Source organism: Faecalibacillus sp. MSK20_93, assembly GCF_020589945.1.
Taxonomy (GTDB): Bacteria; Bacillota_I; Bacilli_A; order Erysipelotrichales; family Coprobacillaceae; genus Faecalibacillus; species Faecalibacillus intestinalis.
On record NZ_JAJDKA010000022.1, the window covers coordinates 1 to 41,673 of the forward strand.

General features: G+C 34.4%; 45 protein-coding genes and 1 pseudogene. 38 read left to right on the forward strand and 8 right to left on the reverse strand.

Translation table 11 applies throughout. The features are described from left to right. Positions 1–29: 29 nt before the first annotated feature. From LJD34_RS07930 to LJD34_RS07985, 12 genes are all read left to right on the forward strand, one after another. The gene (locus tag LJD34_RS07930) at positions 30–254 is read left to right on the forward strand and encodes a hypothetical protein (protein WP_107571751.1); all 225 of its coding nucleotides are present in this window, start codon (positions 30–32) and stop codon (positions 252–254) included. 120 nt (positions 255–374) lie between these two features. After that, positions 375–872 (forward strand): antirestriction protein ArdA, encoded by a 498-nt coding sequence (locus LJD34_RS07935; RefSeq protein ID WP_077715706.1) that lies wholly within the window; start codon positions 375–377, stop codon positions 870–872. Positions 873–965: 93 nt separating this feature from the next. Further along, positions 966–1,358 carry a conjugal transfer protein gene (locus LJD34_RS07940; protein WP_077715683.1) on the forward strand — a complete coding sequence of 131 codons (393 nt, stop codon included), beginning with the start codon at positions 966–968 and terminating at the stop codon, positions 1,356–1,358. Next, positions 1,342–3,792, forward strand: coding sequence for an ATP-binding protein (locus LJD34_RS07945; RefSeq protein WP_077715685.1), 2,451 nt, complete (start codon positions 1,342–1,344; stop codon positions 3,790–3,792). The genes LJD34_RS07940 and LJD34_RS07945 overlap by 17 nt, the downstream gene beginning before the upstream one ends. Next, positions 3,792–6,122, forward strand: a complete 2,331-nt coding sequence (locus LJD34_RS07950; RefSeq protein ID WP_144005147.1) for a CD3337/EF1877 family mobilome membrane protein — start codon at positions 3,792–3,794, stop codon at positions 6,120–6,122. The genes LJD34_RS07945 and LJD34_RS07950 overlap by 1 nt, the downstream gene beginning before the upstream one ends. Beyond that, positions 6,119–7,123 (forward strand): lysozyme family protein, encoded by a 1,005-nt coding sequence (locus tag LJD34_RS07955; RefSeq protein WP_077715687.1) that lies wholly within the window; start codon positions 6,119–6,121, stop codon positions 7,121–7,123. The genes LJD34_RS07950 and LJD34_RS07955 overlap by 4 nt, the downstream gene beginning before the upstream one ends. A gap of 16 nt (positions 7,124–7,139) precedes the next feature. Beyond that, the gene (locus tag LJD34_RS07960; protein WP_077715689.1) at positions 7,140–8,048 is read left to right on the forward strand and encodes a conjugal transfer protein; all 909 of its coding nucleotides are present in this window, start codon (positions 7,140–7,142) and stop codon (positions 8,046–8,048) included. Positions 8,049–8,249: 201 nt separating this feature from the next. Further along, positions 8,250–9,071: a MerR family transcriptional regulator gene (locus LJD34_RS07965; RefSeq protein ID WP_077715691.1), complete on the forward strand. Its 822-nt coding sequence runs from the start codon at positions 8,250–8,252 to the stop codon at positions 9,069–9,071. Between the two features lie 77 nt (positions 9,072–9,148). Continuing rightward, positions 9,149–10,126, forward strand: coding sequence for a serine hydrolase domain-containing protein (locus tag LJD34_RS07970; RefSeq protein ID WP_077715693.1), 978 nt, complete (start codon positions 9,149–9,151; stop codon positions 10,124–10,126). Positions 10,127–10,276: 150 nt separating this feature from the next. Beyond that, positions 10,277–11,188 (forward strand): DUF2268 domain-containing protein, encoded by a 912-nt coding sequence (locus tag LJD34_RS07975; protein WP_077715695.1) that lies wholly within the window; start codon positions 10,277–10,279, stop codon positions 11,186–11,188. Beyond that, positions 11,181–11,948, forward strand: a complete 768-nt coding sequence (locus LJD34_RS07980; RefSeq protein ID WP_077715697.1) for a MerR family transcriptional regulator — start codon at positions 11,181–11,183, stop codon at positions 11,946–11,948. Before LJD34_RS07975 ends, LJD34_RS07980 begins: the two co-directional genes overlap by 8 nt. Beyond that, positions 11,945–12,118 carry a cysteine-rich KTR domain-containing protein gene (locus LJD34_RS07985; RefSeq protein ID WP_055058897.1) on the forward strand — a complete coding sequence of 58 codons (174 nt, stop codon included), beginning with the start codon at positions 11,945–11,947 and terminating at the stop codon, positions 12,116–12,118. The genes LJD34_RS07980 and LJD34_RS07985 overlap by 4 nt, the downstream gene beginning before the upstream one ends. A gap of 87 nt (positions 12,119–12,205) precedes the next feature. On the opposite strand, the gene LJD34_RS07990 is transcribed toward LJD34_RS07985, so the two are convergent. After that, the gene (locus LJD34_RS07990; protein WP_077715699.1) at positions 12,206–12,562 is read right to left on the reverse strand and encodes a helix-turn-helix domain-containing protein; all 357 of its coding nucleotides are present in this window, start codon (positions 12,560–12,562) and stop codon (positions 12,206–12,208) included. Between the two features lie 597 nt (positions 12,563–13,159). Here LJD34_RS07990 and LJD34_RS07995 point away from each other — a divergent pair. The 5 genes and pseudogenes from LJD34_RS07995 to LJD34_RS08015 form a co-directional block, all read left to right on the forward strand. After that, positions 13,160–13,579: an RNA polymerase sigma factor gene (locus LJD34_RS07995; protein ID WP_195523108.1), complete on the forward strand. Its 420-nt coding sequence runs from the start codon at positions 13,160–13,162 to the stop codon at positions 13,577–13,579. Continuing rightward, positions 13,576–13,815, forward strand: a complete 240-nt coding sequence (locus LJD34_RS08000; RefSeq protein WP_077715701.1) for a helix-turn-helix domain-containing protein — start codon at positions 13,576–13,578, stop codon at positions 13,813–13,815. The genes LJD34_RS07995 and LJD34_RS08000 overlap by 4 nt, the downstream gene beginning before the upstream one ends. Positions 13,816–14,272: 457 nt before the next feature. Beyond that, positions 14,273–14,425, forward strand: a complete 153-nt coding sequence (locus LJD34_RS08005) for a transposon-encoded TnpW family protein (RefSeq protein ID WP_077715702.1) — start codon at positions 14,273–14,275, stop codon at positions 14,423–14,425. A gap of 94 nt (positions 14,426–14,519) precedes the next feature. Next, positions 14,520–16,196 (forward strand): DUF4368 domain-containing protein, encoded by a 1,677-nt coding sequence (locus LJD34_RS08010; protein ID WP_227359587.1) that lies wholly within the window; start codon positions 14,520–14,522, stop codon positions 16,194–16,196. A 57-nt stretch (positions 16,197–16,253) separates the two neighbouring features. Then, positions 16,254–16,664 (forward strand): annotated as a pseudogene (locus tag LJD34_RS08015) (pyridoxamine 5'-phosphate oxidase family protein); the annotation flags it as partial. A gap of 33 nt (positions 16,665–16,697) precedes the next feature. Here LJD34_RS08015 and LJD34_RS08020 read toward each other — a convergent pair. Beyond that, a complete protein-coding gene (locus LJD34_RS08020) occupies positions 16,698–17,465 on the reverse strand; it encodes a histidinol-phosphatase (RefSeq protein WP_195933306.1) in 768 nt (255 codons plus the stop codon). Positions 17,466–17,725: 260 nt separating this feature from the next. On the opposite strand from LJD34_RS08020, the gene LJD34_RS08025 reads away from it, so the two are divergent. The 8 genes from LJD34_RS08025 (at position 17,726) to rpe (ending at position 23,592) form a co-directional block, all read left to right on the forward strand. After that, entirely contained in the window at positions 17,726–18,181 is a 456-nt protein-coding gene (locus LJD34_RS08025) for a PTS sugar transporter subunit IIA (protein ID WP_117347595.1), read from the forward strand. A gap of 16 nt (positions 18,182–18,197) precedes the next feature. Then, positions 18,198–19,526, forward strand: coding sequence for a PTS galactitol transporter subunit IIC (locus LJD34_RS08030; protein ID WP_227359589.1), 1,329 nt, complete (start codon positions 18,198–18,200; stop codon positions 19,524–19,526). 26 nt (positions 19,527–19,552) lie between these two features. Then, entirely contained in the window at positions 19,553–19,843 is a 291-nt protein-coding gene (locus LJD34_RS08035; RefSeq protein WP_117347593.1) for a PTS sugar transporter subunit IIB, read from the forward strand. After that, the gene (locus tag LJD34_RS08040; RefSeq protein WP_117347592.1) at positions 19,840–20,352 is read left to right on the forward strand and encodes a YjbQ family protein; all 513 of its coding nucleotides are present in this window, start codon (positions 19,840–19,842) and stop codon (positions 20,350–20,352) included. Before LJD34_RS08035 ends, LJD34_RS08040 begins: the two co-directional genes overlap by 4 nt. Positions 20,353–20,355: 3 nt before the next feature. After that, a complete protein-coding gene (locus tag LJD34_RS08045; protein WP_147580780.1) occupies positions 20,356–20,955 on the forward strand; it encodes a KpsF/GutQ family sugar-phosphate isomerase in 600 nt (199 codons plus the stop codon). A 44-nt stretch (positions 20,956–20,999) separates the two neighbouring features. Beyond that, positions 21,000–21,440 (forward strand): HTH domain-containing protein, encoded by a 441-nt coding sequence (locus LJD34_RS08050; protein WP_227359590.1) that lies wholly within the window; start codon positions 21,000–21,002, stop codon positions 21,438–21,440. 95 nt (positions 21,441–21,535) lie between these two features. After that, positions 21,536–22,909 carry a BglG family transcription antiterminator gene (locus tag LJD34_RS08055; protein WP_227359591.1) on the forward strand — a complete coding sequence of 458 codons (1,374 nt, stop codon included), beginning with the start codon at positions 21,536–21,538 and terminating at the stop codon, positions 22,907–22,909. A gap of 32 nt (positions 22,910–22,941) precedes the next feature. After that, complete coding sequence (gene rpe, locus LJD34_RS08060; RefSeq protein WP_117347589.1) at positions 22,942–23,592, forward strand: ribulose-phosphate 3-epimerase; 651 nt, start codon at positions 22,942–22,944, stop codon at positions 23,590–23,592. 118 nt (positions 23,593–23,710) lie between these two features. Here the strand turns inward: rpe and LJD34_RS08065 are convergent, their stop codons facing one another. The 3 genes from LJD34_RS08065 to LJD34_RS08075 form a co-directional block, all read right to left on the reverse strand. Continuing rightward, a complete protein-coding gene (locus LJD34_RS08065) occupies positions 23,711–24,388 on the reverse strand; it encodes a PspA/IM30 family protein (RefSeq protein ID WP_195933307.1) in 678 nt (225 codons plus the stop codon). Between the two features lie 2 nt (positions 24,389–24,390). Further along, positions 24,391–25,371 (reverse strand): hypothetical protein, encoded by a 981-nt coding sequence (locus LJD34_RS08070; RefSeq protein ID WP_227359592.1) that lies wholly within the window; start codon positions 25,369–25,371, stop codon positions 24,391–24,393. A gap of 421 nt (positions 25,372–25,792) precedes the next feature. Further along, positions 25,793–26,158 carry a metal-dependent transcriptional regulator gene (locus tag LJD34_RS08075; protein WP_119362602.1) on the reverse strand — a complete coding sequence of 122 codons (366 nt, stop codon included), beginning with the start codon at positions 26,156–26,158 and terminating at the stop codon, positions 25,793–25,795. A gap of 224 nt (positions 26,159–26,382) precedes the next feature. Here LJD34_RS08075 and LJD34_RS08080 point away from each other — a divergent pair, with 224 nt between their 5' ends. The 5 genes from LJD34_RS08080 (at position 26,383) to LJD34_RS08100 (ending at position 29,735) form a co-directional block, all read left to right on the forward strand. Next, complete coding sequence (locus tag LJD34_RS08080) at positions 26,383–26,595, forward strand: FeoA family protein (RefSeq protein ID WP_227359593.1); 213 nt, start codon at positions 26,383–26,385, stop codon at positions 26,593–26,595. A gap of 16 nt (positions 26,596–26,611) precedes the next feature. Beyond that, entirely contained in the window at positions 26,612–26,830 is a 219-nt protein-coding gene (locus LJD34_RS08085) for a FeoA family protein (RefSeq protein WP_022000741.1), read from the forward strand. A 19-nt stretch (positions 26,831–26,849) separates the two neighbouring features. Further along, on the forward strand, positions 26,850–29,024 hold the full coding sequence (feoB, locus tag LJD34_RS08090; protein ID WP_032089626.1) for a ferrous iron transport protein B: 2,175 nt from the start codon (positions 26,850–26,852) through the stop codon (positions 29,022–29,024). 50 nt (positions 29,025–29,074) lie between these two features. Further along, positions 29,075–29,263, forward strand: coding sequence for a FeoB-associated Cys-rich membrane protein (locus LJD34_RS08095; RefSeq protein ID WP_022002705.1), 189 nt, complete (start codon positions 29,075–29,077; stop codon positions 29,261–29,263). Positions 29,264–29,381: 118 nt separating this feature from the next. Then, on the forward strand, positions 29,382–29,735 hold the full coding sequence (locus LJD34_RS08100; RefSeq protein ID WP_227359594.1) for a heavy-metal-associated domain-containing protein: 354 nt from the start codon (positions 29,382–29,384) through the stop codon (positions 29,733–29,735). A 204-nt stretch (positions 29,736–29,939) separates the two neighbouring features. Here LJD34_RS08100 and LJD34_RS08105 read toward each other — a convergent pair whose 3' ends face one another. Both LJD34_RS08105 and LJD34_RS08110 read right to left on the reverse strand, forming a co-directional pair. Further along, complete coding sequence (locus LJD34_RS08105) at positions 29,940–30,371, reverse strand: DUF4240 domain-containing protein (RefSeq protein WP_032089628.1); 432 nt, start codon at positions 30,369–30,371, stop codon at positions 29,940–29,942. A gap of 41 nt (positions 30,372–30,412) precedes the next feature. Continuing rightward, positions 30,413–32,287, reverse strand: a complete 1,875-nt coding sequence (locus tag LJD34_RS08110) for a transglycosylase domain-containing protein (protein WP_227359595.1) — start codon at positions 32,285–32,287, stop codon at positions 30,413–30,415. 54 nt (positions 32,288–32,341) lie between these two features. Between LJD34_RS08110 and LJD34_RS08115 the strand changes: the two genes are divergently transcribed. The 7 genes from LJD34_RS08115 (at position 32,342) to LJD34_RS16430 (ending at position 38,114) form a co-directional block, all read left to right on the forward strand. After that, complete coding sequence (locus tag LJD34_RS08115) at positions 32,342–32,740, forward strand: hypothetical protein (protein ID WP_052010804.1); 399 nt, start codon at positions 32,342–32,344, stop codon at positions 32,738–32,740. After that, positions 32,727–34,235: a cardiolipin synthase gene (cls, locus tag LJD34_RS08120; RefSeq protein WP_227359596.1), complete on the forward strand. Its 1,509-nt coding sequence runs from the start codon at positions 32,727–32,729 to the stop codon at positions 34,233–34,235. Before LJD34_RS08115 ends, cls begins: the two co-directional genes overlap by 14 nt. Before the next feature lie 75 nt (positions 34,236–34,310). After that, positions 34,311–35,972, forward strand: a complete 1,662-nt coding sequence (argS, locus tag LJD34_RS08125) for an arginine--tRNA ligase (RefSeq protein ID WP_118632607.1) — start codon at positions 34,311–34,313, stop codon at positions 35,970–35,972. Between the two features lie 12 nt (positions 35,973–35,984). Further along, on the forward strand, positions 35,985–36,317 hold the full coding sequence (gene rpoE / locus LJD34_RS08130) for a DNA-directed RNA polymerase subunit delta (RefSeq protein ID WP_032089633.1): 333 nt from the start codon (positions 35,985–35,987) through the stop codon (positions 36,315–36,317). 77 nt (positions 36,318–36,394) lie between these two features. Then, on the forward strand, positions 36,395–37,141 hold the full coding sequence (locus LJD34_RS08135; protein ID WP_032089634.1) for a DeoR/GlpR family DNA-binding transcription regulator: 747 nt from the start codon (positions 36,395–36,397) through the stop codon (positions 37,139–37,141). A gap of 99 nt (positions 37,142–37,240) precedes the next feature. Continuing rightward, on the forward strand, positions 37,241–37,903 hold the full coding sequence (locus LJD34_RS08140; RefSeq protein ID WP_227359597.1) for a DUF5680 domain-containing protein: 663 nt from the start codon (positions 37,241–37,243) through the stop codon (positions 37,901–37,903). Positions 37,904–37,979: 76 nt separating this feature from the next. After that, a complete protein-coding gene (locus LJD34_RS16430) occupies positions 37,980–38,114 on the forward strand; it encodes a hypothetical protein (RefSeq protein WP_264474805.1) in 135 nt (44 codons plus the stop codon). A gap of 36 nt (positions 38,115–38,150) precedes the next feature. Here the strand turns inward: LJD34_RS16430 and LJD34_RS08145 are convergent, their stop codons facing one another. Beyond that, positions 38,151–39,047, reverse strand: coding sequence for a glycyl-radical enzyme activating protein (locus LJD34_RS08145; RefSeq protein WP_227359598.1), 897 nt, complete (start codon positions 39,045–39,047; stop codon positions 38,151–38,153). 163 nt (positions 39,048–39,210) lie between these two features. Here LJD34_RS08145 and LJD34_RS08150 point away from each other — a divergent pair, with 163 nt between their 5' ends. Beyond that, entirely contained in the window at positions 39,211–41,622 is a 2,412-nt protein-coding gene (locus LJD34_RS08150; protein ID WP_227359599.1) for a glycyl radical protein, read from the forward strand. Positions 41,623–41,673 lie beyond the last annotated feature (51 nt).

Consider the following 41,673-nt stretch of genomic DNA (forward strand, 5'->3'; position numbering starts at 1 on the left):
AATGGGGGGAAAAGTTTGAGATATTTATAATATCAGGAACTTACCTATCCATATATAACTGGTTTTTATCCAACGCCCAGTCCCTTGTGCTGCTGGCAATCGTGGTGATTGGACTGTACCTCGGATTTAAGAGGGAATTTTCCAAACTTATCGGTTTTCTGGTGGTGTCCCTTGTAGCGGTCGGTCTGGTCTTCAATGCGGACGGTGTAAAGGACATCTTACTGGAACTGTTCAATAAGATTATCGGTGCATAGGAAACCCTTGTTACACTTCCGTTATGGAGCAAGCTCTGATTGCTTCATGGCGGAAGTCCACTAGGGGCTTGGGGAGCGTAACTCCCCAAAAGAAGCATGACAGAGAATGAAGGTGACACTATGGAAGAAATGCGGATTTACATTGCCAACTTAGGCAAATACAATGAGGGCGAACTGGTCGGGGCATGGTTCACGCCGCCTGTGGACTTTGAGGAAGTCAAGGAACGTATCGGTTTGAATGATGAATATGAGGAATACGCCATCCATGATTATGAGCTGCCCTTTGAGATTGACGAATATACCCCCATTGAAGAAGTCAACCGCCTGTGTGAAATGGTGGAGGACTTACCGGAGTACATTCAGGAGGAACTATCAGAGCTGCAATCCTACTTTGGCAGTATCGAAGAACTCTGTGAGCATGAAGACGATATTATCTGCCATTCCGGCTGTGATGATATGGCGGATGTGGCTCGCTGCTATCTGGAAGAAAGCGGACAGCTTGGCGAACTTCCGGCACACTTACAAAACTATATCGACTACGCCGCCTATGGGCGTGACATGGAATTGGAGGGAACCTTTGTTGCCACAAACCACGGCGTATATGAAATCTTACGGTAGACCCGTCTGTATCTCTTTCAGGAAATACAGGCGGATTTTTTGATTCAGGGGCAGCTCGTTTGCTGCCCCCATCTTTTAGAAAGGACGGACAACATGAAGAAAATACGAAGCTATACCAGTATCTGGTCGGTGGAAAAGGTACTCTATTCCATCAATGATTTTAAGCTGCCATTCCCCATCACATTTACGCAGATGGCGTGGTTCGTGGTATCGGTGTTTGCAGTGATACTCTTAGGGAACCTCCCTCCCCTTTCGTTCATTGACGGGGCATTTTTGAAATACTTCGGCGTACCCTTTGCCCTCACTTGGTTCATGTGCCAGAAGACCTTTGACGGGAAGAAGCCTTACGGCTTCCTGAAATCCGTACTGGCATATCTGGTACGCCCGAAACTGACCTATGCAGGAAAGCCCGTGAAGCTGGAAAAGGAATATCCGGCACAGCCCATCACGGCAGTAAGGAGTGATATTTATGGCATATCCGATTAAATATATCGAAAATAACCTTGTGTTCAACCATGACGGGGAGTGCTTTGCTTACTATGAGCTGCTTCCCTACAACTATTCTTTTTTAAGCCCCGAACAGAAATATCAGGTACACGATTCCTTCCGGCAGCTTATCGCCCAGAACAGGGACGGGAAGATTCACGCCCTGCAAATCAGCACCGAATCCAGCATACGGGCAGCACAGGAACGCTCCAAACAGGAAGTAACAGGCAAGTTAAAAGATATTGCCTGTGCAAAGATTGACGCACAGACCGAAGCCCTGATTTCCATGATAGGGGAAAATCAGGTGGACTACCGCTTTTTTATCGGCTTCAAGCTGCTTGTCAATGAGCAGGAAGTCACCATGAAGCAGTTCCGCAGGGAAGCAAAGACCGCCGTTTCCGATTTTCTCCATGAAGTCAACCACAAACTCATGGGGGATTTTGTTTCCATGAGCAATGAGGAAATCTGGCGGTTTCAGAAGATGGAAAAACTGTTAGAGAATAAAATCTCACGCCGCTTTAAAGTCCGGCGGCTTGATAAGGACGATTTTGGCTATCTGATTGAGCATTTATACGGGCAGACCGGAACCGCCTACGAAGATTATGAGTATTATCTTCCGAAAAAACGGTTTCAGGAGGAAACGCTGGTGAAATACTATGACCTCATCAAACCCACCCGTTGTCTGATAGAGGAAAACCAGCGGTATCTGAAAATCGAACAGGAAGACGGGACGGTCTATGCCGCCTACTTCACCATCAACAGCATTGTGGGGGAACTGGACTTCCCATCCTCGGAAATCTTTTACTATCAGCAGCAGCAATTCACCTTTCCCATTGATACCTCTATGAATGTGGAGATTGTGACAAACCGGAAAGCCCTCTCCACGGTGCGGAACAAGAAAAAAGAGCTGAAAGATTTGGACAACCACGCATGGCAGAATGACAGTGAAACCAGTACAAACGTGGTGGACGCTTTAGACAGCGTAAATGAGCTGGAATCCACCTTAGACCAGAGCAAGGAATCCATGTATAAGCTGTCCTATGTGGTGCGTGTGACAGCTCCCGACTTGGAAGAACTGAAACGCCGCTGCAATGAGGTGAAAGATTTTTATGACGATTTGAACGTGAAGCTGGTTCGCCCCTTTGGGGATATGCTAGGGCTGCATGGGGAATTTCTCCCTGCCAGCAAACGGTATCTGAACGATTACATCCAGTATGTCACCAGTGACTTCCTCGCTGGTCTTGGTTTCGGAGCAACCCAGATGTTGGGGGAACCAGAGGGTATTTATATCGGGTACAGCCTTGATGCAGGAAGAAATGTGTACTTAAAACCTGCCCTTGCCAGTCAAGGGGTAAAAGGCTCTGTTACCAACGCCCTTGCTGCCGCTTTTGTCGGCTCCCTCGGCGGTGGAAAATCATTCAGCAACAACATGATTGTCTATTATTCCGTACTATTTGGGGCACAGGCTCTCATTGTTGACCCGAAAGCGGAACGGGGACGCTGGAAAGAAACCCTGCCGGAAATCGCCCATGAAATCAATATCGTAAACCTGACCTCAGAGGAACAGAACAGGGGCTTACTTGACCCCTATGTGATTATGGAGAACCCAAAGGATTCCGAATCACTGGCAATCGACATCCTGACCTTTTTAACCGGCATTTCCAGCCGTGACGGGGAAAAGTTCCCTGTTCTTCGGAAAGCCATCCGTGCAGTGACAAACAGTGAGGAACGGGGACTTTTCAAAGTGATTGAGGAACTTCGGGCGGAGGGAACCACCATCAGCACCAGCATAGCCGACCATATCGAATCCTTTACGGACTATGACTTTGCACACCTGCTCTTTTCGGATGGGGATGTCACACAGTCCATCAGCCTTGAAAAGCAGCTCAATATCATTCAGGTGGCGGATTTGGTGCTGCCGGATAAAGAAACCTCGTTTGAAGAATACACCACAATGGAGCTGCTTTCCGTGGCAATGCTCATTGTAATCAGCACCTTTGCCCTCGACTTTATCCACACCGACCGCAGCGTGTTTAAGATTGTGGATTTGGATGAAGCATGGGGCTTCTTACAGGTGGCACAGGGCAAGACCCTCTCTATGAAGCTGGTTCGTGCCGGACGTGCCATGAACGCAGGCGTTTACTTTGTCACCCAGAACACGGACGATTTGCTGGATGAAAAGCTGAAAAACAATCTGGGCTTGAAGTTTGCGTTCCGTTCCACAGACATCAACGAAATCAAGAAGACCCTCGCCTTTTTTGGGGTGGATTCCGAAGATGAAAACAACCAGAAGCGGCTCCGTGACTTGGAAAACGGGCAGTGCCTTATCAGTGATTTGTACGGGCGTGTGGGAGTGATACAGTTCCATCCTATCTTTGAAGACCTGTTCCATGCCTTTGATACCAGACCGCCCATGAGAAAAGAGGTGGATTGATGGTGATACATAGAACTTCCAACGGGCAGCAACTCCCTGTTCCCTATTCAGCAAAAAAGGGCTTGTCTTGGAAAATAGCAGGAAAATTGATTGGCAGGGTGCTTCTGGCACTCCTGCTCATCCTCCTGTTGCTTGCAGTCTTCGGCACAGCCGCCCACGCTGCCGGACTGGTGGATGATACGGTGGACGCTGCCAACGAATACAGCAAATACCCTCTGGACAACTACCAGCTTGATTTTTATGTGGACAGCGGATGGGACTGGCTCCCGTGGAACTGGCTGGACGGTATCGGAAAACAGGTGATGTACGGGCTGTATGCCATCACAAATTTTATCTGGACAATCAGCCTGTACCTTTCCAACGCCACAGGGTATCTGATTCAGGAAGCCTACTCGTTGGACTTCATTTCCTCTACGGCGGATTCCATTGGGAAAAATATGCAGACCTTGGCAGGCGTTACCACAGGCGGCTTGTCCTCGGAGGGATTTTATATCGGGTTCCTGCTGATTCTCATTCTGGTGGTGGGGATTTACGTTGCCTACACAGGGCTTATCAAACGGGAAACCACAAAAGCCATCCATGCCGTTGTGAATTTCGTGGTGGTGTTCGTGCTGTCCGCTGCCTTTATCGCCTATGCTCCTGATTATATCGGGAAAATCAATGAATTTTCCGCAGACATCAGCAATGCCAGCCTGACCCTTGGCACAAAGATTGTGCTGCCAAACTCGGAAAGCCAGGGAAAAGACAGTGTGGATTTGATACGGGACAGCCTGTTTTCCATTCAGGTCAAACAGCCGTGGCTCCTGCTGCAATACGGCAACTCGGATGTGGAAAGTATTGGGGCTGACCGTGTGGAACACCTGCTCTCAACCAGTCCAGACGAAAACAACGGGCAGGACAGGGAAGAAATCGTGGTGGAGGAAATCGAAGACAGGGAAAATACCAACCTTACCATCACAAAGACCATCAACCGCTTGGGAACCGTCTTCTTCCTGTTCATGTTCAATATCGGTATCTCCGTTTTTGTATTCCTGCTCACGGGGATAATGATTTTTTCACAGGTGCTTTTTATCATCTACGCCATGTTCCTGCCTGTGAGCTTCCTCCTTAGCATGGTTCCCTCTTTTGAGGGGATGTCCAAACGTGCCATTACAAAACTGTTCAATACCATCCTTACCAGAGCCGGAATCACCCTGATTATCACGGTAGCGTTCAGCATTTCCACCATGCTCTACAACCTGTCTGGGGAATATCCGTTCTTCCTGACGGCGTTCTTGCAGATAGTGACCTTTGCCGGAATTTATTTTAAGCTGGGGGATTTGATGGGGATGTTCTCCTTACAGAGCGGCGATTCCCAAAGTATGGGGAGCCGTATCATGCGAAGACCCCGTATGCTCATGCACGCCCATATGCACCGTTTACAGCATAAGTTAGGGCGTTCTGTGGCAGCTCTTGGGGCTGGTACGGCTGCCTACCATGCAGGAAAACAGGCTGGCTCAGACCAGAGAACTGCTTCCAACTCCGGTACTTCCAAAAATACACAGGCAGACCACACCCGACCAAACGGACGGGCAGCACCAGAAAAGGAATCTGCATGGAAACGGGCTGGCTCTGCTGTGGGTGCGGTGGCAGATACCAAAGATAAGATAGCCGATACTGCCGGACAGCTTCGGGAGCAGGCAAAGGATTTGCCCGTCAATGCAAAGTATGCCCTTTACCACGGGAAAACACAGGTATCAGAGGGAGTACGGGACTTTACTTCCAGCGTGACCCAGACCCGAACTGCCAGAGCCGAACAGCGGAACGCACAGGCAGAAAGCCGCAGACAGACCATTGCAGAACGCAGGGCGGAACTGGAACAGGCAAAACAGCCGCAACAGACAGCTTCCGAATCCCCCAAAGGGGCGGCTCCCGTCCATGAACGCCCTGTTACTGCAAAGCAGCCGGAAGATTTCCGACATCATGCAGATACCACTCATACAGGAAAACCAGCCATGCAGCCGGTTTCCCCATCCATCAGGGAACGGGGACAGGTTCCTTATGGGGGAACTGTGGCAGAACGGGCTTCGGTTCCGGTAGTAAAGGCAGCTTCCATCCACCATGAACAGATACCGTCTGCAAGGACAGAACGCCAGATACTCCCTCCGGCTTCCCCAGACAAACCAGAGGAAAGACAAAAGGCAAATACGGCTCCTGTGATACCGGAAAGAAAACGGGCTGCCCCTGCGGTAAAAGAATCGAACTTTACCATCCGGCGTACCACCGCCAGAAAGGAGTGGACAAAAACGGTAACAGCGGCTGCCAAACAAAAGAAAGGGGAGAAACCATGAAGTTAAGACACCTTTTCTTTGCCTGTTCCGGCGTGTTCGTGATGATGTTCTCCCTGCTCCTTTTGGTGGTGATTGTCTTCTCGGATGAGGAAGACGGCGGAAGCGGCGGAAACCTTATCTATGGGGGCGTGAGCGTATCACAGGAAGTCCTCGCCCATAAGCCTATGCTGGAAAAGTATGCAAGGGAATATGGCATAGAGGAATACTTAAATGTGCTGCTCGCCATCATTCAGGTGGAATCCGGCGGCACGCTGGAAGACGTTATGCAGTCCTCGGAATCCCTTGGGCTTCCCCCAAACTCCCTTAGCACAGAGGAATCCATCAAACAGGGCTGCAAATATTTCTCGGAACTGCTCGCAGCGGCAGAAACAAAGGGCTGTGACTTAAACAGTGTGATTCAGTCCTACAACTACGGCGGCGGTTTCCTAGACTATGTGGCAGGACGTGGAAAAAAATACACCTTTGAACTGGCAGAGAGCTTCGCAAGGGACAAATCCGGCGGAAAGAAAGTCACCTACACTAACCCTGTTGCGGTAGAGAAAAACGGGGGCTGGCGGTATTCCTACGGGAATATGTTCTATGTCCTCTTGGTATCGCAATACCTGACCGTGGCACAGTTTGATAATGAAACGGTACAGGCTATCATGGACGAAGCCTTAAAGTATGAGGGCTGGACGTATGTGTATGGGGGCGATTCCCCCTCCACTTCCTTTGACTGTTCGGGACTGGTGCAGTGGTGCTATGGCAAGGCAGGAATCGCCCTGCCACGGACAGCACAGGAACAGTACAATGTGACGCAGCACATCCCCCTGTCCGAAGCAAAAGCAGGGGATTTAGTCTTTTTCCACTCCACCTACAACGCCGGAACCTACATCACCCATGTGGGGCTGTATGTGGGAAATAACCGGATGTACCATGCCGGAAATCCCATTGGTTACGCAGACCTGACAGGCTCCTACTGGCAACAGCACCTTGCCGGAGCCGGACGAATCAAACAATAAGAAAGGATGACCCGATATGATTCAGATTAGAAAAGAGGAAAACCAGAAAAAGCAGAAAGAAAAGAAACTGAAAGTCTACAAAGTCAATACCCATAAAAAAACCGTGATTGCCCTGTGGGTGCTGCTGGCAGTGAGCTTCCTGTTTGCCGTCTATAAGAATTTCACGGCGATAGACATTCATACTGTCCATGAAACCAAAGTAATTGAGGAAACCATCCTCGACACCCACAAGATAGAGAATTTTGTGGAGAATTTCGCAGAAGTCTACTATTCATGGGAACAGTCCGCTGCTTCCATTGATAACCGGACAAATGCTTTAAAAGGCTATCTCACCGGAGAACTGCAAGCCCTGAATGTAGATACTGTCCGAAAAGACATCCCCGTATCGTCTGCCCTGACCGATTTTCAGATATGGGAAATCACAGAAGAAAAGGAGCAGCATTATCAAGTGACCTATACGGTGGAACAGCGTATCACAGCGGGAGAATCCAGTAAAAACGTCCGTTCCGCCTATCAGGTGACGGTCTATGTGGACGGCTCTGGAAACCTGACGATTATCCAGAACCCAACCATCACCAGCGTTCCCGTAAAATCCGGCTATACGCCAAAAGCAGTACAAAGTGACGGTACGGTGGATTCCATCACCACGGAGGACATCAACGAATTTCTCACTACCTTTTTCAAGCTGTACCCTACGGCAACCGCAAAGGAGCTGACCTATTATGTAAATGAGGGTGTGCTGAAACCTGTGGGAAAAGAATATATTTTCTCCGAACTGGTAAATCCGGTCTACAATCGAAACGGAAATCAGGTGACCGCTTCCCTTGCAGTGAAATATCTGGATAAGCAGACCATGACAACACAGGTATCACAGTTTGACCTTGTGCTGGAAAAGAACGGGGAAAACTGGAAGATTGTTGGATAACATTAAATAATAAAGGCTTGTATCTTGCTTTTTAGTGGCATACAAGCCTTTTTATAAAACTAAAAATAGTTGGAAATTTATTTTTTATCGTGTTATTTTATGTGTAAATGGAGGATAGCATATAGAATTATCACATTGACTTTACCCTTACGGCAAGGTGTACTATAAGTGTGGAAGTAGTAAATTGAAAGGATGAGATTTATGTTATCTATTGGTGAATTTTCAAAGATATGTAAAGTTTCTACAAAAACACTTCGTTATTATGATGAAATCGGACTTATAAATCCCAGTAAAATCAATCAAGAGAACGGTTATAGATATTATTCCATTGAGCAATTAGAAACCATGTTATTTGTTAACCGTCTAAAACAATATAATTTTTCTTTGGAAGAAATTAGAGCAATTATTACATCTGAAGAAATACCAAATGAAAAATTATCCATAGAACTTTATAAGAAAAAGGTAGAATTAGAAAAACAAATACAGATATATTCGCAAATTACAGAACGATTAAATGAAGATATAGCGGCTTTGAAACAAGGAAAATCAATTATGTCTTATTTGAATAAGATTGATGTACAACTTGTTGAATTACCGGTTATGTATTTGGTTTCTATTCGTAAAATGGTTTATAAGTTTGAAATGGAAGAACAATACGCTTATTGTTTTAATTCAATATTAAGGAAAATTCAATATGACAAATTAACCGCCACTGCTCCGCCTATGGTACTTTTTCATAGTGATGAGTTTACTCCTTTGGGATTAGATACCGAATTTGCTATTCCAGTAAAGCAATTTGTCACGGGAACAAGAGATTTTTATCCGGGACTATGTTTAAAAACAACTCTACATGGCGGATATTCTAATTTGCCATCTATTTATACGAAACAATGTAAATGGGCAGAACAGAATGGTTATGAAAACAATGGTCCCCTTTATGAAGTTTATATTACTGACCCAACACAAACTTCAAACGAAGATGAATTTATAACTGAAATTTATTATCCAGTAAAAAAGAAATAGGTATACATCAAAGATTAAAATTTTTGTGAATAGAAGTTTCAGATACGATAACGTGAAATGGAGATGAGATTGATACTATGAATAGAAAAGAACTACACGATTTTATTGAAGAAAAACAGCCTAATATCTGTCAAATATCATGCTATAAAGACGGTAAAGAAGTTTATTCTGATGAATGGAATAATTATAAAAAAATAGATACTTGCCATGTTATGTCTGCAACCAAAAGTATCGTAGCACTACTTGTAGGGATAGCACTTGATAAAGGATTTATAAAAAGCACAGACCAACCTGTACTAGATTTCTTCCCTGAATACAAAATTAAAAGAGGAGAAAAAACAATTCAAAAAGTTACAATCAAACATTTACTGACTATGACTGCACCATATAAGTATAAGTACGAACCGTGGACTAAAATTTGTTCAAGTGATGATTGGACGGTTTCAGCTTTAGATTTTCTAGGTGGAAGAAAAGGATTGACTGGACAATTCAAATATTCAACTTTAGGCATACATATACTAACTGGTATTATATCAAAAACGAGTGGTCTGAAAGTCGTGGACTTTGCAAATAAGTTTTTATTTGAACCTATTGGAGTAGAAAAACATATAAATTATTTAGCAGAAACTGCCGAAGAACATAAACATTTTACTATATGTAAAGAACCGCAAAAAAATATATGGTTTTGTGACCCAAAAGGAATAGGTACGGCTGGATATGGTTTATGCTTTTCTGCAATAGATATGGCGAAAATTGGACAACTTTGTTTAGATAAAGGTGTTCATAATGGAAAACAACTTGTATCATCTAAATGGATTGAAGAAATAACAAAACCAAATTATAAATGCGGAGAAGAATTTAGAAATATGTCTTATGGGTATCTTTGGTGGATTGTGAATGAAAATGTATATGCAGCCATAGGAAATAGTGGGAATGTTATATATGTAAATTCATTAGAAAATATAGTGATAGCAGTTACATCATATTTTAAGCCAACCATATTCGACCGTATAGATTTTATACAAAAGTATATTGAGCCGTTTATTTCAATTTAATTCTGAACTGCTGAATCCGGTTTGCACCCGAAGCGGAAATTAGGTAGCATCTTACTTTTCAAGTGAAATATTTGTGATAATTTTAACTTGCCTATTGACTTTAACGTTACGTCATAGTATATGATAAAATCAAAAGGAGGAACTAGAATTATGAAAATATCCGCTATCCGTTCTGACAAAGTTTATTCAAAAATTATGAGTGCACCGTTAGACAAAAAAAATGACATTTATAGATATGAACTTATGAAGCCTTTTGAAAAAAAGTGGGCTTGTTATAGTGTTCCTATGAAAGCTCTAACGCCTAATGGATATGATGTAATTATGGCAAGCGAAATGCTTGGGCATATCGCCCCAACCGCTGTTGACCAGAAGCAACAAAATAATATTAATCTAATTTCTGATAATACACTCTGGGAAAAATGTGAGTTATCCATTCAGCAGTCGTTGAATTGCTTTGTTGAACACGGTGTTAATCTACCCGTTAAAGAATATGCGTTTACAATTTTACTTGCAAATGCTAAGAATCCTTACATTATTTTAAATGATGGTTACTGCGGTGATGGTGGTATTCCAGGATATATTTTTTCTTGGTTACTACCTAATGAATACACTTTATCACATCTTCATGTAGCATTAGCACATGAAACTAATCACAACGTACGATTTCAATTTATTAAATGGAAGAATGACATCACTCTTGGTGAAATGATAGTCAATGAGGGGTTGGCAGAAAACTTTGCAACATTTCTGTATGGTGAAGATAAAGCAGGTCCTTGGGTAACAAAAACTGATATAGAAACCTTAAATGAATATATTAAGCCTATTATTCGGGACGGTTTAAATGTTCAAGGATTAGAAAATCTGAATGCATACCTTTATGGTGATGAAATGGCAGCATTACAAAACTATCCTCAGGTCGGATTACCCTATTGTTCCGGATATGCGTGTGGCTATCACTTGATTAAACACTACTTGCAAAAGACTGGAAAAAACATTGTCGAAGCAACTCTATTACCTGCAAAAGAAATTTTAGATGCTACGGAGGATTTTTGGAATGAATGAAAAAGCTAAAACAGTCCATGAAGTTGCTAAATTAACAGGTATTACTGCTCGAACACTACATTATTATGATGAAATTGGTTTATTAAAACCGTCTATTATAACCGAAGCAAAATACCGTCAGTATACAGACGACGATTTAACTAGGCTTCAGGAAATTTTGTTTTTTAGAGAAGTTGGATTCGCCCTAAAAGAAATTAAGGAACTGCTGGATTCACCTCATTATGTTCGTTCAGAAGCATTAGAGAGTCATGTACTGATTTTGGAAGCTCAGAAAGAACGAATAGAAGCTTTGATTTCACTTGTAAAAGACACAATCAACGGAAATAAAGAAATTAAATTTTCTGCATTTTCAAATGCAAAAATACTTGAGTTACAATCGCAATTTCAAGAAGAAGTATTAGAACAATGGGGAAATACTGAAAGTTTCAGAGAATACAAGACTATGTTTTCTTCCCATTCAAAGCAAATACAAGAGAAAGAAATAGAATCTTTTTATTCAATGGCTCGCAATATTTTTGAAAAACTAGCTATGTATGAAAATAGTCCTGCGGAAAGTCCAGAAGTACAAGCAATAGTACATGAATGGCAACAATATATTTCTGAACACTTTTATGAATGTAATAAACAAATTTTATCTAATTTGGGAGTTCTCTATATTACAGATGAAAGATTTACCACTTTTATAAATAGATTTAGTAGTGGAAATCTTGCAGCTTTTTTTAATGAAGCAATACAAATTTTTTGCAGGGGTTCAGAATGAATATGATGGAGTGGGTTATTTGTCCTATATGCAACAATAAAACAAGGATTAAAATACGAAAAGATACACAGCTAAAAAACTTTCCGTTGTATTGTCCAAAATGTAAAAAAGAAAGTTTGATATGCGTAAATAACTTCAAAATAGAAATTATCAAAGAGCCAGACGCTTAGACGCAGAGCCGATAATTTATAAGTTATTGAAACTTATAGACTATCGGCTCATTTTAGTTTCAGTCCTATTCTGGTAGGCAATAGAAGTTATTTATCTTCCATTTCCTTGTATTTGACAATACCATCAGCAACGCTTTCCATGATAACAAGGTCTGCGTCTGTAAAATTGTCAATTTTGCTTTCAAACTGTCTTCGTCTGCTACTTTTTGCCAGACTATCAGAGGATAAAAAGAACTCATCCACTGATACATTCAGCAGAGATACAAGGTCGTACAGCACCTGTAAACTTGGGTGCTGCCCTTTATTCTCAATATTGGTTAAATAGCGTGGGTCAATTTCAATCATTGCTCCCACCTGTTCACGGGTCAAACCCTGTTTTTTACGGGCTTCTTTTATGGCAAGCCCAAACGCCCTGAAATCATATTTATCTTCTTTTTTACGCATAATACACCACCTCTGTACATTTTACTGTTCCTGTTGTAATAGCGACAGGTATAGAAAAACGTATTACATAGTTGTACAGTTCCTATTATGCGTATCAAAGATAAAACTATGCTGCCGAAACGGAAATAAAAAAAACCGTTATTTGGCAGCATACTTTCCCTGCGTCAAAAATCACATCATCTTTTCCAGACGACGGTTTAACAAAAGCCGCCGTCTTTTTTTGCATGAAATATAGATGATTTTTAAAGTCTACTACTTTATACAGACAGCGGCTTACAGGAGGAAGCCGCTATGCAAAATATTTTCTTAAATATATCTACATTCGGTAAACCGTTAAAAAAAGCCATCCACCTACACTAGAAAAGTCTGACCCTCAATATGGTTTTTCAGAATACATAGAAAGAACTATCGAAGCACACAAGCAGAAATATCGTCTGTTTGCGTGCTTTTTTAGTTGGAAGAAAAAGGTTTTAAATTTTTCTTCTCAAAACGCAACTGCACCCCCTGTCCTGTCGGGACTAAGAGCGAAAAGGGGGAAAGAAGCAGAAATTCTTATCAACTCGCTCCCTTTCAAGGCTAGAAAGGAGGTGAGCAATGATGAAGCCATCTGAATTTCAGACAACCATAGAGAACCAGTTTGATTACATCTGTAAAGTCGCTATGGAGGATGAACGCAAAGACTATCTCAAAGCGTTGTCCAGACAGTGCAAACGGGAAACCCTGTTTTGTGATATGGACGATTACACCGTTAATCTGTTTTCTTCCGAAGACACCTATCCATCCCACTTCCATACTTTTGAAATGGATGGATTTACTGTCCGTATTGAAAACAGCCTGTTAGCAGAAGCATTAGAAAGTCTGGATGGAAAGAAACGTGATGTTATCCTGAGATATTATTTTCTTGGATTTGACGATACAGAAATTTCAAAAATTCTGGAAGTTAATCGTTCTACCATCCAGAGAAGAAGACACGCCGGACTGCAATTTATCAAAAAATTTATGGAGGAAGAAGCATGACAGCAAAGCACCCTATGATTCCGTTTCCTGTAATTGTAAGGGCTGCGGACGGTGATATTGAAGCAATCAACCAGATTGTACGCCATTATAGCGGTTTTATTGCCAGCCGTTCCATGCGTCCCATGAAAGACGAATACGGGAATACCCACATGGTTGTAGATGAAACCCTACGCCGCCGGATGGAAACACGTCTGATTGCAAAGATTTTATCTTTTGAAATCAGGGAACCCACCTAGAAATAATGCTCTCCTGTGGAAGCATGGACAAGCTCATGCTTCCCAGACAGAGCTTGCCAGTCTATTAAAGTGCATTATCACCAGTGCATTTTAACAGGCTGACAAAGCCGGATTGTTCCTTGAAAAAGAAAGCGTCTAATCAACGCAGCATAAAGCAGCCGAATACGTTTCGATAGAAAGAGAGCCGTTGGGCTGGCACGCCGTAACCCACCAAAGGAGGGATGAAAACGGATAGCGATTCCTGCCAGCGTTCCATAAGCAGCTTACCGCAAAAGCTGCCGCCATGACCTTTCCATCGTAATAATGATACTTCCGTACAGCCTTAGTCCGTGTGATGATGTAGCACCGCTGGCAAAGGGTACGGCTGGATGAGAACCATGCAGGGGTGAGATTCCCATGAGCTTTAGCGAAAGCTGTTCGGTTTGCTTCAAAGAAAATAACAGGAGGTTGTTATCTTATGGAAAATACAAAGAATCCTGACCCTGAAATGATACGAGAATACCAGATAGGAAACACCTGCTATGTGGTAAAATCCCGCTCAAAAGAACAGGCGCAGGAAGACGCAGTAACGAAAGTAAAAAGGCTTATCCGCAATGATTTGAAACAATAATTTTAAGATAAAATAAGGCAGACAGGAAACAGAAAATGCGGTACAATAAAGTTGTAAAAGCATTGTCTGTTTGACTGTCGGATAGGAGGTACTTATGTTACAGCAGTCAAACAGCACTATCACTTCCATTTATCCGATGGGAAATCAAACAGAGGAATTAACCGCATTATACTGTCGGCTTTCACAAGACGATAAACAGGAGGGTGATTCAAACAGTATTATTAACCAGAAAAAAATCCTGAAGCGTTATGCAATCGAGCACGGGTATCAGCCTTATGTGTTTTTTGTAGATGATGGATTTTCTGGTACAAACTTCAACAGACCGGATTTTCAAAGAATGATTGCAGAGGTCGAAGCAGGAAGAATCAAACGCGTTATAGTCAAGGATATGTCAAGACTTGGACGTGATTATTTGCAAGTGGGAATGTACACAGAAATTATGTTCCCGAACATGGATGTCCATTTTATTGCTGTCAATGATGGCGTGGATAGTCATGTGGGAGATAATGAATTTACCCCATTTCGTAACATAATCAACGAATGGTACGCAAAGGACACCAGCAAAAAAATACGTGCAGTCAAGCGTTCTAAAAGAATGGCAGGTGAACATATCGGTTCTCACGCTCCTTATGGCTACATGAAGAATCCAGACAATAAAAAGGAATGGCTTATAGATGAAGAAGCCGCCGAAGTAGTTCGGGAAATCTTCCGTTTATGTGTCAATGGTTACGGACCGACACGAATTGCCAATATTCTAACGGAAAGAAAAATTCTTTGCCCTACTTATTATGCGCTAGAGCATGGGGAAAAGCCACGAACCGTTCTTCCACCTGACAAGTATCTGTGGAGCGCAACTGTGGTATCTCATATCTTAGAAAGAATGGACTATTTAGGACATACTGTGAATTTTAAGACCCATGTTAAGTCTTATAAAAATCGCAAAAAAATTGATAACAGTCCTGAACAATGGAAGATTTTTGAGAATACCCATGAAGCAATCATTGACAAGGAAACCTTTGAGATTGTACAGAAAATCCGTTCTGGAAAACGCCGCCCTACCAAAATGGGGGATATGCCTATGTTCTCTGGTTTGCTCTACTGTGCAGATTGCGGAAGCAAAATGACATTTCATAGGCAAATGGCACAGAGCGCAGAGAAACATAATTTTGTATGCAGCAATTACCGGCACAATTCAAAATCATGTACTATGCACTATATTCGTAATGTAGTAGTCGAACAAATTGTGTTGGAAAACCTGAAAGAAGTTATCCGCTATGTATCAGATTATGAAGATGAATTTGTTCAGATGGTCATGGACACGGATATGCGGCAAAGAAATAAAGAACTGTCGCAAAAGAAAAAACGGCTTACAGAAATCCATTCCCGTATTCAAGAGTTGGACAAAATTTTTCAACGGATTTATGAAGACAATATTAGTGGAAAACTTTCAGATGAGCGCTTTATGAAACTTTCAAAAGGATATGAGGAAGAACAACATACTTTGCAGGAAGAACAGACTTTCTTAGAGAAAGAATTACAGAAAGAAGAAAAACAATCTGTGGATGTAAAGCAATTTCTTTCAGTAGTCCGCAAGTACACTAACCTTACAGAACTCACACCAGAAATTGTGCATGAGTTTATCGACAAAATTATTGTCCATGCTCCTGATAAGAGCAGCGGTAAACGTTTACAGGAAATTGAAATTATCTATAACCATATCGGAGTATTCGACCATTCAAAGGTCATTTTGTGGAAAGGAAAAGCGGTATAGTACATAACATACTATACCGCAAAACCTAAATCTTAAAAACATCCTTACCAAACCCTCACATTATCAGGGGATGATGGTTATCCTTATTCAGTACCGATGAATTTTGTTTATGAAGATGGAAAAATCTATTTTCATGGTGCTAAAGAAGGACATAAAATAGATGCTATTAGGAATAATCCGAAAGTATCAATGAGTATTATTGATCAAGAAGATGTCATTGAAGAAGAATTAACAACCTATTTTAGAAGTGTCATTCTTTTTGGGAAAGCAAGAATCTTACAAGAAGATGATGAAATCTATCATGCGATTGAAACATTAGGTTTGAAATATAATGAAGATGAAGTTACTGTTGAAAAAGAAATACAGAGAGAATGGAAAGCTCTTTGTTGCATAGAAATTACTATTGAACATATTTCAGGAAAACAAGCAATTGAACTTGTTAATAAAAACTATCAAGATCTGTTTTAGATTCTTGATAGTTTTTTTGTAAGGACATTGTCCTTATTTTTTTAATGTCTTAATAGTATCAATCAGTTCAACATCTAAAGAAGAAAGATAATTGTAGGCTTGTTGGTAGATATCGTCTTTTAAAAGGGCATCAGGGCTATGGGCATCAAAACCAATGATGGCTTTATTTTGATATTTACTAGCAATTTTCCAAAAAGATTCATTAGGATAATGTCTACCAGACATAAACCCTAAAAGATTAAATTCTAAAGGCATATCTTTTTCTTTAGCATAAGCACATAAACGTGACATTTCTTCTTGATAAAGTTTTGAATCTTTATCATAGTAAACAAGATCAGGATGAGCTATATAACTATAAAGACCTGTATCGATTGCTTTAATACAATGATCTACATAAGCTTTTAAATAGTATTCATTGACAGGACTTCCAAAGTATTGGTGAAGTTCATCTGTTTCATAGTAATGATTTCCTAAAATAATGTAATCAATTTGTTTATCTTTTAACATCTTTTCAAGCCAAGGCATATATCTTTCAAAATATTCACATTCTAATCCAATTAAAATAGAAATTTGATCTTTATATTTTTCTTTAAGATAACGAATGCTTTCAATATAATCATCTAATTGACTTTCAGGCATACGCATTGTTGCTTTAAAAGAAGAATCATAATGCCAAGGTGTATGATCAGAAAATCCTAATTCTTTGATGCCAGCTTTAATAGCTGCTTTTACATATTCTTCATCTTTTCCACTAGCGTGATAGCATCTCGTGGTATGGGTATGATAATTATTTTTATTCATGGTTTCACCTCGAAAATATTATAATACAAAATTATGATGTAATAAAATTTATTTTTGTACTTAATCTTAAATAAAAATAAAAAAAGGTTAACATTTAATATGGAAATTTTCTTAATGTGTAGAATATTATGAACCTAGTGTGTAATTGCTTACAATTTAAAGTGATGATAAGATTTAAGTGTCAAAAAAATAATGTACATAGATTTTGACGGGAGACTTAAACTGGACGCAGTTTAGCAGATAAAAAGAGAGGAGTATACATGTTTTTTAATGAAAAGATTGCACAATTTCACATTTTAGCTAGTTCGGCTGAAGAAGTGATTGAAATAGCTGCAAATGAGTTATATCAAAGAGGAGTAGTGAAAAAGAATTTTCTAGAAAATGTATTAAAAAGAGAAAATGAATTTCCTACAGGATTGAATACGGGAAAATATTGTGTAGCTATCCCTCATACAGATTCAGATTATGTAAATAGATCACAAATAGAATTTGTCTCATTAAAAGAGCCGGTGTATTTTAAAAATATGGCAAATAATGATGAGAAAATTCCAGTCACATTGGTGTTTATGATTGCTATGTCTGCCCCTCACGAACAAGCAGAAACATTGACAAAATTAATGGAAATGTTTAGTGATCAAGTGCTTATGAAAGAATTAGATGAATGTGATAATATTGAAACATTTAAAAATATATTACAAAGAAAAAATATTAAATAGTTAAGGAGAAATAAATATGATTGCGGATGCAGTAACTTGGTTTATTGGTTTAGGCTCAGTTGTGTTTATTCCTATTATTATTATCATTTTAGGATTAATCGTAAGAGTTAAACCTTCAAAAGCTATTATAGCAGGTATTACAGTAGGAATTGGTTTTATAGGTTTAAATATGGTTACAGGTTTTTTACAAGAGGTATTAGGACCTGCAATTAAACTTATGGTAAAAAATTATGGTTTGACATTAAGTATTATGGATTTGGGTAGTGGAACAGCAGGACCATTAAGCTTTTCTACAACATTAGGAGTATTGATTATTCCTGTAGCATTTATTTTAAATTTAATTTTAGTTTGGACAGGAATTACAAAAACATTAAATGTAGATGTTTGGAATTTATGGCAACCAGCATTAATTGGTGTTATGGTTTGGGGCATTACAGGTAATTATGTATATGGTGCAATTGCAATGATTCCAGGGTTTTTATTACAGTTGCTACTTGCGGATTTATCACAACCGTTATTAAGTAAATTCTTTAATTTCCCAGGAATTGCGATTACGCATTTAATGGCATTGTCTGGTATGGTTTTAGCAGTACCTCTAAATTGGCTTTTTGATAGAATTCCTGGATTAAAAGATTTAGATGTTGATCCAGAAACAATTCAAGAAAAATTTGGATTAATTGGTGATCCTATTATTATTGGGTTTGTAATTGGTGTAGTAATTGGTTTATTAGCTAGTTATGATTTTGGTGGATTCATGACATTAGGGGTTCAAATGGCAGCGGTATTAAAAATTCTTCCAAAAATGGTTGGAATGTTTATGGAAGGTTTAACTCCAATTGCTGAAGGAACTCAAGAATTTTGTAAAAAATATTTACATGGTAAAGTTGTTAATATTGGAATGGATGCAGCATTAACAGTTGGAAACTCAGCAGTTATGGCAACAGCACTATTATTAATTCCAGTAACACTCTTTATTTCAGTAGTATTACCAGGAAATAAAATCTTACCTTTTGGCGATTTACCAACATTAGTATTTGCATTATCTTGTATGGTAGCAGCATTTAAAGGAAATATTTTAAGATCAGTTATTGGATGTGGAATTTATTCTGCATCAATGCTTTATTTAGCAACATGGTTAGCTCCTGCATTAACTAAAGCTTATCAATTAGCACAATATAGTGTTGGATCAAGTGGACTGGTATCTTATGTTTCAGCAGGATTATGGCCAAATGCATTAATGGTATTTATTGGACAAGTATTTTCACTTCCAGGAATTTTAATTATTACAGTTGTTATTTTAGGATTATTATTCTATGTAAATAAGATAAAAAAATTTAATGCATAAAATAATTGCGTGAAAGGATAAATATTATGAAAAAATTACTTATTATGTGTGGAGCGGGTCATGCTACTTCAACAGTTGTAAGAACAAAAGTTAACAGATGGTTAAAAGAAGAAGGATTAGAAAATCAAGTGGAAATTAAACAATCAGCTGTTGGACAAGAATTAGAATCTATAAAAAATGGAGAATATGATATTGTACTATCAACAACACAAGTTCCAGATGATATTAAGGATAAAGTAATTATGGGCGTACAATTATTAACTGGATTTGGTGCTGAAGCGGTGTATGTATCTTTAAAGGAGAAAATTTTAAAATGAAATTTTTGCATGAACAACTTAAATTAAAAACAGTTTCAAATAGACCGTCATATCATAATATAACAAGTGATGTTAAAAAAATATTTGAAAAAAGTCAAATAAATAACGGTGTTGTTATTGTTTCTTCACCTCATACAACTTGTTCAGTATATTTTGATGAATATATGCATGATGTAAATTACTATGGGGATGATTTATTACAAGTAGATTTAAATGAAGTATTAGAAAAGATTATACCGACACAAACAACCGAAGGACAATATCATAGCCCTGGACCAGAACATATTAAATATGGAATGGCAAAAACAGATCCTAATTATCCTGCTTTAGAGTGGACAATGTTGAATACAGATGGTCATTTGCGCTCTGATTTGCTAGGAGCAAGTGAAAGTTTTATTGTTAGAGATGGTAAACTTTTAATTGGTGAAGTAGGTTCAATTTATTTTGTGGATTTTGATCAGACAAGAGAAAGAAATAGAATGTGCAATATTATGGTAATGGGGGAATAAACAATGTTAGAAAAAGATATTCAGTTTGTTATTGATGCTGAAAGTGAAGAATTAAAAAAACTTTCTCATTATTTAGATTATAGAAGTGTTGAAACATTAATTGAAAAAATAAAGGATAATGAAGGAAATATATTTGTTTCTGGTTGTGGTACATCAGCAATGGCTGCAAAAAAAATTGTACATACATTTCAAGTGATAAATCAAAAAGCATTTTATGTGAATCCTTCGGATGCAGTACATGGAGGATTAGGTGTTGTAGATAAAAATGATATTTTCATTGTTATTTCAAAAGGTGGTAATACGAATGAGCTTGTGTCTTTTGTAGGAAATGTTAAAAGTAAAGGTGCTTATTTGGTTTATGTTGGGGAAAATGAAAGTTCAAGTATTTGTAAAGTTGCAGATTTATTTTTAAAGGTTAAAATTGAAAAAGAACCAGATGCTTATAATATGTTAGCAACAGCGAGTACATTAGCGGTTATTTCGTTGTTTGATGCTATTGCTATTTATCTTGAAAAAAACACTTCATTTTCACAAGAGGTATTTTTAGTCAATCATCCTAGTGGAGAAGTTGGTGATCGATTGAATAAAAATGTTGGTAAATAGTTAGAAAGTAAAATATTAATTATATTAACATAGAGGAGGCAAATATGAAAACGAGACAACTAAAAATATTAAATTATTTGTTAGTACAGGATGATTATGTTCCTGCTCAAATATTGGCAGATAAGTTTGATGTTACTCCTAAAACAATTTATATTGATATTAATGTATTACGAGATGAGTTGAAATCCTATAATTTAGAAATAGATAAAAGGCCTTATCGTGGAATAAAAGTTATTGGTAAAAAACAAGATATCAATAAAGCATTAGAAAAAGCTAATACTTTAAAAGAAATTGAAACAGACAATAAATTTGACATAGATGTTCGTAGAAGAAATCTATTTATTAATATTATTGTAAAAGGAAAAGGTGTTTCACTTCAAAATATTGCTGAAGAATACTATGTTAGTAAAACGGCTATTTTAAATGATTTAGATTATCTTACAAAAAGTTATTTAAAACAACAGATAAAAAAATTATTGCTGTAGGTTCAGAATTTAATATTCAATCTGCAGCAATAGATTATTTATTAAATACAATTACGTTCCATAAAGTTCCATTTGTAGATTTTTTTGGAAATGATTTGTATGATTTAATCTTAGAGGTGTTTAATGATATAATTTCATTTAATAATATTCAAATAACTGATTATTATAAAAATGCTTTCACTGTTACTTTACTTGTATTTATCTATAGAAATAAACATGGTTATCATATAGGTGACGAAGAATATATTAATACAGACGGAATGTTGTTTATTTCAGATTATCCATTTGTACAAAGAATTATTGAATACTTAGAAGAAAAGGCGGATATTCATTTAACAGGTGAAGATAAAATAATTCTTACTAAGTATTTAGCATCGTATAGAATGACAAAGATAGATGTTGATAAAAGCAAATACCATCTGCTTATAAATGAAATAATTAATCGATTAGAAAAAACAGAAAATATAGTAATATCTAATAGAGATGAATTAGAAAAACAATTATATCAACATATTCCTGCAATGATTATGAGATTAAAAAATGGTGTTAATATTGTTAATCCTATTTTATGTGAGATAAAAACAAGATATCTACCTTTATTTACAGTTTCATGGTATGTTTTATCAATTATTGAAAGTACATTTGACTGTATTTTAACAGATGATGAAGTTTCTTTTATTACTATATATTTTCAAATTGCTATTAATAAATCTGCAGTATCTCATAAAATTCTAGTTATTTGTCCATATGGAATAGCATCATCAAAATATATCGTTAATAGATTACGATCTGTCCTTCCTAAATATGATGATATTCAATCCTGCAGTTTAAGTAATTTGAAACAGATTAATATGAATAATGTAGATCTTATAATTAGTACAACTAGTGAATATTTTAATTCACAAATACCAGTTGTAAAAGTAAGTCCATTTTTAGATAATATAGATTATGCAAATATTTTTGATGTATATGCAAAAAATGTTTTTATTAAAACTCCAAGGCTTAATGAAACAATAAAAAGTAATAAAATAAAACTATCTACTTTGAAAAAATATATTAAACCAAAATATCTATTTTTTAAATCTGCATTAAATTCAAAAAAAGAATGTATGGATTTTATGATTGATATATTACAACAAAATAAAGCAGTTAAAAGTGGATTTAGAGAATCTGTATATAAAAGAGAAGAACTAGGTGATACAGTTTTAGAAAATAGTGTTGCATTACTGCATGGGGACCCGGCAACTGTTATTAATACAAGTATTATTATAATGACCCTAACAAATCCTATTAAATGGGGAAATAATTATGTTGATATGATAGTGATGTTAGCTGTTCCTAATAATATGGAGTCTGAATTTAATCAAATTGTTTTGGAAATATATGATCTTGTATCGAATAAGAATATTATAAATGAAATTAAAAAAATAGCGAATAGAGCTGATTTTATAAATTCATTAAAAGAATAACGATGTAGAGATTGAGAAAAAGGAGAAATAATATGGTTAAAGTTGCACCTTCTCTTCTTTCAGCAAATTTTACATGCTTGAAAGATGATATAGAAAAAATTGAAAATGGAAAAGCTGATTGGCTTCACTATGATGTTATGGACGGACATTTTGTTCCGAATATTTCTTTTGGATATAGTATTTTAGAAGATGTTTCTAAAGTGACAAATTTATTTTTAGATGTTCATTTAATGATCAGTGAACCTCAAAAGTATGTCAATGAATTTATTAAAAGTGGAGCAAACCTTATTGTTTTCCACATTGAAGCAATGGACAATAAAGAAGACACTTTAGTACTTATTCATCATATTAAAGAAAATGGTGTCCGAGTAGGAATAAGTATTAAACCAAATACACCAGTTGATACAATCCAAGATTATTTATCTTTATTAGATGTCGTTTTAGTCATGTCTGTTGAACCTGGATTTGGTGGGCAATCCTTTAAAGAAATTGCTTTAGCCAAAATTAAAGATTTAGATACTAGAAGAAAAGAAAATAATGATCGCTACTTAATTGAAGTAGATGGTGGAATCAACGAAACAACAGGAAAAAAATGTAAAGATGCAGGTGTTGATGTATTAGTTGCTGGAAGTTATATATTTAATAGTGATGATTATGCACAAAGGATTGCTTCTTTAAAATGAAAGCAGAATTAGCAAGAAAAAATAATACATGTATATTATTTTATAAAGAATCTTATATAAATAAAAAACTGTAAAGAATACTCATAAATAAAATATGAGTATCTTTACAGTTTTTATATTATAATCCAAGTTTTGCTTTCATAGCAGCTAATTCATCTTCAACAGAAGCGTCACTACCGTTTGATGTATACTTATCAGCAAGAGTAGAAGCAGCACTTGTATGTGCATTTAATTCAGCTTCTGCGGTAGCTGCATCAAGCATTTTTTCTGCTTTCTTTTCATAGCGTTCAAATGATTCCATAGAAGATTTTGCTTTATCTCCACCAGAAACAATTTTATTAATATGTTCTTGAGCTTTAGCAGAAGCAACTGTTGCTTTAATAGCATCTCTTCTTGCTTCTAATGTTTCGATATCGTTTACTAATTTATCATGCATTTGACGCATTTTATCAGCATTGGCATGAGTGAGTTCTTGTGTTTTTTTGTATGAAACAAGATTGCTTTCATATTGTTGTTTTTTAGCAATCAATGTTCTTGCATCATCTTCATTACCTGCTTTTAATGCGTTTTGTGCAGCAGCTGTATATTTAGTGATCTCTTCTTCACATTCTTTAACTTGTCGATCAGCACTTTTAGCATCAGCAATAATGTTTGCTGTTTCTTTTTTGACTTCAGCAAGATCTTCTCTTAAATCTCTTAATGTTTGATCAATCATTTTAGCTGGATCTTCACATTTGTCTAATAAGGCATTAATATTGCTTTTCATAATATCAGTAAATCTTGTTAAAATTCCCATAATTATTCTTTCCCTTCTTCATTTAAGTATTTATCTCTTAAATCATCAGATTTATCAAGAGGTGTTTTTAAAATTTCAATTGTTTCTTTTGCTTTTTCTTTATCACGTTTGAATTTCATACGTAAAATATAAATAATTCCACCGATAACAATGACAATACCTACAATAATACAAATAATTTTAATGATATCTTTAGAGGTTGTTGATTTTTTCATAATTGTTTTAGCTGTTGAATCGAATGTTTTTGTAAAAACATCTACAGTCGATAATGAACTATCTGTCCAATAACGATCTATGTAATTCCAAAAAATATCAATAGCTTCACTATCCATTACCGATGTGACTTGTTTACCATTGACATAAGCCATATAGCCTATTTCATTAGAGTTCTGTTCCTCAAAGTAAACAAATAAGAAGGTATCTTCATTATCGATGTTTTCTGAATACCATGTTTGAGCATATTCATCTTTTTGATTATCACTTGTTAGGCTTTCATCATAACTTTTTAAATAAATATAAGGTTGAATTCCTGTTTTATTGTAGAAGTTTTTAAGATTTTTAGAAAGCTTTGATTGATTTTCGATATAGCCTAGTTCATCTTTAATACAGTTATTATCATAAGCAACTGGATTTTCTATTTTTTCTCGATTAATAGTCGAAGTAACATCACTATGATCATTACTTATCATAAAAAAGCTAAAAATAATGATTGCAAAAATAATAATACAGGCAATTAATGTTCCTAAGCTACTCGATGAGTGTGTATAAGTATTTCTACGATAACCATAATAACCTCTTCTCGGTGGTCTTGGTGGTGGGGGTTCATGGTGATAGCCACCTCCAAAAGATGGTCCTCTATTAAATGAAGAACCTCCTGTTGGTCTCCTTGATGAACTTCCAACATGGTGTCCGCCACCTACACGACCACTTGAATGTCCTCCAGATGAACGATGACCTCCTCCACTAGTTCCAGGTCTTGGCATACTTTCACCTCTCTTTCTTTATTGAGTTTTATTATAAATATTATACATGAATCTTTTTAGAAAAGATATATTATAAAGATTTTAGTTCAATAAATGATAAAAAGAATAAATATAAAAAAGTATGTAATATTTATTGACATATAGGTTAGCCTATGCTAACATATAGTTGTGGTTAGCGAGGGATAACCCACAGAAAGGTTGAAGAGCTATGAAAAAGAAATTCAAGCGCAGCTTGATGGCTCTTGCTTTACAAATTAGTGTCATCGTTGCTGCAATACTATTCGTTTAATTGTCTTATGATTATTTAACTTAAATTAGCCAAATTCCTTTTTCCTATCATAAGATTATTAAGGGAAGCAAAAGTTTGGTAAGATCACTTACCTTTTTTTGTTTATAAAATAAAAACTCTTCCTAGGAAGAGTTATTTTTGTTTCATGTGTTCTTTGATTTTATTCATTGTTTCAGTAGAAATAACATGTTCAATACGGCATGCATCATTAACAGCGGTATCGTGGCAAACACCAATGCTTTCAAAAAATGAAGATAATGTGTCATGACGATCATAAATTGTGTTTGCTACTTCGGCACCTTTATCAGTTAATTCGATATAACCTTTACTATCTACGATAATATATTCATCTTTTTTTAATAAACCAATAGCACGAGAAACACTCGGTTTGGAATAATTAAGTTCTCTTGCAATATCAATAGAACGAACATCTTTATTCTTTTTCGATAAGACGAGAATCGTTTCTAAATACATTTCTCCTGATTCTTGTAAATTCATGCGCATCACCTCTTACTGTATTATATCATATTTTAACCGAGATAAGCAATGAATAAGCACGTTGTAAATTGTTGAAAGAGGGTTGACATCTATTTTAAAATGAAGTATATTCTATTTGAAGTTAGAGAAGTCTAACTATATTTTATGTCTTATAGTTAGCAAATACTAATCAAATTAGCATAACCTAATGTGGTTAGCGAGGACAAATTCTTGAGGAGGTAAGTATGATGCCGTTAACAATGTTAAACATAGGAGAAACCGGTGAAATCAAAAGAATTGGTGGTAACGAAGAAACAAGAAGATTTTTAAATAATCTTGGTTTTGTTGTTGGTGCTGAAGTTGCTGTTGTTTCGGCAATCGGGGGAAATGTGATTGTTAATATCAAGGATTCTCGCGTTGCTATTAATGAAGATATGGCAAAACGTATCATGGTGTAGAAAAGGGGGAAGTGTTGTGAAACTTAATGAAGTAGAAGTTGGTAGCACTGTCACTGTTAAGAAAATTGAAGGTGATGGAGCTTACAAAAGACGTATTATGGATATGGGTATCACTAAAGGGGTAGAATTATATATTAGAAAAGTTGCTCCTCTTGGAGATCCTGTTGAAATTACTGTAAGAGGTTATGAATTATCAGTTAGAAAAAACGATGCACAATGTGTTGAAGTTGAATAACGGAGGGGGAAAGTAAAAAATGAATATTAAATTTGCGCTTGCAGGTAACCCTAACTGTGGTAAAACAACAATGTTTAACGCATTAACAGGTGCTAATCAATATGTTGGTAACTGGCCAGGTGTTACTGTAGAAAAGAAAGAAGGAAAAGTGAAAGGAAACAAAGAAGATAATATTACTGTTGTTGACTTACCAGGTATTTATTCTTTATCTCCTTATACATTAGAAGAAGTTGTCAGCCGTGATTTTCTTTTAAATGAAGATCCAGATGTCATTATTGACTTAGTTGACGCTACTAATATTGAAAGAAACTTATATTTAACAACTCAATTAATTGAAACTGGGGTTCCAGTAGTTGTTGCTTTAAATATGGCAGACTTAATTGAAAAAAGAGGTTTAAAAATTGACACTAAACGTTTATCAATGGTATTAGGATGTCCTATTATTGAAACTTCTGCTTTAAAAGGAACAGGTTTAAAAGAATTAATTGCTGAAGCTGTTAAAGTTGCTAAACAAGGTGAACATCAATTACCAGGAGCTATTTTCAGTGAAAAACTTGAAAAAGCAATTGATACTGTTGTTCCTGCTTTATCTGAAACGATTGCTGCTAACAAAAAAAGATGGTATGCTGTTAAAGTTTTAGAAAATGATGAAAAAGTAATGAATCATATTGTTTTAGATGCTCAAGCTAAAACTACTATTGATGCATTAAGAAAAGATTTAGAAACTGAATTAGATGACGATATGGAAAGTATTGTTACTGATGGTCGTTATACTTATATTCAAAAAATAATTTCAACAACTGTTGAAAAACCAAAAGAAAAATTAACAATTTCTGACAAAATTGATAAAATTGTAACAAACAGATTCTTAGGAATTCCTATTTTCTTATTAATCATGTATATTGTTTACTATATTTCAGTTACAACTGTTGGGACATTCGTTACTGACTGGACAAATGATGTCTTTGTTGTAGCTATTCAAGATGCTGTATCTGGATTCTTAAGTTCAGTTGGAGCAAGTGGTTTATTATCTGCTGTTATCGTTGATGGTATCATCGGTGGTGTTGGTGCAGTTATCGGATTTGCACCTCAAATGGCAATCTTATTCTTATTCTTATCAATCTTAGAAGATTGTGGTTACATGGTTCGTATTGCATTCGTCATGGACAGAGTATTTAGATATTTCGGTTTATCTGGAAAAAGCTTTATTCCATTATTAATTGGTTCTGGTTGTGGTGTTCCTGCTATTATGGCATCTAAAACAATCGAACAAGATAATGATAGACGTTTAACTATTATGACTGCTACATTTATTCCTTGTGGTGCAAAATTACCTGTTATCGCTTTATTAGGTGGAGTTATGGCTGGTAAAGTTGCTGGTTGGGAAGCTGGAGGAATGATAGCTCCTGCAATGTATTTCTTAGGTATTGTTGCTGTATTAGTTTCTGCTATTATCTTAAAGAAAACAAAACCATTCTCTGGTAAACCTGCTCCATTCGTAATGGAATTACCAGAATATCATATTCCTAGTGTTAAAACTGTATTATTACACGTATGGGAAAGATTAAAAGCATTCTTAATTAAAGCTGGTACAATCTTAGTTGTTGCTTGTATCGTTATTTGGTTCTTATCTACATTCGGATTTGAAGGTGGATCATTTGGTATGGTTGATGATACTGCTAATAGTTTAATCGCTGTTATTGGTAATGTTATTGCTCCAATCTTTGCTCCACTTGGATTTGGTAACTGGCAATCAGTTGCTTCATCATTAACTGGATTCTCAGCTAAAGAAGCAATCGTTTCTACAATGGGTGTATTAGCTAATGTTGCTGGAGATACTGAAGATGCTGTTAACGTTGCTGCTGGTGTAGCTCAATGGTTCCCAACTGCAATGGCTGCATTATCATTCTTAATCTTTAACTTATTAGATTCACCATGTTTAGCTGCTATTTCAACAATGGCTAACGAATTGAATGATAGAAGATGGTTCTGGTTTGCAATTATCTTCCAAAACGTATTTGCTTACGCTGTTTCATTAATGGTATATCAAATTGGTTCATTAGTATTATATGGAACATTTGGATTCTGGACAGTTGTTGCATTCGTTGTTCTTGCATTCATGTTATACATGTTATTTAGACCTGATCCATATAAAGATCAAAAAGTTTATTCTACAAGATCAGTTGAAGCATAATAAAAATCCGGAGTAACTCCGGATTTTTATAAATTAAAGGAGGTATTATTATGGCTAATGTGATTATTGTTTTATTAATTGTTGCCTATTGTGCATGGGTCATCTATACACATTTCTTTAGAAAGAAAGATGGACATAAGTGTAGTGGTATTTGTGCAGGGTGTAGTCAATGTTCATCTCCTTTAGATGATTATTATAGAGATCAAAAGAAAATGAAAGAGAGACATAATCATGGGTAATGTAAGTGGTTCGACTTTCTATATGTTTTTAGGAGTACTTGTTATTTATTTAATAGGTGTTTCTATTTACACACTTGTTCAAAAAATTAAGAAGAAAAGAAAATAACAGGAGGTAATTATGGCTAATGTTATTATCGTTCTTATATTAGTGGTGGTTGTTGGTATTGCTTTAAAATCAACAAGAAAACACATGAAGGGTGAAAGTTCTTGTTGTAGCGGTGGTGGAGAAATCTATCAAGCTTTAGAAGATAAAAAATTAGACAATCCAATTATTAAAGAAAAAGTATTTAAAATTAAAGGTATGACTTGTCAGCATTGTGTGGCTAATGTAACACGTGCAATTAATGCTATTGAAGGCGTAAGTTCACAAGTAAACTTAAAAAAAGAAGAAGCACATGTTGTCTATGATCGAGATGTTGATGATCAAGTGATTATATCTGCTGTCAAACAAGTAGGATATGATGTTATTTAGGGAAGAAGAAATTCTTCTCTTTTTTTATAAAACGATTGATATTCATGTCTATACATGGTACATTTAATATGTATAGACAAGATATAATTGTTGCGATTAAAAGTTAAAGAAATACACATCTCATACACCAAGCACTCCAAATTCTTTAATAATGTCTATATATAATGAAGTATCTAAAAAGAGGATTTCAAAAATCCTCTTTTTTTACCAATATTTGGTATTGCTTTTTGTTTGAATATTATATTTAGGTGTATGTGGATATTTTTCAATAGATTTGTTGTTTTTGATAGACCAAGCTTTTGCTGGAAGCGTTAAAAGCTGTGGACATTTTAATTCACCATCTAGTGGTTTAATGAGGGAAATGATATCATGATAATATTTATTACCATTTGTAAGAACATAAGCTCTTTGATTTAAGAAATCTTCCTCATTAAATTGTTCTTGATTGATACTATGTTCATAGATTTCTTTACGGTCTAATTCATATAGAAATTCAGACATTAAATCATGAAAATCAAAAATATATTGATCTTTATGATTTACTAAAAAATTAATAATTGGTTCAAAAACTTCATCTGTATTTTCACTATCCCAATAACCTTTTTTTAATATTCCCCAAAAAGAATTTTTAAACATTTTCATCACCATATCCATTCTATAGGATAATGAACAAGATATCAAGGACTCCCTTTTCTAAACCAATAAACAATCCCTGTTTCATCAATATTTCCATAGATAGGATTAATAGCGATAGCATTTAATTTAGATGTTAATTTATACCAACTTTCTTTTTTGATTTCTTTATTTAAAAAATTAATCGCCACTTCTTTAGCAAGTATTTTTTCCTGACTGTTTTCTATTTTTCGATTATCATCATAGCCTACCCAACCATTAATGAGGATATTAGGATTATAAGCAACAATCAAATTATCATAATCTGTACTTCCTGTTTTACAGGCAACTTTATATTTGGTTTGATAATTTTCCATTGTTGCATTTAAATAAGTTGAAAATTGTTTATTAAAGGTTCCTGTTAATAATTGATTGAGGATTAAACAGCTTTCTTTGTTCAAATTTTGAATTCTTTGATTTTTATGTTGATAAATAGTTTTTCCTTGATGATCAACGATTTTTTCAATGGTATAAAGATGTTGATATTTACCACCAGAAGCAATATTACAGTAGATATTTGAAAGATTATAAATGTTTGTATTAACTGTTCCAAGTGCTAAAGAGGCGTTGTTTTTAGCGTTGATTCCATAGGATTTAAGAAAATCTCTAAGATTTTCTGTACCTAAAAATAAATGTGTTTTTACAGCATAAATATTATCGCTGACAGCAATAGCTTGAGCAAGTGTGATTTCTTGATAAGCATATTTTTGATGAAAATTAGCAGGAGAGTAAGTTGTATTGTTACTTAATTTAAAGGTCGTTGGTTCGCATAGAAAACGTGTAGAGGGGTTAAATCCGTTTTCTAAGGCTAAATAATAGAGAAAAGGTTTCGCTGTACTTCCTATTTGTCTAGAAGCATGTATTGCACGATTATATTGAGAATTAGCGTAATCTTTACCACCAATCAAGGCTTGTAATTGATTGGTTTTAGGATTTGCAACCGTAAAAGCGCATTGTAGATCACCTTGTATTTTCTTTTCTTTAATAAGATCATTTAAAGTATTTTGATATTTACTGTTAAAAGAAGTATAAATATTTAATCCTTTATTTAAATATTGATTATTATAAAAACCTAATTCCTCTAATTCTTCTAAAACAGTATCCTTATAATAATAAGTAGACATATTTTCATTAAGTGAATGTTCACTTGCTAAATTAAGAGTTTGTTTTTGAGTGGTCTCTAAAATACTTTGAGTAATCATTTGATTATCATACATAGCTTTTAAAACAAGACTTTGTCTTTGTTTAGCTCTTTCTTTGTTTAAAATTGGTGAATAATATTGGGGACCATTGACAACCCCTGCTAACATGCTTGCTTCATTTAAAGTCAATTCTTTTGCTTTTTTACCATAGAAATACTGGGAAGCATTTTCAATGCCATAAATTCCATGTCCAAAATAGACATTATTGATATAACCTTCTAAAATTTCCTTTTTTGATAAATGCGTTTCTAATTGTAAAGTAAAAAAAGCTTCTTTTACTTTACGAGACCAAGTCTTTTCATTTGTTAAATAAAGAAGACGAGCGTATTGTTGGGTTATTGTGCTAGCACCTTGAGAAGTTTTCCTTTTTAGGACATTTGTTTTTATTGCCCGGGAAATTCCGACATAATCAAACCCATGATGACTATAAAAACGTTTATCTTCAATAGCAACAATTGCTTTTAAAAAATAAGGACTAACATCATCAATTGAAACATATTGCCCACTATAATTATTGACACTTTGATAAAAAATCTTATTTTGATCATCATAAAGCTTTATGTAACGATCTTTATTAAGTTCAGGTTTTCCTACACAAAAGGCAATAACATACATCAATAAAAGAAATGTGAAGAAAAATATAAAACAATAAAGAATTCTTTTTATAAACTGTCTCATTTTATCACCGATTTTATTCTTGCCATTTTATGTTATAATATGCACGGTGATAGAATGAAAAAGAATATTAAAGTAAATTATAAGAGTATATTTAAATATGATGATCATCATGAAACAGTTCAATTTAAAAGTGATGGAATCTATGAAAAAGGATTTGATAAAGAGAAATTTACTTTCTATAACAATGATCAAAAGATAGAAATTATTTTAAAAGGTAAAGAAATGACATTAGCTAATGGACCTTCTTTATTAAATCTTTCTTATCATAGAAAGATAGGAAATCATTATCATACAGATTATGGGATGATAGAACTCTTTACAGAACTTATTACAATGGAACATGATCGTTATTTAAAAGTGAAGTATATTTTAAGTGATGAGCATCAACAATTAAGTGAAGTTTACGTGATGATGAAATATGATTTTTATGGAGAAGAAAATGAAGCAATCTAAGAAGTTATTAACGAATAAAATATTATTTTCAGGTTTATTGATTTTAATTCAATTAATTATTGTTTTTGTTGCCTTTTTGACGATTCATAGATCATCTAGATTTTTTGTCTATTTGTTCAAGCTTATTAGCGTTCTTGCTGCTTTATATATTATAAATAAGGATGATGCAAGTGCTTATAAGATTACCTGGCTTGTTTTAATAGCTGCTGTACCTTTTGTAGGTGGTGTTCTTTATGTATTTTTAGGAGATAAAAAACCAAGTCAAAGGTTACAATTTGCTTTTTTAAAACAAATAAAGAATCAACGTATTATTGAAAATGATATTATAGAAGAGGTAGCTGATCCTTATATTAAAGGACAAATGAATTATTTAAATCAACAAAAATATCCTACTTATTATGGACAAGATCTTAAATATTTTTCATTAGGTGATGATGCTTTTGAACCTTTATTGGAATCTTTAAGAAATGCGAAAAAATTCATTTTTATGCAATTTTTTATTGTTGATGAAGGAAAAATGTTGAAAAGTGTTTTAGATATTCTTAAAGAAAAAGTTAAAGAAGGCGTAGAAGTGAGATTTATGTATGATGATGTAGGATCACTTACGATGTTGCCTCGTCATTATGATCGTCAACTTGAAAAAATGGGCATAAAGAGTGTGGCATTTAATCCTTTTATACCTGTTTTATCTTTAGCGATGAATAACCGTGATCATAAAAAGATCGTGGTGATTGATGGTGAAATAGGCTTTAGTGGTGGATTTAATTTAGCAGATGAATATATTAATCAAAGAGTTAAATATGGGCATTGGAAGGATTCTGGGTTAATGATTCATGGTCCTGCTGTTAATTCGCTTACGAAGATGTTTTTAGAATCATGGAATGTAGCAAGAAATACAGAAGAAGATTATGAAAAGTATTATGTGCGCTCTCATCAAAAATTTGAGGTAGATGGCTATGTAACTCCTTATGGAGATTCTCCTTTAGATGATGAAAATGTAGGTGAAAATGTTTATTTAAACATGATCAATCAAGCGTATGATTATTTATATATTACAACACCTTATTTGATCTTAGATGATAACTTACAAACAGCATTGATCAATGCTGCTAAAAGAGGAGTCGACGTACGCATCATTACACCAGGAATACCAGATAAAAAAATTGTTTTTAGAGTTACACGTTCATATTATCAAACATTGATCAAACATGGTATTCGTATTTATGAATATACTCCTGGATTTATTCACGCTAAAAACTTTTTAGTGGATGATAAATGTGCAACAGTAGGGACAATTAATTTAGATTATCGTAGTTTATATCTTCATTTTGAAAATGGAATTTATTTATATAACAATAAAATATTAAAAGATATTAAGGAAGATTTTTTAGCGACAGTAGAAAAGTCTCATGAAATTACCTTGGATGAAGTTGTAACTGGTAAATTTATGGGTTGGTTTGAAGCAATTTTACGTGTAATTGCTCCATTACTTTAGGTAAAAAACATTGACTTTATGCACTCTTAATGGTAACGTATAAACGATTAAATATCTTTTTTAAGGAGGTAAAAAATGGCTGTAAATAAAATTGAAATTGCATTGAAAGAAGCACTAAAAAAAGCAATGGTTAAATGCAATTTTGTAGAAGATTATGAAATAGATCAAATCACAATAGAAATACCAAAAGAAAAAAGTCATGGTGATTATTCAACAAATATCGCTATGCAACTTACAAGATTACTTAGAAAGAATCCAAGAATGATTGCAGAACAATTAATCGAAGCAATTGATAAAGAGGAAGCAAATATCGATTCTATTGAAATTGCTGGTCCAGGATTCATCAATATGTTTATGAAAAAAGATGCTTTAACTTCTATTATTAAAGAAGTATTAGCAGAAAAAGATGATTATGGAAAAAGTGATGCAGGAAAAGGAATTAAATATAATGTTGAATTCGTTTCTGCCAATCCAACAGGAGATTTACATTTAGGACATGCTAAAGGGGCAGCAGTAGGAGATAGTATTTGTCGTATTATGTCAGCTGCAGGATATGATGTTACAAGAGAATATTATATTAATGATGCAGGAAATCAAATTTATAATTTAGCTTTATCTTTATATGCAAGATATAGAGAAGCTTTTGGTTTAGATTTTGAATTACCTGAAGATGGATATCATGGTCAAGATATTAAAGATATCGCTGTTAAAATCAAAGAAGAAGTTGGCGATAAATATTTAAATGCAGATCATGATGAAATGATTGCTTTCTTTAGAAAAGAAGGAACTAAATTTGAATTACAAAAAATTAAAGATATTTTAGCGGAATTTAGAGTTCATCATGATGTTTGGTTCTCTGAAACTTCTTTATATGAAGAAAATAAAGTAGTTCCTACAATTGAAAAATTAAAAGAAAAAGGATTTACTTATGAACAAGATGGGGCTTTATGGTTTAAATCAACTGAATTTGGAGATGATAAAGACCGTGTCTTAATTAAATCTGATGGAAGTTATACTTATTTAACCCCTGATATTGCTTATCATTTAAATAAATTAGATAGAGGTTATGAATATTTAGTAGATTTATTAGGAGCAGATCATCATGGTTATATCAATCGTATGAAAGCTGCTATTCAAGCTTTAGGTTATAATAGTGATCAATTAAATATTGATATTCTACAAATGGTAAGAATGATGGAAAATGGTGAAGTTGTTAAAATGTCTAAACGTACAGGAAATGCAATCACTATTAAAGATTTAATTGATGATATTGGTGTTGATGCAACTCGTTATTTCTTTGCCGCTAAAGCAGCCAATACACCTTATGATTTTGATTTAACATTAGCTAAATCTAAATCAAATGATAACCCTGTTTATTATGCACAATATGCTCATGCAAGAATGTGTTCAATTTTAAGACAAGCTAAAGAAAATGATATTACAATTGCAGATCATTTTGAATTACTTGTAAATGATAAAGAAATGGCTTTATTAAAACATATTAATGAATTTAGAAATGAAATTGCAGATAGTGCAAAATCAAGAAGTCCACATAAAATCGCAAATTATATTCAAAGACTTGCACAATTATTCCATAGTTTCTATAATGATTGTTATGTAATAGATAAAGAAAATATTGAATTATCAATGCAACGTTTAGCTTTAGTAGAAGCAACACGTATTACATTAAAAAATGCATTAAACTTAATTGGTGTTGAAGCACCTGAAAAAATGTAAGGAGAGATAAAGATGGATAAAAATAGATCAATGGTTGATGTCGCTTATGAATTAATGTCTAAAAAGAAAAAAGCAGTTAATTTCTATAAATTATGGCAAGAAGTAAGTGAAGTTAAAGGTTTTGATGAAGAAGAAAAAAATGAAAAAGAATCTTTATTCTATACAAACATCACTTTAGACGGACGTTTTATTACAGTTGGTGAAAATAACTGGGATTTACGTTCTCGTCATAAATTTGATGAAGTACACATTGACATGAATGATATCTATACTGATGAAGATGAAGAATCTGAAGAAGTAGAAGATGATGTTGATAGTACAATCGAAGATGATTACAATAACTAAGAGGCAATGCCTCTTTTTTAATAAAATCCTTGCTTTCAAATAAAAGTAGGTATTCTTATTAATGAAAGGATTATTTTATGAATAAACGACAAACAAAGATTTTAGAATTACTCACACAAAATAAAAAAGTAGAAGTTACAAAACTTTCTGAATTACTAGGAGTTTCACAAGTTACAATTCGTAAAGATTTAGATGCTCTTTCAGAAAGTGGTATGTTAATTAGAGAACATGGGTATGCTACTCTTAATAAAAGTGATGATATGAATATTCGTCTTGCTTATCATTATGAACAAAAACAAAAAGTAGCTAAAAAAGCAGTAGAATCGATTCAACATGGTGAAACAATTATGATTGAATCAGGTTCATGTTGTGCTCTAGTAGCCTTAGAAATTGCAAAGACAAAAAAAGATGTCACACTGATTACCAATTCTGCATTTATTGCAGATTATATTCGTAAACATACAGCTATTAAAATTATTTTATTAGGTGGAGAATATCAACATGAATCTCAAGTGATGATAGGACCAATGATGAGAAAATGTGCAGAAGCATTTTTTGTGGATAAACTCTTTATTGGAACAGATGGTTTTAGTATTGATACAGGATTTACAGGAAATGATTATATGCGTTGTGAAGCTGTTAAAGATATGGCAAGACAAGCAAGTCATGTTATTATTGTTACTGAATCAGATAAGTTTCATCAAAAAGGAGTTTCTAATTTAATTGATTTACATCAAGTATCATGTATTTATACAGATCAAGGAATTCCTCAAGAAGTTGAAGAATATTTTAAAGAAAAACATATACAAGTTGAGAAAGTTTGATCCTAAGGTTTCCTTAGGATTTTTTGTAGCAAAAATGTAAAGGAAAGTTGCTGGTGATAAGAAGTAAGAATGTTATAATTTTTCTAGGAGGTGACAATAATGCTTAATGAAAAGATAGTGTATTATAGAAAGAAAAACATGCTTACACAAGAAGAACTAGCATATCAATTAAATGTTTCAAGACAAACAGTTACAAAATGGGAAACAGGAACTATTTATCCTAATATTGAGTATTTAATAAAACTTTCAAATCTTTTTGGTGTTTCAATAGATTATTTAGTTAAAGAAGATGATTGTTTAACATTAGAAACTCATAAAATTGAAATAAGTGAACTTGCATGCTTTCTTGTAAAAGCCAAAAAGGCAACGTATGCAAATAAAACAAATAAAGTCAATTCTTCAAGAAAAGAGTCTCATGATTATTCATATCAAGAGAATAATTATACTTATTTAGATTCCTTCTTTGGTGCGGAAAATTTTAGTGGACAAGAAATTGTTTATAAAGATGGAAAACCATGTTGGTCTATGAATTACTATGGAAGGGTTATAGAGGAAAACTTTAATGGTGATTTTTTAAAAGAAGCTTTATTACAAGTTGATGAAGAATTGCCTTTTAGAGGTCCTTTATTTTATCAAAAAGGGGAGTATCTTTACTTGTTGCGTATTCAAGGAAAAATTGATTTTTTTCAGGGTGTTGAAGAAATATATTATCAAACATATAAAGTTTATGAAGGCTTTATACAAGGCGGAATTGTGAAATAAATAATGACAAATATTTTAAATAAATTTTAATATACTCTTAATGAAGAATGATTATTTCTAAAACAGGAGAGAGTATATGAAAAATTTAGAAAATAAAAATATCTTAAATGTAGAAAAGAATAATAAAAAACAAAGTGTTTTTGATAATTCTGAAGTAGTATTAAATATTTTGTATAATACGTATATAAAGAGTCAACTTCATAAAAAATAAAAAGCTATCTGTAAGTAAATAGATAGCTTTTTATATCTAAAAGAAACAATCAATGCCTTTATCTAAAAAGATTTGTTGATAATCTTTTAAGTCTTCTTCATGATATGCTTGATAAGTTTTTAAAGTATACTCTTTATTTAATAAGTCATATTTCTTTTCACCAAATTGATGAAAAGGAAGAAGTTGTACCTTTTGAATGTTTGATACTTTTAATAATTCACTTATTCCTTCAGCATCTTCTAAAGAATCATTAAAATCAGGAATAACAGGAATGCGTGGTAAAACATTAAGTTGACGTTGAATAGCCCATTGAAGATTTTCAACAATTAAATCATTATAAACACCTGTTCCTTCAAAATGTTGAAGTCGATTATAATGTTTTACATCAAAAAGTAAAAGATCAAATAAAGGTGCTAATTTTTGAAATGTTTCTTTTTGAATATATCCCGTTGTTTCAATAGCAACATGTAAATTCTTTTCTTTAAGAGATAAAACAAGCTCTTCTAGAAATTCAGGTTGTGCCATACCTTCACCCCCAGAGATAGTTACACCACCATTAGATTCTTCATAAAAATCAATATCTTGCATGCAGACATCCACAATTTCTTGGATTTCTTTAAAGTATCCTTCGTGACTTAATGCTTTAGTTGGACAATGATTGACACATTGTAGACAGCCAATACATTTATCATGATTAAAGATCATATGGTTTTCTTTTTCAGTAATTGCTTGTTTTGGGCAGTTAAGTAAACATTTCTTACAATGAACACATTTTTCAAAGTCATAAAGTATTTGTAGCTTATGTAATTGGGATTCAGGATTTGAACACCATTTACATTTTAAAGGACAGCCTTTAAAGAAAACGGTCGTACGAATACCTGGACCATCATGGATACTAAATTTTTGTATATTAAATATTAATCCTTTTTCCATAGTTTTTCTCCTCGCTAATATCCTAACATATCTTTTTATAAGTTTCAAATGAAACCAAAATTGTTTATTTATGAAAATAATATTGACTTATTTTTTGCTTATTATATAATTTAATTGCAAAAGAAAGATTTAAAACTTACGAATGAAAGCCGAGGGAAGAAAAATGAAAAATAGTGAACACTTTGGTGAACTTACATCAAGAATGAATCATTTTAGAGAAGAAGTCTTAGATAAAAAACCATATATCTGTGCAAAAAGAGCACTCCTTGCGACAGAGGCATATAAAGAACATTTAAATGAACCGCCAATTATGAAAAGAGCGTATATGTTAAAAAACATCTTAGAAAAGATGCCTATTTATATTGAAGAAGATACTTTGATTGTAGGAAATCAAGCTTCATCAAATAGAGATGCACCCATCTTTCCAGAATATACAATGGAATTTGTGATGAATGAACTTGATCTATTTGAAAAAAGAGATGGAGATATTTTCTATATTACTGAAGAAACAAAAGATGAACTAAAATCTATTGCACCATTTTGGGAAAATAATAATTTAAGAAGTAAAGGAGGCGCTTTGCTTCCAGATGAAGTGAGTGTTTATATGGAAACAGGTTTCTTTGGAATGGAAGGGAAGCTTAATTCTGGAGATGCGCATTTAGCGGTAGATTATCAACAAGTTTTACAAAAAGGTTTAAAAGGATATGAAGAAAGAGTTAAAGATTTAAAAGAAAAACTTGATTTATGTATACCTGGAAATATTGATAAATATCAATTTTATAAAGCTGTTTTAATTGTCATTGATGCAGTTAAAACATTTGCAAGACGTTACAGTGATCTTGCTTTAGAACTTGCAGAAAGTGCTGATGGGAAACGAAAAGAAGAATTAGAAGAAATTGCACGTATTTGTAAGAAAGTTCCTTATGAAAAAGCAGAAACTTTCTATGAAGCGATTCAATCAACATGGTTTATTCAATTAATTCTACAAATTGAATCGAATGGGCATTCTTTATCTTATGGACGTTTTGATCAATACATTTATCCTTACTATAAACATGATAAAGATTTTCATAATATAACAGAAGAACAAGCTATTGAATTGTTAGATAACTTATGGATCAAAACTCTAACAATCAATAAGGTGCGTTCACAAGCCCATACTTTTTCAAGTGCCGGAAGCCCAATGTATCAAAATGTAACCATTGGTGGACAAACACCTGATAAAAAAGATGCAACGAATGAACTTTCATATTTAGTATTAAAATCAGTTGCCCAAACACGTTTACCACAACCAAACTTAACAGTGCGATATCATAAAAATATGCCAAAAGCTTTTTTGGATGAAGCTATTGAAGTTATGAAACTTGGTACAGGGATGCCTGCATTCAATAATGACGAAATCATTATTCCATCATTTATTGAAAAGGGTGTCAAAGAAGAAGATGCATATAACTATTCAGCGATTGGTTGTGTTGAAACAGCAGTTCCTGGTAAATGGGGTTATCGTTGTACAGGGATGTCTTATATGAACTTCCCACGTATTTTATTAATGGCAATGAATGATGGGGTAGATATGACTTCTGGAAAACGATTCTTTGAAGGTAGTGGTTACTTTAAAGATATGACATCTTATGATGAACTCTTTAAAGCGATTGAAAAAGGAATGCGTCATTTGACACGTATGTCAGTGATTGTTGAAAATGCGATTGATTTAGCACTTGAAAGAGATGTTCCTGATGTTTTATGTTCAGCCTTGACAGAAGATTGTATTGGTCGTGGAAAAACAATCAAAGAAGGGGGCGCTGTTTATGATTTTATTTCAGGGTTACAAGTAGGAATTGCGAATATGGCAGATAGTCTTGCAGCTATTAAAAAACTTGTCTTTGAAGAAAGAAAAATCACACCTGAAGAATTATGGAATGCTATTTTAGATGATTATACAAGTGAAGAAAGTCAAAGAATTCAAGAAATGTTAATTAATGATGCACCTAAGTATGGTAATGATATTGATGAAGTCGATCAATTAGTAGTTGATGTTTATAATATTTATATTGATGAAATGAAAAAATATCCAAATACTCGTTATGGAAGAGGTCCAATCGGTGGGATTCGTTATGCTGGTACTTCAAGTATTTCTGCCAACGTTGGACAAGGTTATGGCACAATGGCTACTCCAGATGGAAGAAAAGCACATACACCTCTTGCTGAGGGATGTTCACCAGCTCATGCGATGGATAAAAAAGGACCAACTGCTGTGTTTAAATCTGTTTCTAAATTACCAACACATGAAATTACTGGTGGTGTTTTATTAAATCAAAAGGTAACACCTCAGTTATTATCGAAAGAAGAAAATAAAGAAAAGATTGAAATGTTGATTAAAACCTTCTTCAATCGATTAAAAGGTTATCATGTTCAATACAATGTTGTTTCTAAAGAAACATTATTAGATGCCCAAGCACATCCTGAAAAGCATAAAGATTTAATTGTTCGTGTTGCTGGCTATTCCGCATTCTTTAATGTGTTATCAAAAGCAACACAAGATGATATTATTGGAAGAACTGAACAAACATTATAGGAGAAAAGAAAATGGAATTTATAATTGATACAGTAAACTTAGAAGATATAA

Bases quoted from the DNA above. Each gene is read 5' to 3' on its own strand.
- LJD34_RS07935 (WP_077715706.1), top strand. From the start codon at position 375: ATGGAAGAAATGCGGATTTACATTGCCAACTTAGGCAAATACAATGAG.
- LJD34_RS07940 (WP_077715683.1), top strand. From the start codon at position 966: ATGAAGAAAATACGAAGCTATACCAGTATCTGGTCGGTGGAAAAGGTA.
- LJD34_RS07945 (WP_077715685.1), top strand. From the start codon at position 1,342: ATGGCATATCCGATTAAATATATCGAAAATAACCTTGTGTTCAACCAT.
- LJD34_RS07950 (WP_144005147.1), top strand. From the start codon at position 3,792: ATGGTGATACATAGAACTTCCAACGGGCAGCAACTCCCTGTTCCCTAT.
- LJD34_RS07955 (WP_077715687.1), top strand. From the start codon at position 6,119: ATGAAGTTAAGACACCTTTTCTTTGCCTGTTCCGGCGTGTTCGTGATG.
- LJD34_RS07960 (WP_077715689.1), top strand. From the start codon at position 7,140: ATGATTCAGATTAGAAAAGAGGAAAACCAGAAAAAGCAGAAAGAAAAG.
- LJD34_RS07965 (WP_077715691.1), top strand. From the start codon at position 8,250: ATGTTATCTATTGGTGAATTTTCAAAGATATGTAAAGTTTCTACAAAA.
- LJD34_RS07970 (WP_077715693.1), top strand. From the start codon at position 9,149: ATGAATAGAAAAGAACTACACGATTTTATTGAAGAAAAACAGCCTAAT.
- LJD34_RS07975 (WP_077715695.1), top strand. From the start codon at position 10,277: ATGAAAATATCCGCTATCCGTTCTGACAAAGTTTATTCAAAAATTATG.
- LJD34_RS07980 (WP_077715697.1), top strand. From the start codon at position 11,181: ATGAATGAAAAAGCTAAAACAGTCCATGAAGTTGCTAAATTAACAGGT.
- LJD34_RS07985 (WP_055058897.1), top strand. From the start codon at position 11,945: ATGAATATGATGGAGTGGGTTATTTGTCCTATATGCAACAATAAAACA.
- LJD34_RS07990 (WP_077715699.1), bottom strand. From the start codon at position 12,562: ATGCGTAAAAAAGAAGATAAATATGATTTCAGGGCGTTTGGGCTTGCC.
- LJD34_RS07995 (WP_195523108.1), top strand. From the start codon at position 13,160: ATGAAGCCATCTGAATTTCAGACAACCATAGAGAACCAGTTTGATTAC.
- LJD34_RS08000 (WP_077715701.1), top strand. From the start codon at position 13,576: ATGACAGCAAAGCACCCTATGATTCCGTTTCCTGTAATTGTAAGGGCT.
- LJD34_RS08005 (WP_077715702.1), top strand. From the start codon at position 14,273: ATGGAAAATACAAAGAATCCTGACCCTGAAATGATACGAGAATACCAG.
- LJD34_RS08010 (WP_227359587.1), top strand. From the start codon at position 14,520: ATGTTACAGCAGTCAAACAGCACTATCACTTCCATTTATCCGATGGGA.
- LJD34_RS08020 (WP_195933306.1), bottom strand. From the start codon at position 17,465: ATGAATAAAAATAATTATCATACCCATACCACGAGATGCTATCACGCT.
- LJD34_RS08025 (WP_117347595.1), top strand. From the start codon at position 17,726: ATGTTTTTTAATGAAAAGATTGCACAATTTCACATTTTAGCTAGTTCG.
- LJD34_RS08030 (WP_227359589.1), top strand. From the start codon at position 18,198: ATGATTGCGGATGCAGTAACTTGGTTTATTGGTTTAGGCTCAGTTGTG.
- LJD34_RS08035 (WP_117347593.1), top strand. From the start codon at position 19,553: ATGAAAAAATTACTTATTATGTGTGGAGCGGGTCATGCTACTTCAACA.
- LJD34_RS08040 (WP_117347592.1), top strand. From the start codon at position 19,840: ATGAAATTTTTGCATGAACAACTTAAATTAAAAACAGTTTCAAATAGA.
- LJD34_RS08045 (WP_147580780.1), top strand. From the start codon at position 20,356: ATGTTAGAAAAAGATATTCAGTTTGTTATTGATGCTGAAAGTGAAGAA.
- LJD34_RS08050 (WP_227359590.1), top strand. From the start codon at position 21,000: ATGAAAACGAGACAACTAAAAATATTAAATTATTTGTTAGTACAGGAT.
- rpe (WP_117347589.1), top strand. From the start codon at position 22,942: ATGGTTAAAGTTGCACCTTCTCTTCTTTCAGCAAATTTTACATGCTTG.
- LJD34_RS08065 (WP_195933307.1), bottom strand. From the start codon at position 24,388: ATGGGAATTTTAACAAGATTTACTGATATTATGAAAAGCAATATTAAT.
- LJD34_RS08070 (WP_227359592.1), bottom strand. From the start codon at position 25,371: ATGCCAAGACCTGGAACTAGTGGAGGAGGTCATCGTTCATCTGGAGGA.
- LJD34_RS08075 (WP_119362602.1), bottom strand. From the start codon at position 26,158: ATGAATTTACAAGAATCAGGAGAAATGTATTTAGAAACGATTCTCGTC.
- LJD34_RS08080 (WP_227359593.1), top strand. From the start codon at position 26,383: ATGATGCCGTTAACAATGTTAAACATAGGAGAAACCGGTGAAATCAAA.
- feoB (WP_032089626.1), top strand. From the start codon at position 26,850: ATGAATATTAAATTTGCGCTTGCAGGTAACCCTAACTGTGGTAAAACA.
- LJD34_RS08095 (WP_022002705.1), top strand. From the start codon at position 29,075: ATGGCTAATGTGATTATTGTTTTATTAATTGTTGCCTATTGTGCATGG.
- LJD34_RS08100 (WP_227359594.1), top strand. From the start codon at position 29,382: ATGGCTAATGTTATTATCGTTCTTATATTAGTGGTGGTTGTTGGTATT.
- LJD34_RS08105 (WP_032089628.1), bottom strand. From the start codon at position 30,371: ATGTTTAAAAATTCTTTTTGGGGAATATTAAAAAAAGGTTATTGGGAT.
- LJD34_RS08110 (WP_227359595.1), bottom strand. From the start codon at position 32,287: ATGAGACAGTTTATAAAAAGAATTCTTTATTGTTTTATATTTTTCTTC.
- LJD34_RS08115 (WP_052010804.1), top strand. From the start codon at position 32,342: ATGAAAAAGAATATTAAAGTAAATTATAAGAGTATATTTAAATATGAT.
- cls (WP_227359596.1), top strand. From the start codon at position 32,727: ATGAAGCAATCTAAGAAGTTATTAACGAATAAAATATTATTTTCAGGT.
- argS (WP_118632607.1), top strand. From the start codon at position 34,311: ATGGCTGTAAATAAAATTGAAATTGCATTGAAAGAAGCACTAAAAAAA.
- rpoE (WP_032089633.1), top strand. From the start codon at position 35,985: ATGGATAAAAATAGATCAATGGTTGATGTCGCTTATGAATTAATGTCT.
- LJD34_RS08135 (WP_032089634.1), top strand. From the start codon at position 36,395: ATGAATAAACGACAAACAAAGATTTTAGAATTACTCACACAAAATAAA.
- LJD34_RS08140 (WP_227359597.1), top strand. From the start codon at position 37,241: ATGCTTAATGAAAAGATAGTGTATTATAGAAAGAAAAACATGCTTACA.
- LJD34_RS16430 (WP_264474805.1), top strand. From the start codon at position 37,980: ATGAAAAATTTAGAAAATAAAAATATCTTAAATGTAGAAAAGAATAAT.
- LJD34_RS08145 (WP_227359598.1), bottom strand. From the start codon at position 39,047: ATGGAAAAAGGATTAATATTTAATATACAAAAATTTAGTATCCATGAT.
- LJD34_RS08150 (WP_227359599.1), top strand. From the start codon at position 39,211: ATGAAAAATAGTGAACACTTTGGTGAACTTACATCAAGAATGAATCAT.